Origin of the sequence: Streptomyces sp. SM10, from assembly GCF_002910915.1 — a bacterium.
Lineage (GTDB): Bacteria > Actinomycetota > Actinomycetes > Streptomycetales > Streptomycetaceae > Streptomyces.
Window position 1 is genome coordinate 1 of the sequence record NZ_NEUF01000182.1, and the last position, 49,890, is coordinate 49,890.

Genomic DNA, 49,890 nt, shown 5'->3' on the forward strand with positions numbered 1-49,890 from the left:
GGCCCCGGACGCGCACGACCGGAGTCTGGCCGACCCGGCCCCAGGACCTCGCGCGTGGCGGCCTCAGCGACTGGCTGGCTTCGTCCTCGAAGACGATCCAGGCTCCGCGGGCCGCCGCTGTGCTTTTACCTCCGGCCACACCTCCTTCTTCCACAACTCCACTGCTTCGTCGTCCCGTTCGATCGCTCTGCGGGCCGGCTGCTGCCAGGACCAGCCGTGCCGCTTCAGCAGCCGCCATGTCCCCTCCACCGTGTAGCCGACGTGGAACAGCCGCCCGATCAACGTCTTCACCCGCGCCAGTGTCCAGCGCTGATCCGCCCAGCCGTGGGCGAGGGGGCCGCGCTCCAACTCGCGCTCAAGCCGAATGATTTGAGCTGAAGAAAGCCTCGGACGGCCTGGTGACCCCTTCGAGCGGACACCTTCCACACCTCGCTCCCGCCACTGCCGGCGCCAGCGCTCCACCGACCGCTCGCTCACCCTCAGCGCGGCCGCGATCTCCCTGTTCTTCCTGCCATCCTCGAAACGGCCGACCGCCTCCAGCCGGATCCGTTCCCTCGCCACCCTCTTGGCATCGGTCAAGCCGCCGCCCTGCGCGTATCTCACACCACACAGCTACCGACCCGGCTCAGCCGCCGTCAGGCGAACGACCCGACATCACCCAATCAAGTTCAGTAGCTTGGCCTGGAAGCCGAAGCGCCCACCGGGGTGCGACGGAGGCAGGGCAGGCAGACGGGGTAAGGGTTGTCCATGGCATGGGACGAGTGGGAACAGCTGAAGGCGGACGCCTCCGATCGGCGGTCGGCAGGAATGCAGTTGAACCAGCTCGACCCAGGAGGCGGGGGCTCTGCGGCCCTGCCCGGCCAAACGGGCGATCTCAGGGTGGGCCACAGCGATCTGGCAAAGATCGGCAGCCAGGCCCATGGCCTCTACAACGACCTCTGGGACAAGGCCCGGGTGGCCGTTCCCAGCAGCGACAAGGCCGCCGGCGACCTGAGCGGTCAGGGCTTCGCATTGGGCGGCGGCCTCAAGCATGTGTCGACCCGGTGGGACGAACAGCTGAAGTCACTCATGGACGCGTGCGCCCACATCTCCAACCACATGCAGGTCACCAAGAAGGTGGTCGCTGGTGACGAGGCCTACATCCACCGGGCGGTGAGCAGCATCGACGTCCTGGATGCCGGATTCGACGAGCGGGCGGGCGAGCCGGGCAAGAAGAACCCGGCGTACGAGCCCAAGAAGTAGCGGCGCGACCACAGACGTACAGGAGAATCAACGACTCATGGATCTCGACGCGCTGCGCTTCGCCAACTTCGCGACGCTCGACACCGCCGTCTCCGACTGGGAGCTGCTCGTACGGCACCTCGTGGAACTGGAGAGAGGGGCCGAGGACGGGCTGCACGAGGCCGCCAACACGGCCGACTGGACCGGCATGAACGCACAGGTCACCAAGGAGTTCGTCGGCAAGACCGCCGGCGAGTTCAAAGATGCCCACACGCAGGCCAACACCATTCACAAGATCCTCGCCGACACCCGGGACGAGCTGCGCCAGTACAAGAAGGATCTTGAAGCCGCCATCAGCCGGGGTCAGAAGAAGAATCTGACCGTCACCAGCACCGGCGGCGGTTTCACCGTCACCATGAACATCCACCCGGACCGGGCGGCCCGGGGCACCTCCGTGCCGGACCACAGCGAGAGCGATGTCACCGCGCTGCGCGACGAGGTGCAGGCGATCCTCAAGAACGCCTCGGAGAGTGACGAGTCGGCGAGCAAGGTGCTGACCGCGATAGCCGACCAGGCCAAGATGGGCTTCTCGGACGCCAACTACAGGGACCGCGACTCCGCGGCGGACGCGGTCCAGGCGGCGGAGGACCTCGCCAAGATCGCGGCGAAGAATCCCGAGGACCTCACGCCTGCCGAATTCGACAGGGTCAACAGCGGCCTGGAGAAGTACAAGGACGACCCGCTGTTCTCCGAGCGGTTCGCCACGCAGCTCGGCCCCAAGAAGACCCTCGAGTTCTGGCAGGGCATCAACGACCCCGCCATGAACCCGTCCCTGGGCCACGAACGGCTCGACAAGTTCGACGACCTCCAGCGCAATCTCGGGATGACGCTCGCCACCGCCACGCAGAGCGACTCCGCCGACATGACGAGCTGGAAGGGCAACATGATCAAGCTCGGTGACCAGCCCATCGGGCGGGACGGCGGCGGCCCCATGGGCTTCCAGGTCATGAGCAACCTGATGCGCACCGGCGACTACGACGACCAGTTCCTCAAGAGCTACGGCACCAAGCTCATGGAGACAGAACGCAAGCTCACCGGGAACGGCGAGCACGCCAACATGGCATGGCAGCACATGGGAATGGACCCGTGGCTCAACAGGATTGGCGACGACAGCGGCGACGACCCGCTGACCGGATACCTCAAGGGGCTGTCCAACAGCCCGGACGCAGCGACCGACTTCTTCAACGAGCAGTACGTCTCCAAGGACGACTCCCCCTTCGAGCGCGACACGGACGGAAACGAGAAGAACGGAAAGGTCCCGCTCTCCAACTTCCAGTACCTGTTCGAAGAGCGCGACTGGCCGCAGGAGAGCAACCTCAAGGGCGACGACGACAACACCGGACGCAACAATCTCGCCCTTGCCCTGGAGGCCGCAACGACCGGTCACCCGGCGGGCGAATTGCCGACCGCGGACACTCCGGCCCACAACGACCAACAGGCCAAGCTCTTCGAGTCCATCGTGTCATCCGTCGCGGACGACAACGGACGCCTCACGGACCACAGTTACATGTCCGACAGCATCGGGCAGATCACCTCGGAGTACCTGCCGGACATCAACCGGGCCATGACCGACGACCAGGACGAGGACACGAACAAGCTGTTCCCCGTCGCCGGCAGCTCGGCCACGCTCAACCACCGTGACGTCAACGCCCTGTTGATGACCGTCGGGCAGAATCCTGAGGGTTATGCGGCCGTGGAGGTGGCCAACAAGTCGTACATGGCGAACCTCATGGACTACCACATGAATCCGGACCTACCGGCCGACCAGCGTTACTCGAACGACACCCAGTTCGCCGTCGAGCAGATCGCCCACGGTTCGGGCGAGGTGTCCGGCACGCTCGCCATCGGCCGCCAGGAGGCGGTCGCCGGGCCCGCCGAGCAATCCGACAAGGAGTTCGACCAGTCCGTAGGACAGTGGAAGAACGCCATCTCCGGAGGCATCGGCACGGGCATCGGCGTCGGTACGTCGTTCATCGCCAGCCCTATCGGCGGTGCAGTGGCCGGCGGCGTGGCATCGACGGCAAGCAGCATGGTCCTCGAAGCCCTCTTCCAGGACGCCGAGGGGCATGCCAAGGACGACGCGGGCTCCGTCATAGGTGAGCTGTGGGAGAGCGGAAGCGAGCAGAACGCGGAATACACCGAGACCGCCGCGGAGAACGCGGCGAAGGCACACCACCGTGACGACCTGATGGACGACAGCATCGATGAGAAGGCGCGCGTCGCCACCCAGGAGGGGTTCCGCGCTGCGGGTGTCAACACCGCTCACATGTCTCCACACTTGAAGACGGACATCTGATCGACTGTCCGGGGACGGCGCCCGCCGTGTCGCCCCCGTCCGAACACCGAAAGGCTGCTCACGTTGTCTGTCCGTGTAGCTCTCCGTCGTCACCGGTTCATCGGCACGGCAGTCTCCCTGTCGGCCGCCGTCGTCCTCGCGTCCAGCCTGTCGGCATGCTCCGGCGACGACCCGCCCAAGAAGGCGTACACCGTGCCCACGTCGCTGTGCGGGACCTCCGTGGACCCCGCACTGGTGAAGGCCGCACTGCCCGGCGGGAATTCCCTCTCATCGGCACCGTCGAAGCCTAACGGTGGGACGACTCGCTGCGACGTGTCGGTGGACGGCAAGGCAGCCCTGCGCCTCACCCAGGCATGGTGGGGAGAGGGGGATACCGGCGCGGCGGTCGCACAGGGGTACGCCTACACGGACGGCGGGACGACGTCGGACGACTTGCGGTTCGTCTACGCCGGAAAAGCCGGCGTGGGCAAGGTCGCTTCCTGCACGTCGCCGGAACACCCGGAGCAGGAACTCTTCGCGGTGATCCAGGTCCTCGGCTCCGGCATCGACGACCAGACAGCCATGAAGAGCCTGATCACGGACTACACCAAGGCCGTCGGGCAGTCGGCGGCCTGCGAGTGACCTCGCCGCGCGGTGAGAGCCAGGAGAGCCGCGCCGTCCTCCGCAGCGCCGTGGGCCGCGCCCACCCCGCCGCCGCCGAGCGCGGCGAAGGCCGCACCGCCCGCAGCGAGCAGCAGCGCGTTGGACAGGCCGTCCGAGATCTGGAGGGCGGCCGAATTGGCCCCCGCGTCCTGCGGCGAGGACAGCTTCAGGAGCAGAACGCTCGTCGAGGCGATCACGATGCCCATGCCGAAGCAGCCGACGATCAGGAGCCCGCCGCCGACGCCCTGGACGGCCCGGCCCAGGATGAACATCCACATGCCCCCGGCCGTGCCGGAGAGCAGCAGCCCGGCCCCGAAGGCGCCGATCCCCGTGGCGAGCGGGGCGAGCGGACCCCGCCGGTCGGCCCACTGCCCGGAGAGCACCATGGCGAAGAGGCTGGTGGTGAAGTACGCGGAGAAGGCGAACGCGTAGAGCGGGATGCCGTGCAGCTCCTTGGCCGCGACCGGCATCGCCGTGCCGACGGCGGTCGCCTCGAAGGCGATGAGCAGGACGACCGAGACGATCCCGATGCTGAGCGCCCGGTAGGTCCGCCCGAGGACCCCTTCCGCCGGTTCTGCGACGGTGGTCTCGACGAGGGCGGCAGCGACCTCGGCGTCAGGGGGTTCCAGGGCAGTCATGAGCCTCAGAGTAAGGGCCGCAACCCTGGGTGACCCCTGTCGGTGGGCGGTATCCGGCTGGTCCCTTGGTCGCACGACCGCCACTTCACCGGACCGCGAACGTGAACGCGGTATGGCAGTCGTGTTGCGGCCCTCCCGGAGCCCTTGGCCCGGTCCGGCCGGGCCCGTACGGTCGACAGCAGATCAAGAATCGCACGGCCGTGTGCCCGAGAGGCTCAGGGGCTCGACTGCAACTCGAGTTACACCGGTTCGAATCCGGTCACGGCCTCCAGCAAAAGACAACGGCCGCCTCCATGGCGTGGGGGCGGCCGCTTCTGCGTACGTCAGCGGCTACGCAGGGTCCAGCGAGGGCTGTGCTTCCAGTCCTCCGTCGTCCGCACAGCCCAGTTCCTTCGCCATGGCCAGAGCGAAGGAGTGGGCCACGGTCGCGTACGCGTCCACCAACGCTTCGACGTCCCCCTCGGGTTCTGCGGGTACGGCCCCGAAACTGACGTGGAGGTCGACGTGCGCCGGCGCGACACCGGGCAGTTCCGCACTTCGACAGGCGAAGGTGACGAACGCGCGATCCGGCGCTGTGCCAGCCAGCTCCCCCATCTCCAACTCGGTGTACCTCGAACCTGGGCCCCCCTCCGGAGCGCTGCCGGACAAGCGCCAGGTGATCTCCAGCGGGACGACGTCGGGCACGCCGACGGGGGTGAAGATCCGGCAGACGTCCCCGTGCCCTGTGAAGGAGGACGTGAACTGGTCGCTCAGGTCCTGCGCAGCATCGGCGACCGTGGACGTCCGTCCCGACGCCTCGAACCGCGAGGAACCGGCGATCAACTCCAGCGCCTTACCCGCCCGGGCGGACACCGCGGCACCTCCGCACAGCCGCTCGGGAGGCACGGACTGCTCCCAGGCCTCTTGCGCGCGGCTCTTCTCGTCCTCGCCGCAGCCGACTGCACCAGCCACCAGCGAAGCGACCGCTGCCAAGCCGACAATCGCCCTACGCACGGGAGCACCTCAGGACCTGCGCGTGCTCTCCTTCATCGGATCCGCATGCAACACACCCGGCTCCCAGGGGCACCGCCGGCCCAGCAACTGTCAGCCGTCGCTTCACCACATGCCTACTTTCCTCGCTCATCGTCCATGTGGCCGGAGGCAGTACGGAGGGAATGACGGGAGGCGTCGCACACTCCATCTCCTCCGTCACTGACTGAGCGAAAGCCCTCAACAACTCCCACCGGAGTTCAGCTCCGAGGTTCACACCCGACACCTCGAACTGGAAAGGCACACCGGACGACTAACCGCACTCGCTCCGGGCACCGCGCACGGCCGCGGGTGCGGTCAGCCCGTGACCGTACCTGCCAGGAAGGCGGTCCAGGCGCCGGAAGCGACGGTGAAGGTGGGGCCGTCGGTGACCTTGGAGTCGCGGACGTGGACGGTGTGGGGGCAGGTGGCGACCTCGACGCAGGCCTCGCCCTCGTTGCCGCTGTAGCTGGACGTGAACCAGTCGTAGGCGACTTCGAGGCACTCGCCACCCTCGTTGCCGCTGTAGCTGGACTTGAACCAGGCCAGTCCGGGGGCTTCGTGGCTCACAGTTGCCTCACCTTCGTCTCGATGATCTCCGCAGACTTCCAGGGGTTCAGCGCCTGCGCCCGCAGGATGCCGAAGAGGTCGAACATGTCACCGACCTGCTCCGGCTTCGCGATCAATCTATCTCCGCCGTGCGCCTCCACATACAGAAGACTGCGGCCTTCCGCAGTGGACATCAACTTCATCGACCCCATCAACCCCGCATGCGTGTGCTGAGCCGACGGCATCACCTGCACCGTCAGGTGGTTGAACCGCTCCACGCAGTCGAGGACGTGTCGCAGTTGCTCCTTCAGCACCTCGGGCCCGCCGAGCGTCCGGTCCAGGACCGACTCCTCGATGACGTACCCGATGCGCGGCGGCGGGGTGCGCGACAGCACCGTCTGCCGCTCCAGCCTCGCTCCGACGTGCCGGGCGATCTCGTCCTCCGTGTACGCCGGTACGCGCGACCGGTACAGCGCGTGCACGTACGCCTCCGTCTGGAGCAGGCCCGGGATCAGCATCGTCTCGTACGCACTGATCACCCGCGCGCTCCGCTCCAGCTTCGCCCAGTCCAGGAACTTCGGCGGGTACTTCTCCTCGTCCACCAGCTCGCAGCACGCCTTCAGGGCCCCGCCCGCGCCGAACACCCGGTCCGCTTCGATCAGCAGGTCGCGCGAGGGGATGCGCTCCACCCGCTCCACCGCGCCCATCAGCGACTCCGAGACCAGCAGCTGCTCCGCCGCCTCCCTCTGTGTGAGACTCGCCCGCACCCGGTGGATGCGGATCAGCTCCCCCACCAAACGCCGCCCGCGCGTCGTCTCGCCACTCGTCCCCACGGCCGTCACCACCCTCCCCACATCGCATGGATGTGGATCGCGTCCTCCTGGTCACGCTACGCAGTCACCGCGATGCTCATAGCCATGACGAGCAAGAAGCTCCCCGAATGGGTACCCGCATCGGGGCTGCAACTCCATCTCATCGGCGTTCACTTCGACGCCATCCGACTGCGCGGCGTCCGAGGGGAGGCGGTGCTGCACCACCTGGCCGCCCTCACCGACAGCGATCCGGGGCCCGTGGTGCGGGAGGTCGCGGGGGCGCGGTGGACGTACTTCCTGCTGGAACCCGGCGCCGCCCAGGACTTCGACTGGCCGCCCGGCGCGAAGTGCTTCGGCCCGGCGGCCCGCGACCAGTACGTGGGGATTCCGGCCGCCCACGGCAACACGTATCCGCTGAGCTGGCGGTGCGGGCCGCCGCAGGATGGGGGCTTCGTGGACGCGGAGCTGCTGTACGGGCTGGTGGTGGCCCAACTCGGCCCGGCGGGTGCCTGCTCAGGGCGTGCGCATCAGGTTGCGGAGGCCGGCGACGAGGGCCGGGACGTCGCGTTCGACCTCGGACGGGGCTGGGGCCCCTGACGGTTCCGCCGGCTGGTACGTGGTCGCGCAGGGGCGGCACAGGCCGTCCGGGAGCGCGTCGGCCGGGCCGGGGCGACCGCAGTCGGTGCACTCGACCAGAACGCTGCGGAGAGGGAGGCCCTGAGCCGGGACGGGCTCTGCGGGCAGGTGGGGCGGCATCTTGTCGGTGAGGCGGCGGCGTACCAAGCCGATGGGTGAGCGGATGGGCTCGGGAAGCCCGGCGGCGAGTGCCGAGGTCAGGTAGTCGGCGCTGACACCGCGCTCGAACCATGCGGCGGCGAGCGGTTCCAGCGCGGCGCAGTCGGCGGCGGAGAGTGCCAGGCGGGGTTCGCTGCGGCCGAGTTCGGCGAGGGTGAGGTAGGCGGGGGACGGCGCCGCGGCACCCTTCGGGGCACCTGCGCTCGGCTCACCCTGCGGCTCTGTGGGTGCGCTCACTGCGGGTCGCTCCGCTGTGCGCTGCCGGGGTACGACCGCCGGTTCGGCGGAGGGTGCGGGTGCCTGCTCGGCGTTGGCGGCCTCGCCTGCGAGCTTGGCGGTCCACCACTCGTTGTCGTGGGCGGTGCGTGACCAGTAGGTGAGCGTCACCCATCGGCACTGGCCTGCCCCTTCGACCCGGCAGCGGACACGGCGCAGGTGCCCGGCCACGGCGAGCGCGCGGAGGGCGGTGCCGATGGCCATCTGGCCGTACAGGGGCAGGTCCTTGGCCAGCGACTTGATGTCCATGGCGGCGCCGTCGGGCAGGTGGTCGACATACGCGCCGACGTAGCGTTCACGCTCAGGGAGGAGGTCGAAGGCGCTTGCAACGGAGGGGCCCTGAGCGGGGATCGTCTGCTTGCCGTAGCCGGTGTGGGCCTTGCGGTACGGACGCGAGGCTGCGGGGGCGGGCGGGACGGAGCTAGGGTGCTGGATAGCCACGAGATCGTCTTTCTATGGGTGCGATCTTGAGGTCAGACCCCGGCCGGTGCGCCAAACACCGCGTCGGGGTCGTCTCGTTGTGGGCACCGTAAGCAGCAGCGACTCTCCGCCGCAACTCGATCACGATTAGTCATACTTGCTGGCCGTGACGGGGTGGAAGGGAGGGGAGGTTTCCCCAAAAGCCCTTACCTACCCCCGGATGAACAACACCGCTCGAATCCCGGAGCCCGACGCTCGGCCCTCGGAACCCGAAGCTCAAGCGTCGGCCCATAGGCGTCCCCCGATTCCCCGAACGAGTGACGGAGCCGTACCCGGCGCTCGGGGCCCGAGACTCGGGGCCCGAGCGCCGGGGTCACCGTCCCACCCACCTCACGGGGCTCACTCCCGCCGAGCTTCTCCTTCGGCGTGAGATCGGGCGTCTCGGGCAGCCCCGCGTTGTTCTCGCAGCCCAGCTCCTTCACCACGGAGAGGGCCCCGGTGCGAAGGATCTCCAGATTGGCGTCCCGAGTCTCGGGCGTGTCCGGGGCGGCGCTCTCCCCCACCGAGAGGCTCCCGTAGATGCGCCTTGCCGGCGGAGAGGGCCGGCTCTTCGCCGGTGTCGCCGTGACCGCTCCCTGAGCTGGCGTTACGGGACACCGGAGGCGGGCGAGCTCGTGGACACGGAGCTGCTCTGCGGGCCGGTGACGGCCCAGCTGTCCACGGACGACGGGTGAGACGAACCCGTCAACTGCCGATCCGGGCGCGGAACGCCTCCATGGTCATGGTCTTGTCCGCACTCGGGAGCGTGACGGTCATCTCCTTGCCGAAGTCCACGTACGTGGTGCTGCTGGTCCGGCCGTCGCGCGTCGACTTCAGCTTCAGCAGATACGCCGGGTCCTTGGCGCTGACGTAATACGTGTCCGTGGCCGATGCCGAAGCGGACACCTTGACGGCACGGGCCGGGCTGCCGTTCACCGTGGCGTCGCCGGACGGGTCGTAGCGTCCCGTGGGGGACAGAGCGAAGAACGAGTCGCAGCCCTCCCCCGACTTCGTGGTGACGTACACGTCGTCCAGCTCGGTGGGAACGGTGATCTCCTGGCCCTGCTGCTTCAGGTTCGCCGCCAACAGGTTGGAGCTGATGTAGGTCACGCCGTCCTGGCAGTACATGTTGCCGCCGATGGTGCCGCTGATCCGTATGTGGAGACCCTGCTGCGGGTTCCACGTCATGTTCTGGAGGGCTCCGTCGTACGCGGTCGAGGTCCCGATCGCGCTGAAGGTCGTGGTGCGCATCGTCTCGTTCACGGCCTCGATGCGCTCGGCGGCCGAACCGTCCACCGCTTCATCGGCGACGGACGAAGCCGGCGAGGACGGCGACGTGGCGGCGTCCTCACCGGAGTTGTCGCTGCAGGCGACCGCGCCGGCCAGGAGCAGGGCGGCCAGGGCTGCTGTACGCAGGGGGTGAGACATGAAGGGTCCTTCTGTTGGGGAACGGTGACTCGGGGGCATGAGTAGGCGCCGGCTGTCGCGTCGAGGAAGTCCTGGAACGTGGCTTGATGGATCTCCATGTTCGTGAGCCCTCGGATGCCACTGTCGCGCAGGGCTCCGTCGTACCAAGTGTTGTCTTGCGTGGCAAAGTGCACGTCACCGTCGGAACAGTGCAGAGCAACCTCGTCGTACCCGGCAAAGCCCTTGCCACCCGGATGCGTTGATCAAGTGCCAGGACCGCAGCGCGTCGTACGCCATCTGGCGCCCGCCCGCGTAGCTCTGGTGGGCCTCTCCAGCCGCTGTCGCGCCCGTCCCCTCGCACATTCAGGCGGTGGGCCCCGGAGGGCCCCCGTACGGCGCGTTGGCTCCAGGACCACCGGGCGGGGGGCCGTACTGCGGGTACGGAGGCTGGGACTGCTGCTGGTGCGGGTACGAGGGCTGGTACGGCTGCGGGGCAGCCAGGGTTGCGCTTCGGCGGCGCGAGCGGACGACCAGAACGGTGACCGCGACTCCGATGAGGGCTGCCGCGCCGACGCCCAGGCCGATCCAGAGGCCGGTGTTGCCGGTGTCGTCGGTGGCCGGTGCTGCGGCGGCCGGCTCATCGCCCTTTTCGGAACCGCCCGTGGCCTTGGACGGCTCGGCGGAGGGCTCCGGGGATTCAGCAGCCGCGAGATCCGGGAGCGGGTACTCGTCGGCGGGGCCCGGGTCGCCGGGGGTCTTCAGGGCGATCCGGGGGCGGACGATGCCGTAGCCGATGTCATCCGCACGCTCCTCACCCGTCGTCGGCCCACCGGCCGTGTTCAGCAGGACCCGGAGGACCTGGTTGTTGGTCCAGTCCGGATGCTTGGACCAGATGAGGGCGGCGGAGGCGGAAGCGAGGGCTGTGGCGTCACTGGTGCCGTGCGAAGTGCAGAGGCCGGTCTCGCTCTTGCAGGCGTGGATCATCTCCTCGCCCGGCGCGGAGAGGTCTACCTGGGGGCCGTACTGGGATTCCTCTGTCCTCTGCAGGTTCTTGCCGATGGCCGCCACGCCCACGGCCCCGGGAGTCGCTCCCGGGTACTTGACACTATTGGCACTTTTGGCATCGTTACCTACTGCAGCGAAGACCAACGAGCCTTCCTCAAGTGCGTACTTGACGGATTCGGTCAACTGCTGTGAACCCTCGCTCGTCCCCAGCGAGATGTTGATGACCTTGGCGCCTTTGTCGGCGGCATACCGGATGGCCCCAGGCACCGTCGCGTTGAACTGTTCAATATCTTCCGCAAGGTTGGGGGCCTTGTCGGGGACCCGGACAGGAAGAATCTTCACACCGGGCGCCAGCCCGGACGCTCCGTCTCCGCCACGACTGTCGCCTGTTCCTGCGATCAGGGCAGCCATCCCCGTACCGTGACCGTCGTAGTCGGAGTGCTCATCGCCGGGCTCCCCTGGGGCGAAGTCCTTCCCGTCGAGCACCTGCCCTTGCAGGTCAGGGTTGGACGTATCGACCCCTGTGTCGATCACCGCGACGGTGACGCCGTTCCCTGTGCTGCTGCGCCACATCTCCTCGGCCTTCATCGCTGTCAGATGCCATTGATTCGAACGGACCGACTCCGCGTGGACAGTCCCTGCCGAGGCAGCTACCAGAAGTGTTCCAAGCATCGCCGAAGCAACGGCCCTTGCCCGGGCCCTGTGCACACTGCTGGCAAGCATTCGCGTTCCTATCCGGAGTCGTTCCATCAGTCGATGACGGGCGGCGCTGCGCGACGCCCGCCCTGCTTCCACGTCTCTTCATCTTCGATCAAGTAGTCAGGACGCTCGCCGCCCTCATCGCGGCGGGCGTCTCCAGGCCGACGGCTTGACGGTGCCCGCAATCCACCTGTCGCCTGTCCGGCAACACGCCCGTTGTCGTTGCCCCGGACAAGGCCGGTGCCACCAGGCGTGAAGGGACGTTCGCCTGAACGCCCCGCCTGCCGGGGCCGCCCACCGACGACGCCGCTGCTCCCTCCAGCCGGTGGCCGCGCACCCATGGCCCCGCTCCGAGCGGCGCCACCGGCACCCATCCCGCCATGCCCCATGGGGCTTCGTCCCTGCGTCCCCTCACCGCCGACAACCGTGCCGCCGGGAAGCCCTCGGCCGGTGGGCTGGGCTACCGGTCGACCACCAGTGATGCCGGCATCACGAGGCGTGCGGCTTGCCGGGCCCGAACCGGACACGCCCTGGCCGGGCAGCGACGGCGGGCGCACACCCGGCCCTGCGCTCCTCGCGCTGCCGAACGGACCTGGAACCGACCGTGAGCCGCCGCCGAAAGCGGGGGGCACGGTGAGTCCAGAAGGCGGACCGCTGTCCGGCCTACCCGTCACCGGCGGCCCCGGCTGTGACACCGACGGCGTGGGCGATGACTGTGGCAGAGTCGCTGTGCTGTTGACCTCCATGCTGACCGGGGTTTCCAGGTGGGGCGGCACGCGGACCGCTGATGATTCAGGAGCGCCTTGGCTTCCTGAGCCCGTTGCCTGCGAGGACTCGGAGTGCCTGGTCACCTCGCGAATCGCGCCCTCTCCCTCTACGGCTCCCCTGCCGCCAGCTGGCCCACCGTAGGTCTCGGAGCCACCGTAGCCAACTGCTCGCTCCGGCACGATCGCCCCCGGCGGCGGCGGGAACGCAGGCTTCTCCAGGCCGTCCATCTGCGAGGCCGACAACGCGTACGACTGCGCCAGCTTCCGCATCTGCGCCGCCGCCTCCTGGCGGTTGGCCTCCTTGGCGGCGAGCAGCGTCTCCAGGGACTTCTGCGCGACCGCCGGGGCGTCCGGGTCGTTCCGCGCGGCCTTCGCCGCGTCCAGGTTCGCCTGTGCGCTCGCATCGGTGCGCGGGATGGAGACCTGGGCCGAGGCGAGCGAGTCGGATGCCTGCGCCAGCCACTTCGACGCGCCTTCGCTGTAGTCGCCGAGGCGCAGCGTCGCGTTGGCCAGGTCCGCGCTCCAGGTGCGGAAGGCTGTGGCGCCCTCACCCTTCCACTCGACCGCCTGCGGACGGACCTTCAGCTCCTCCGCGATCTTGCGGATCTCCTCGGCGGCGCTGACCAGCCGGTCCGACGCGCCCTGGATCGCCCCGCTGTTGGCCATGTCCAGCCAGGCCAGCATGGTCTCGTGGGTCATGCTGTCGAACGGTGTGCCCTGTCCTGCTTCCTTGTGATCCATACCGGCCCCCGCCTATCCCCGCGTCACACCATCAGTGATCATCGTCGTCATCAGATCTCCCCGGTGGTCGGCTCGGGCTCGGGCGTCTTCGGAGCCGGGGCCCCGCCCCCCTGCCGCGTCGGGTCGTACTCGCCGCCGTACTGCTCCTTCGCCTCGTCCGAGATCGCGAGCATGCGGCGCCGGATGTCGGCATCCAGGTTCTCGTAGCCGTTGTGCGCGGCCAGGACCGCGATACTCATGCCCTCTATGGAGGCCGAGAGGCTCTTCGACAGCTTCTCCAGCTCGGTGATCACCGTCTGGTACGACGTGAACAGGCTTGCCGCTTCGGCCCAGTGGTTGTCACCGCCGCCGAACTGGGTGCGCTTCACCAGGTCCTGACCGAGCTGGGTCGCGTCGGCCGGTGATTCCTTCAGGGCGACCAGGATCTCGTCGACCCGGTTGCGGAACGCGGTGAACGACGTCAGCTCCGTGGCGAGTTCCACGGCCGCTGCCGCTGTGGTCACCCCCATGAACGGCACAGCCCCCATTGCGGCTCCGCCCCCGTCACTCGGCAGCACGACACCCTCCCCCTGTTCGGCCGGCCACGACTTCAGGGATCACTGTAGTCACTACCAGTGACACTGTGTCGACCCGGTCGCGGGTGCCTCGCGGATCAGGCTTCAGGACTTGGGTGTGGCCGCCACCGCCGCCTGGGGACGGATCGGGAGGCGGTTGACCGGGCGGCCCGTCGCGGCGCGGACCGCCGACGCCACCGCCGCGGGCGACGTCACCACCGGGGCCGCAGAGGCCGCCTTGGCGCCGAAGGGGGCGACCACGTCGCGCTCCTCGATCAGCTTCACGATGCGGATGTCCGGTGCGTCCAGGGACGTCGGAAGCGCGTACCCGGTGAGGTCGGGGTGCCGGATCAGGCCCCGGGCCGTGCGCAGGTTCTCCGTGAGGGCCGCGCCGATGCCCTGGGTGACGCCCGCCTCGATGCGGGTCGCCAGCTGGGACGGGTTGAGGACCCGGCCGACGTCCTGGGCGACGGCCATCTCGACCACGCGGACCGAGCCTAGCTCGATGTCGACGTCGACCACCGCGCGGACCGCGCAGAAGGCCAGGCCCACGAACGCGTCGCCCTGGCCCGACTCGTCGAGGGGCTCCGTGGGGTGCGGGCGGCACTGGGCGGTGGCCCAGAGCTCCTTGCCCTCCATCGCCTCCGTCACCGTCGTGGACAGCACACCGTCGTACGAGGTGATCTTGCCGTCGGCGATCTGGAGGAGCTCCGTGGACATCCCGAACTTGTGCGCCAGGGGCTGGAGGAGCTGCGTGCGGACCATCTTGGCGGCGCGTTCGACGGCGCCGCCCGAGACCCAGGTGTGCCGGCCGTGCGTCGCCGGGCCCGCGGGCGGCTGGTCGGTGTCCACCGCCGCCACATGGACCTCTTCGACGCCCAGGGTCTCCTGGACGATCTGGCGGGCGAGCGTGGTGAAACCCTGGCCGGTCTCGACGGCCGCACAGATGACGGTGGCGACGCCGTCGTGGACCCGGACCGTGGCCGTGGAGACCTCGTCGGTACCTTCGGCGCCGAGCATGTGGACCATGCCGAGGGCGTAGCCGACGCCTCTGCGTACGGCCCCGGGCTCGCCGGCGCCCTCCGGGCCGCCGGGGAGCAGCCAGTCGTCCTCCGGGGAGTCCTTGGGGAGCGCGGGGAGCGGGAAGTCGCGCAGCTCGCCGAGGAGTTCGGCCACGGGTGCGGGGCAGGTAACGGTCTGGCTGGTGGGGAGGATGTCGCCGGTGGAGAGGGCGTTGCGCAGCCGGAGTTCGACCGGGTCGATGCCCAGCTTCGCCGCCAGCTTGTCCATCTGGCCCTCGTACGCGGCGCAGACCTGCATCGCTCCCTCGCCCCGGACGTGCCCGGAGGGCGGGTTGTTCGTGCGGACCGCCCAGCCCTCGATGAAGGCGTGCGGGACGACGTAGGGGCCGCAGGCGAAGGCCACGGCGGCGGCCAGGGACTCGGAGGAGGAGTCGGCGTAGGCCCCGGCGTCGAGGAGGATCTGGGCCTCGACCTTGACCAGCCTGCCCTCGGCGTCCGCGTGGTGGCGGTAGCGCAGCAGGGTGGGGTGGCGGTGGGCGTGGCCGAGGAAGGACTCCTCGCGGGTGGCGGCCAGTTTGACGGGGCAGCCGGTGCGCAGGGCGAGCAGGCCGAGCGGGATCTGGAAACCGGGGTCCTCGCGGTCGCCGGTCGCGCCGGGGACGCCGGTCACGACGACCTTGACCCTCTCGGGGTCCAGGCCGAAGCAGGCGGCGGCCAGGTCGCGGTCGGTGTGCGGGTCGGTGGAGGCCGTGTAGAGCTCGACGCCTCCGTCGGGGCGGGGCACGGCGAGGCCGGCCTCCGCGCCGATGGGGGCGGGGTCCTGGCGGCCGATGCGGTACAGGCCCTCGACGATGACCTCGCCCACGGTGTCCGGGTCGCCGTAGCGCAGCGGGATGTGCCGGATGAGGTTGCCGTCGGGGTGCAGGGGTTCGGCGGCGAAGGCCTTCTCGGGGTCGGTGACCGGTTCGAGGACCTCGTACTCGACGGCGATCGCCGCGGCGGCCAGCCGGGCGGTGTCGGGGTGGTCGGCGGCGACGGCGGCGAGGGCCTCGCCGTGGTGGCGCACGAGTTCGGAGGCGAACACGGGACGGTCGACGACCCGGCGGCCGTAGGCCCCGTCCCCGGGGATGTCCTCGTGCGTGACGACGGCGCGTACACCGGGCATGCCGGCGGCGGCGCTCGTGTCGATCGACAGGACGCGCGCGTGCGGGTGCGGGGAACGCAGCACCGCGGCCCACAGCAGTCCTTCGGCCCACAGGTCGGCCGCGTAGGGGAAGGTGCCCTCGGTCTTGGCGCGGGCGTCTGCGGGCGGCAGCGAGGTGCCGAGTCCGAGCGCGGGCAGCTCCTGGTCCGGCTCGGGCCCTTCGGGCGGTGGCGTGGTGCGTGTGGTGCTGGTCGCGGTGGCTGCGTCGCTGGTCACGCCGCCTCCTTGTCGTTCGCTCCGCTGCGGCGGCTGGTGGTGGGGGTGACCGGTGGTGCGGGGGACGGCGCGGTGTTCACCGGACGTCTCCCTCGTGCGCCTGGACGCTGCCCGCGCCCGGGGCGGCCTGGTGCGGGATGCGCGGTTCGGCGTCGTCCTGGGCGGTGGCCTCGGCCTCGGCCTCGGCGGTCGCCTCCCTGCCCGCGACGACGTCCCGTACGGCGTCGAGCACACCCCGGTAGCCGGAGCACCGGCAGAGGTTGCCGCACAGGGCCTGTCGGGTCTCGAGCTCGCTGGGGGCGTGGTTGCCCTCCAGGAGGTCGTGCACGGTCATGGCCATCCCGGGGATGCAGAAGCCGCACTGGACGGCTCCGCAGTCGGCCAGGGCGCGCTGGACGTCGGACGGTTCGCCGTCCACCGCGAGCCCCTCGACGGTACGGACCTCGCTGCCCGCCGTGGTGGCGGCGGGGACCAGGCAGGACGCCACGAGGCGACCGTCGACCTGGACGTTGCAGGCGCCGCACTCGCCCTGGGAGCAGCCGTCCTTGGCACCGGCGAGGCCGAGGCGCTCGCGGAGCACGTACAGGAGCGATTCGCCGATCCAGGCGTCGGCCACCGGGCGGTCCACGCCGTTCACGTGGAGGGCGTACGACGCGGAGGGGTGTTCGCTGGGGCCGTCCTGGGGAGCGGGGGCGGCGCGCTCCTCCGCGGGGGCGGGGACCGGCCCGGCCTCGGCCTCGGGCGCCTCGACACCGGATGCCAGAGCGTCGGACACGTCCGCACCGGGTGCCGGAGCGTCGGTGGCCAGGGTCTCGGGAGCGGCCTCGGGAGCGGCGTCCTCCTCGGCCGCCGCAGGGGCATCAGCGCCCTCTTGGAGCTCGCCGGACTCGCCGGAGACGTCAGCGGCGGCTTCGGGGGCCTCCGGGGCCTCCTCGGGCTCCTGGGGGCGTGCCGGGGGCTCCTCAGCGACGGGCCCGGGTGCCGGTGCCGGCTCCTGGGGCTCCTGCGTCGCCCAGGGGGCGGGCGCTCCGCCCGGCAGCGTGGCCGGAGGGCTGTCCGCGTACCACGGGGAGGCCATCGGCGAGGCCGCGAACTCGCCGGACTCGTCCGGGAGGTCGCCGTCCGCCACCGGGATCGTCCACTGGCCGGTGTGGCCGGCGGGCTCGTGGGCCGGTTCGGTCTCGGGCTCGGCGGGGACCGACTCGGTGAAGTTCCACTGGGCCGTCGTGGAGGACGTCTGCGCGTACTGCGCCGTGTCCGGGTACGGCTGCTGGTACGGGTCCTGCTGTTCGTTCGGGTCGGGCCAGTGCACCGCGTCGGGTGCCGCCCCCTGACCGGCTGCCCGCTCCTGCTGGCTCTGTGTCTGCACGACCCAGCTGCCCGTCGCCGCGGGGTCGAGCCCGGCGGCCGGGGTCAGCGGAAGGATCATGGGCGGCACGTAGCTGTGGCCGGGTGCGGCCAGCGGGTCGTTGCCGAGGTCGGCCAGGTCCTCCGGGGGCAGGTGGACGAAGGCCGTCGCCTCGGCGTCGTACTCACCGCCCTGGGGGGTCGGCTGCCAGCCGGCGTACGGGTCGGGCTGCCCGTGCCGCTGCTCGGGGTTCTCCTCATTGCTCACGACAGTGCCCTCCCCAGCGCGCGTCGGGCGAGCGCGGCGACCGTGCGCCGCAGGTGCAGAACGGCGGGCGACAGCGGAGGTGCCTCTCCGCCGTCGTCCGGTGGTGGCTGGTCCGGGATGCAGGCCGCCGCGACGTACTCGCCGAACGCGGCCAGCGCGTCGGGGGCCAGTCCCCGCTCGCCGTCCCAGTCGATCAGGGAGGCGATCCAGCGTTCGGCCTCCAGGGGCCGCAGCGGCATCGGGGCGATCGCGCCGACCGCGCAGCGCACACCGCGCCGGGCCGGGTCCAGGACGATCGCGACGGAGGCGGTGGCGCGGCCGGGACCGGTGCGGCCGGTCGCCTTGAGGAAGACCTGGGGGGCGTGCAGCAGCGGCACACGGACGAAGCCGATCAGCTCGGCGGGCTCGAGCATCTCCCGGCCCGCCAGCAGGTGCGAGACGGGGATCTCCCGGCGGGACCCCCCGGCGCCCGCGATGACCAGCTCGGCCTCCAGCGCCGCCAGGACGGGCAGGGCGTCGCCGGTCGGGGCGGCGGTGGCGATGTTGCCGCCGAGCGTCCCGGCGTTACGGATCTGGGGCGGGCCCGCGGCGCGCGCGGAGGCGGCCAGCGCGGGGATGAGCGCGGCGAAGTCGGGCCGCCCCATGCGGGCATGGGTCAGGCCGGCTCCGAGCAGGGCGTGGCCGTCCTGGTAGTGCCAGCCGCGCAGCTCGCTGATCCGGCCGAGGCCGACCAGTCCGGAGGGGCGCAGCAGCCCCTTGTTGACGGCCGCCATGAGGTCGGTGCCGCCTGCCACAGGAACGGCGGCGGGCATGGCGCCTAGAGCCGCCACGGCCTCGTCGAGCGAGGCCGGGAGCGTCACCGACTGCATCGCCTGCGGTGCGTGCGTGGTCAACCCAGCTGCCCCTTCCCGGTGTCCCGGCAGTCCCGCCTGTCCGCCGTACGGTACGTGCTCACGGCCGGGACGTGGCAACTCTGGCACATCTTCCGGGCTGTCCGGCGCGAGGGTCCACGAAGGGTGTTTCCGTCCCCGACCAGGGGAAAAGTCGCCTTTGGCAGTCCTTCTGCCCGTCGCACTAAATGCCACTCTTCAGCGAGTTCGTACGACTTATTCGGTTCTCCTGGTCGTCGCGGACGGCCGCGGTCACACGGCCGGGGGAGGTCCCTCGATCGGGCGACCCAGGACGCCGGGCCGGCGTTGCCACGGCTGCGGGCCCGTGGGCGGCCGGTAGGCGACGCCGAGGGCGTCGAGCCGGGCGTAGTGGGTGTTCATCCTGCGGTCGAAGTCGGCGAAGTCCCGTTCCCCGGAGGCAGGGAGGCGTGACCAGGCGACCTCGGCGAAGGCGGCGAGCCGGGGGAACACCTGGTAGTCGACGCGGTCCTGGTCCCGCATGACCTCGGTCCAGACGTTGGCCTGGGTTCCCAGGACGTGCCCGGCGGCCTCCTCGGAGAGGCCGGGGGCCAGGGGCTCGAAGCGGTAGACGTCCTCCAGGGTGCGGACGTAGCCGATGGGCATCGGCTCGTCGGGGCCGCCGTCCTGACGGTAGTCCAGGTACACCTGCTGCAGGGGGCACATCACGACGTCGTGCCCGGCCTCGGCGGCGGCGATCCCGCCCGCGTATCCCCGCCAGGACGTCACGGCCGCACCCTCGGCGAGGCCGCCCTCCAGGATCTCGTCCCAGCCGATCAGGCGGCGGCCCCGGTCCCTGAGCCACCGGTCGAAGTGCCGGATGAACCAGGACTGGAGTTCGTCCTCGTCCTTCAGACCGAGAGCGGTCATGCGCGCCTGTGCCGTCTCTGACTGCTTCCACTGGTCCTTGGGGCACTCGTCGCCCCCGACGTGGATGAAGGGCGAGGTCTCGGCGGGGAACAGTTCGAGGACTTCCTCGAAGACCCCTTCGAAGAAGCGCAGGGTGGTGTCGGTGGGGGCGAGTACGTTCGGATTGACTCCCCAGGTGTCCCACACGGAAAGCGCGGAGGTGTCGATGACGTCGGTGTTGCCCAGCTCCGGATACGCGCTGATGGCTGCCTGCGAGTGGCCCGGGATGTCGATCTCGGGGACCACCCGGATGTGCCGCTCGGCGGCGTACGCGACGATCTCGCGGATGTCGTCCTGCGTGTAGAAGCCGCCGTGCGGTGTCTCGTCCCAGAGTTCGGAGGCACGGTGGCCGTATTTCGTGCGTGCGCGCCAGGCGCCGGCCTCCGTGAGCCGGGGATGGCGCTTGATCTCGATGCGCCATCCCTGGTCGTCGGTGAGGTGGAAGTGGAAGACGTTCAGTTTGTGGGCGGCCAGCAGGTCGAGCATGCGCAGGACGCCGTCCTTGGGCATGAAGTGCCGTGCCACGTCGAGCATCAGACCGCGCCAGCCGAAGCGGGGACCGTCCTCGATCTCCGTGAACGGGATGCCGGTGCGCACGCCGGTGGAGACGGGCGCGCGGCGGAAGGCGTCGGGGCCGAGGAGCTGACGCAGCGTCTGCGCCCCCCAGAACACCCCGGCCGCGTCCCCGCCGGTGATCCGCAGGCCCCGGGCCGACGAGACGCCCAGCCGGTAGCCCTCGGGCTCCAGGCCGGGGTCGATGCGCAGCTCGACGGTGTTCGCGGCCTCCCCCTCGGAGCCCACGGCCGGCGGGGCGAGGGGCAGGCCGAACGCCGCCCCGAGGGTGGTGCGGAGCCAGCGTTCCGTGCCGTCGGTGCCGGGTCCCGCCGTGAGGGTCGTGGCCGCGTCGAGGAGGAATTCGCCGCGGTCCTCGCCACCGGTGTGCACCGGTGCCGGAATCAGGTGGTGCATGTCAGTCCTTCACCGCTCCGCCGAGTCCGGAGACCAGGCGTCGCTGTACGAGGACGAAGAAGACCAGTACGGGAACGGTCATCACCGTCGATGCCGCCATGATCCCTCCCCAGTCGTTCTCGTCGGGCTTGAAGAAGACCAGCAACGCCATGGGGAGCGTCGACTGGGAGGTGTCGCTGATGAGGAAGGACTTCGCGAACAGGAAGTCGTTCCAGGTCGATATGAAGGAGAAGACGCTGGTCGCCACGAGGCCGGGGAGGACGAGCGGGAAGAGGATCTGCCACAGGAAGCGGGCGCGGCTCGCGCCGTCGATGTAGGCGGCCTCCTCCAGCGCCTCCGGGACGGCCTTGACGAAACCGCGCAGCATCCAGATCGCGAACGGCAGCGAGAAGGCGAGGTGCGGCAGGATCAGCGATCCCAGGGTGTTCAGCTGGCCGAAGTCCCGCATGAGGAAGAACAGCGGAATGGTCAGTGCCTCGACCGGCACCATCTGTGCCACCAGGAACATGATCAGCAGCGTCGTCCGGAACCTGAAGCGGAATCGGGTCACGGCCGTCGCGGCGAGGAAGGCGATCAGCGCGGAGGCGATGACGACCGTGCCGGCGACGGTCAGGCTGTTCAGGAAGTAGCGGCCGAATTCCTGCTGTTCGAAGACGCGCCGGAACGAGTCGAGGGACGGCGCCAGGGTCCAGGGGCGCGCCTCGGTGGACTGGATCTCCCCCGCGGGCTTGAGGGCGGAGAGCACCATCCAGTACAGCGGGAAGGCGACGGCGGCGGCGATCAGCAGGGCCGCCGCCTCCGCCGCGAGCCTCCCGGGCCGGCGGACGCGCAGAAGCGTGCGTGCGCTCACAGTTCCTCCCCCTGGCGCCGTACCAGGCGCAGATAGACGAGTGTGACGGCCAGCAGGATCAGGAGCATCACGACGCCGATGGCCGATCCGAGGCTGTACTGCGAGGAGGCGAACGCCTTCTGGTACGCGTACACGTTGAGGACCAGGTTCTGGCCGGCGATGCCGCCGCCGTTGGTCATGACGTAGATCTGGGTGAAGACCTTGAAGTCCCAGATGACCGACTGGATGGTCACGACGATCAGGATCGGCCGCAGCATCGGTGCCATGACCGACCGCCAGATCCGCCACTGCGAGGCGCCGTCCAGCGAGGCCGCTTCCAGCACCTCGGTGGGGATCGCGCGGATGCCCGCGTACACGGTCACCATCACGAACGGGAAGGAGCACCAGAGCACTTCGAGGAGGACCAGGGCGAAGGCGCTGTAGCGGCCGTAGGTCCAGGAGAAGTCCCCGAGGCCGAGCACCCTGTTGACCGGGCCGAAGTCGGGGTCGAAGAGGAAGACCCAGACGGTCGAACCGGTGATCGCCGGTGTCGCCCAGGCTCCGAGCGCGGCCATCATCAGAGCGAGCCGGGGCACGGCGCGGATCCGGGTCAGCAGGACGGCCAGGGCGCAGCCGGTGAACAGGGTGGCGAGCACGCAGGCCGTGGCGAAGAGCACGGTCGCGAGGAGCACCTGCCAGAACTGGCTGTCGCCGAAGAGCGTGGCGTAGTTGCCGAAGCCCTGGAAGGTGGTCGGTTCGCCGCCGCTGACCTGGGCCTGGGTGTACTCCAGGAAGGAGATCAGGCCCAGTTGGTAGATCGGGTAGACGAGCAGTCCGCCGAGCAGGACGAGCGCGGGCAGCAGGTAGAGCCAGGGGGTCCAGCCGGAGCGCCGCGCGGGTGAGGCGGGGCGGCGCCGGGGCGTGCGGGCGGGTGCCCCGCTCGCCCCGGGCCTCGCGGCGGCCTTGTGGAGTGCGGTGTCCGCGGTCATGGTCAGCCCGCTTCGGCGAACGCCGCGTCCATCTTCTTCGCTGCGTCGTCCGACGCGGCGTCCACGTCCTTACGGCCGCTGGCGATCTCCTGGAACATGGTCGGCAGGACCAGGGAGGCGTCGACCTGTCCCCAGGCCGGGGAGGCGGGGACGAACTTCGCGCCCGCGCCGAGGGTCTCGACGAAGGGGCCGACGAAGGGTTCCTTCTCCGCCGCCGTGCCCAGCACGTCCGTGTAGGTCGGCAGGAAGCCCATGGTGTCGAACATCTTCGCCTGGGTCTCCTTGCCGGTCAGCGACTTCATGAGGTCGACCGCCAGGGTGCGGTGCGAACTGCTCTTGAGTACGCCGATGTTGTTGCCGCCGGCGAAGGCCGGGGCGATCGAGCCCGCCGTCACGCCGGGCAGGGGCACGACGGCGTACCTGCCCTTCACGGCGCCCGCCTCGACGGCGGCGTGGCTGAAGTCCCCGCCGATCGCCATGGCCGCCTTCCCGGACGCGAAGGCGGTGACGGTCGCGTTGCCACCCATGGCCGCGCACTTGGCCGCCGGGCAGTTGTCGTCGCCGAAGAGCGAGGTGTAGGCCTCGATGCCCTTGCGGGCCTTCGCGCTGTTGATGGCGGACCGGTAGGTCACCCCGGTCTCGTCGGCCAGTTCACCGCCCTGCGCCCAGATGAAGGGCATCGCACCGTAGGTGTACGCGCCGCCGACCGCGAGGCCGTAGAGGTCCGGCTTCTCCCGGCGGATCTTCTTCGCGGTGGAGATCAGCTCGTCCTGGCTCTTCGGGGGCTCGATGCCGAGGTCCTCGAAGACGTCGGTCCGGTAGTACAGCGCGCGTACGCCGACGAAGAGCGGCGCCCCGTAGACCTGGCCGTCCACCGTCACCGACTGCTTGGCGGTCGGGTCGGTGTCCTTGGCCTCGTCCCAGGCGGCGAACTCCTCGCTGACGTCGGCCAGTCCGCCGTCCTTCACGTATCCGGCGGTGTCGGTGTTGCCGTACTCGATGAGGTCGGGGGCGCTCTTCGGGTCGTTGAAGGCGGCCTTGACGCGCTGGGCCCGGGTGTCGACGGGTATGTACTCGACCTCGACCTCGGCCCCTTCGTGGGCCTTCTCGAAGTCGGCGACCGCGGCGTCGACGACCTTCTCCTTGGGCTTGTTGCCGACCTCCTGGAAGAGCCAGACGCGGAGCGTGCCGGTCTTCGCGTCCCCCTCGGCACCGGTGTCGGAGGTCCCCGGTGCGCAGGCGGTGGCGGTGAGGCCGGCCAGCACAAGGGCCGCGGCCGGAGCGGCAATTCGGGCAGAAAGCTTCATCCGGAACCCCTACCGGTCATTCGTTGCATTCCATGCAACGTACGTTTCGTTCTGCACAACTGGCAGGAGACTAAGGGCGCGCCCGCACGCCGACAAGTGGTCTCTACCACTCTGTGACCACGTGGTGCAGCCCGTGCAACGCGCACCCCGCCCGTGCTCCGCACCGGGGGCGGACCCCCGGGTGCTCCCGGGCATGCGAACGGCCTCCGGGGCACGCGTCACCGCGCGCCCCGGAGGCCGGGGTCAGGTCCGAAAAGGCCGAAGATCAGAAAGGCCGGAGGACGGAAGTCCGAAGCGTCCGAAAAAGGGGATAAGAGGCCGGGTGGGCTACTTCTTGCCGCCGTCCTTGCCGTCCTTGCCCTTGCCCTTGTCGCCGCCGGCGCCCATGGACTCGTAGATCTCCTTGCACATGGGACAGACCGGATACTTCTTGGGGTCGCGCCCCGGGACCCAGACCTTGCCGCACAGCGCCACCACGGGAGTGCCCTCGAGGGCACTGGCCATGATCTTGTCCTTCTGGACGTAATGGGCGTAGCGCTCGTGGTCACCGTCGCCGTTCGACACCTGCGGCGTCGGCTCTACGAGGGTCCCCGTACCTGCCCCGCGCTCGGGCTCAAGAGTGCTCATAACTGCCAAGCGTACTGAAAGCTCCGCGCATCAGTTCAGCGAAGGGTCGTCCGGATACGTGGCGATCATCGCCAGCTCGCTGCGCTGCCGCCGCAGAACCGCCCGCCAGAGGTTCTCCGGGCGCGGCGACGAGACGTCGCCGGGCTCCGACTCGACCACGTACCAGGCACCCTCGGCCAGCTCCGCCTCCAGCTGACCGGGCCCCCAGCCCGCGTATCCGGCGAAGATCCGCAGCGAGCCGAGCGCCGCCGCGAGCAGCTCCGGCGGGGCCTCCAGGTCGACCAGGCCGATCGCCCCGTGCACCCTGCGCCAGCCCAGGGGCCCCTCGTCGCCGGGGATCACGGCCACGCCGAGCGCCGAGTCGAGGGAGACGGGTCCGCCCTGGAAGACCACGTCCGGCTCGCCGGCCAGACCGGCCCAGGACGCCAGGATGTCCCCGACGCCGACCGGGGTGGGCCGGTTCAGGACGACGCCCAGCGAGCCCTCCTCGTCGTGGTCGAGGAGCAGCACCACCGCACGGTCGAAATTCGGGTCCGCCAGGGCGGGTGCGGCCACGAGCAGCCGTCCTGTGAGCGAGGACACCTCCGTCATGGCACAGATGATCCCGCATCTTCGCCCTTCGCGGACACCAAGTGGCACGCCCGCTCCCGGACGGCCTCCGTCCGCAGCTCAGGGCGCACCGCCGCCGCACGGGCGCACGGGGAGCGCACGCACGCGGGGCCGCCGGAGGACCCGTACGGGCGGTGACCCTCCGCAAGGCGCGGCCAGCAGAACGTGTTGGGGCGGATTCATGACGTTCCCCTGCGCCCCGGCGCCTTACGGAAGGGGGGCGAAAGCCCATTACCCTTTTGATGGCCCCCTGCCCGACCACTCCGGAACGCGAGATACATGACCGGCACAGACGATGTCCTGCTTGTCCACGGCGGCACCCCGCTGGAGGGCGAGATCCGCGTCCGAGGCGCCAAGAACCTGGTGCCGAAGGCAATGGTCGCCGCGCTGCTCGGCAGCGGGCCCAGCCGGCTCCGCAACGTGCCCGACATCCGCGATGTGCGGGTGGTCCGGGGGCTGCTGCAGCTGCACGGCGTGACCGTCCGCCCCGGCGACGAGCCGGGCGAACTCATCCTCGACCCGTCGCACGTCGAGAGCGCGAACGTCGCCGACATCGACGCCCACGCCGGCTCGTCGCGCATCCCGATCCTCTTCTGCGGCCCGCTGCTGCACCGGCTGGGCCACGCGTTCATCCCGGGGCTCGGCGGCTGCGACATCGGCGGCCGGCCGATCGACTTCCACTTCGAGGTGCTCCGCCAGTTCGGCGCGACCATCGAGAAGCGGGCGGACGGCCAGTACCTGGAGGCCCCGCAGCGGCTGCGCGGCACCAAGATCCGGCTGCCGTACCCGTCGGTGGGTTCCACCGAGCAGGTGCTGCTGACCGCCGTCCTCGCCGAGGGCGTCACCGAACTGTCCAACGCGGCCGTCGAGCCCGAGATCGAGGACCTCATCTGCGTACTGCAGAAGATGGGCGCGATCATCTCCCTGGACACCGACCGGACGATCCGGATCACGGGTGTCGACAGGCTCGACGGTTACACCCACCGGGCGATCCCGGACCGCCTGGAGGCGGCCTCCTGGGCGTCCGCGGCACTGGCCACCGAGGGCAACATCTACGTGCGCGGCGCCCAGCAGCGCTCGATGATGACGTTCCTCAACACCTTCCGCCGTGTCGGGGGTGCCTTCGAGATCGACGACGAGGGCATCCGCTTCTGGCACCCGGGCGGCGCGCTGAACGCCATCGCCCTGGAGACGGACGTGCACCCCGGCTTCCAGACCGACTGGCAGCAGCCGCTCGTGGTGGCCCTGACGCAGGCGGCCGGCCTGTCGATCGTCCACGAGACGGTCTACGAGTCCCGGCTCGGCTTCACGTCGGCGCTCAACCAGATGGGTGCGCACATCCAGCTCTACCGCGAGTGCCTCGGGGGCTCCGACTGCCGCTTCGGGCAGCGGAACTTCCTGCACTCGGCGGTCGTGTCCGGGCCGACGAAGCTCCAGGGCGCGGATCTGGTCATCCCCGACCTGCGCGGCGGGTTCTCGTACCTGATCGCCGCGCTGGCGGCCCAGGGCACGTCCCGGGTGCACGGCATCGACCTGATCAACCGCGGCTACGAGAACTTCATGGACAAGCTGGAGAAGCTCGGCGCGAAGGTCGAACTGCCGGGCGGCTCACTCGTCTGAGAGCCCGCCCGACGCGCTCCGGCGCACGCACAGTGCTGCCGCACACAGCATTGCGCACCTGCGCACCACGGCCCGCCGCCCCGGCCCCCGTACGAGGGACCGGGGCGGCGGGCTCTGCGCTGTACGGCCCCGGCTCCCCCGGCTCCCGCATCCGAACGAGCGCCGCAGAACGCCCGTACAGGGCCGAACGTGACGTGTGGCCCTCCCGGGGCCCGTCCGGGGGGCTGGGGCGCCGCAGCCCGCCTCACAGCGCCCGCACGGGCGGTGTGCGCGGGAGCGAAGGCTCCGGGACCGGGCTCCGGGTACGCCGAAGGGCGGCCGTCCCGGTCGGGACGGCCGCCCTTCTTGGTGCCCAGGGGGCCTTACTTGCCCTTGGCGGCTTCCTTGAGCTTCGAGCCCGCGGAGACCTTCACGCTGTAGCCGGCCGGGATGTTGATCGGGTCGCCGGTCTGCGGGTTACGAGCGGTGCGAGCGGCACGGTGGGTGCGCTCGAAGGTCAGGAAGCCGGGGATGGTGACCTTCTCGTCGCCCTTGGCGACGATCTCGCCGACGGTCTCGGCGAGGGCGGCCAGAACGGCGTCGGCGTCCTTGCGGGTCACCTCGGCACGGTCGGCCAGGGCGGCCACCAGCTCACTGCGGTTCATGTTTGTACTCCCGTGTTCTTCTTGCCTGTGAGGCGTGAGATCGAAGCCGATGCTGCCAGGGCCCTCTGACAGTCCCCGGACCCGGGTCTGATGTCAGACCCTCGCGCCCGAATACGCATCCTGCCCCCACCTGCGGCGCTAACGCCAATCCGGAACCCCTCGGCGTCACACGAAAAGCACCACCGCATGGCCGTGATGACGTTCCGTCGACTTGTTGGAGCGGTCCGCAGCGGATGCCGGGCCTGTGGGGCTCGCTGCCCGCCCACCCTAAAGGGGCGTTTGGGACGCCGCGACCCGCGACGCGCCGTACGGAGCGCCCGGACGTGAGCTACGGCACCGTCCGCAGGAGCCGTGGCCGACCCCCGCGGACGGCGTGTGGTGGGGCCGTCCGGACGTACGGTCCTACGCCGGGTCGACCGCGGCCTCGGCGACCCCGGCGGCCTTCGCGGCCTCCCGGACGGCGCCCGCGACGGCACCCGCGACCTTGTCGTTGAAGACCGACGGGATGATGTAGTTCGCGTTCACCTCGTCCTCGGCGACGACGTCGGCGAGGGCACGTGCGGCGGCGATCATCATCTCCGTGTTGACGGTGCGGGACTGGGCGTCCAGCAGACCGCGGAAGACACCCGGGAAGACCAGCACGTTGTTGATCTGGTTCGGGAAGTCGGACCGCCCGGTGGCCACAACGGCCGCCGTCTCACGCGCGATTGCCGGGTCCACCTCGGGGTCCGGGTTCGCGAGCGCGAACACGACGGCCCCTTCCGCCATGGCCGCCACGTCGGTCCCGTCCAGGACGTTGGGGGCGGAGACACCGATGAACACGTCGGAGCCGACGACGGCCTCCTTGAGGGTGCCGGTGTAGCCCTCGGGGTTGGTGTTGTCGGCGATCCAGCGCAGCGGGGAGTCCGGGGTGGCGTCCACCAGGTCCTCGCGGCCCGCGTGCACCACTCCGTGGATGTCGGCGACGACCGCGTGCTTGACGCCGGCGGCGATCAGCAGCTTCAGGATGGCCGTACCGGCCGCTCCGGCGCCGGACATGACGACCCGTACGTCGCCGATCCCCTTGCCCACCACGCGCAGCGCGTTGGTCAGCGCGGCCAGGACGACGATGGCGGTGCCGTGCTGGTCGTCGTGGAAGACGGGGATGTCCAGGGCCTCACGCAGCCGCGCCTCGATCTCGAAGCAGCGGGGGGCGGAGATGTCCTCCAGGTTGATGCCCGCGAAGCCCGGGGCGATCGCCTTGACGATCTCGACGATGGCGTCCGTGTCCTGGGTGTCCAGGCAGATCGGCCAGGCGTCGATGCCGGCGAAGCGCTTGAAGAGGGCCGCCTTGCCCTCCATCACGGGGAGCGACGCCATCGGGCCGATGTTGCCGAGGCCGAGGACGGCCGAGCCGTCCGTGACGACCGCGACGGAGTTGCGCTTGATGGTCAGGCGGCGGGCGTCCTCGGGGTTCTCCGCGATCGCCATGCAGACCCGCGCCACACCGGGGGTGTAGATCATCGAGAGGTCGTCACGGTTGCGGATGGGGTGCTTGGACGCCATCTCGATCTTGCCGCCGAGGTGCATCAGGAACGTACGGTCGGAGACCTTGCCGAGGACGACGCCCTCGATGCTCCGCAGCCCCTCGACGATCTCGTCCGCGTGCGAGGTCGAGGAGGCCGCGATCGTGACGTCGATCCGCAGCTTCTCGTGGCCGGAAGCGGTCACGTCGAGGCCGGTGACCGAGCCACCGGAGGACTCCACGGCCGTGGTGAGGTGGGAGACCGCTGTGCCGCTCGCGGGCACCTCCAGCCTGACCGTCATCGAGTACGAGACGCTGGGCGCCGTTGCCATGGCCGAGTCCTTCGCTTTCCTGAGCTTCGTTGCCGCACGCGTCCGGGGCAGAGCACCGCACGTGCGTTCCGATCGTCGCACCTACCGACCGGTAGCCGGTAATGACTGCCACCTTTCGGAAACTTTTTTCCACCATACGAGAAGTTGCCGTCCTGCGTAACCCCGGACCGGCTGTGAAACGAAGGGCTCCGGAGGGCCCGGCGGGGCGGGAGGAAGACGGGGAGGCACCCCCGGAACAGAAACAGACCCGCGCCACCAACAGGTGACGCGGGTCTGTCTTCTTCACGTAGGTGGCACCGGCCCGCCATGCTCGCCTCGCGGCAAGTGGTCGCTCGTAGCGACGATGGTTGGGCCCGGGGGCTTGGATCGAACCGGTGCCGACACCAGGCTAACAAAGACCCCGGAGAAGTGATTCCTGTGCGACGTGTTGACTCGGAAAAGTACGCCGCACGCGGGCACCGGCCGCCCCCTCCCAGTCCCTTCAGTCCCTCAGCAGGTCCGGTACACCGTCCTCGTCCGGCATGTCGCGCTCTCCGGAGACGACCGTGAGCTGCTGCGTCGCACGGGTGAGAGCGACGTACAGCACCCGCAGCCCCGCCGGGGACTCGTCGGCGATCTCCGCGGGCGAGACGACCACCGTGGCGTCGTACTCGAGGCCCTTCGCCTCCAGGCTGCCCAGTGCCACGACCCGCTCGCCGAGCTCCTCCAGCCAGGCACGGGCCTCGGCGCGGCGGTTCATCGCGACGACCACCCCGACGGTGCCGTCCACCCGGGCGAGCAGCCTGCGGGCCTCCTCGCGGACCGTGGCGGCGAGATCCCCGTCCCGCACCGTCTCGAAGCGCGGCTCGACGCCCGTCGAGCGGACCGCGGCCGGGGACTCCATCCCCGGCATGGCCAGCGCCAGCACCTTGGCCGCGAGCGCGGCGATCTCGGCCGGGTTGCGATAGTTCACGGTGAGGGTGAAGTGGCGCCGCGGCCGGTTGCCGAGCGCCTCGTCACGAGCGGCCGCCGCCTCGTCCGGGTCCGACCACGAGGACTGGGCCGCGTCGCCGACGATCGTCCACGTCGCGTGCCGGCCCCGGCGGCCCACCATCCGCCACTGCATCGGCGTCAGGTCCTGTGCCTCGTCGACGATGACGTGGGCGTACTCGGTGCGCTCCGCCGCCAGCCGCTCGGCCCGCTCGCGCTGCGTCTCCTCGCGCTGCGGCATCAGCTCCTCCAGCCCCGTGAGCTGGTCCAGCGGGTCGGCCTCCCGCTTCCGCTTCGGGCGGGCCGGAGTGCCCAGCAGCATCTGCAGCTCGTCCAGGAGCGCCACGTCGTGGACGGAGAGCGGCCCCTTGCCCTCCCCGTCCAGCCGTCTCAGGGAACGGGCGAGGCGGCGCACCTCGCCCTGGTTGAGGATCCGGCGCGCCCACCTGCCCAGCCGCCGCTCGTCGGAGAGCGCGGCCAGCACCTGGCGAGGGGTGAGCTCCGGCCACCAGGCGTTCAGGAAGGTGAGGAACGGGGTCTCGGTGGACACGTCCTCGTCGAACGAGGAACGCAGCTCCGCGACCAGCTCGGGGTCGGTGTAGCGGCCTCGGCCCGATGACTTGTTCCACAGGGCGTCCAGGAGCAGTTTGCGGGCGCGCGGGCGCAGCATGTTGACCGGGGCCGTGCCGCCGAGGACGTTGTGCCGGATCCGCCGGAGCTCGTCCGCCTCGAGCTCGACGCGGGCGCCGAAGGCCACCACCCTCAGCCGGGTGGGGGTGCCGGCCTCCTCGGCCGGGGCGTCACCGAACTCCAACTGCCCCTCCTGGGGGGCCGGCCTGGGCGGGAGCTGGTCCAGCGCCCCGCGGGACGCCTTGCGCAGGACGTGGAGCATCCGCGACGAGCCCTTGACGCGGGCGACGGCGGGCTCGTCGTACGTGGTCGCCCCCTCGACCCCGGCGGCCTCGTCGGAGAGCGAGCCGACCGCACGGATCGCGACCTGGCCCTCCTCGCCGAGCGAGGGCAGCACCCCTTCGGTGTACGCCACCAGGAGCGGGGTCGGAGAGACGACGAGAATGCCGCCCGCGTACCGCCGCCGGTCCTGGTAGAGCAGGTAGGCGGCACGGTGCAGGGCCACCGCCGTCTTGCCCGTGCCGGGGCCGCCCGAGACCTCGGTGACGGAGGCGGCGGGGGCACGGATCACCAGGTCCTGCTCGGCCTGGATCGACGAGACGATGTCCCGCATCGTGTGGCTGCGGGCCTGGCCCAGTGCGGCCATCAGGGCCCCGTCACCGATGACGGGCAGCTTCTCGCCGCTCAGGAACGCGGTCAGCTCCGGGCGCATGAGGTCGTCCTCGACGCCGAGGACCCTGCGGCCCTTGGAGCGGATCACCCGGCGGCGCACGACCCTGCCCGGCTCCTTGGGCGTCGAGCGGTAGAACGGCGCGGCGGCCGGAGCGCGCCAGTCGATCACCAGCGGCGCGTAGTCGGAGTCGAGTACTCCTATGCGGCCGATGTGGAGCGTCTCCGCGATCTCGGCGGCGCCGTCCTCCCCCACCGCGTCGTCGGCCGTCTCGACGGAGGTGAAGGCGCCGTCCGGGCCGCGTTCGCCGTCCTTGCCGCGCAGCAGGTCGATCCGTCCGAAGAGGAAGTCCTCGAACTCGCTGTTCAGCCGGTTGAGATGGACCCCGGCGCGGAACACCTGGGCGTCCCGCTCGGCGAGCGCCCCGGGGGTGCCCACCTGGCCCCGCCTGCTGGCGTCCTGCATGAGAAATTCCGCCTCGTCGATCTTCTCTTCGAGACGGTGGTAGACCCGGTCCAGATGTTCTTGTTCGACACCGATCTCCCGGTCCCGCAACGAATCGACAGCGGCATCCTGCGCGGCCACCGGGGCCCCCTTCTGACGTGCATAGAGCAGCCGTCAACCGTACGCGAAAGGGGGCCCCGAGCGCACCTGCCGACGAGATCGCGTCTACGCGTCGATCTCCACCAGCCGCTCCCCGTCGAAGGTGCGGACCTCGAAGTGGTCGATGTCCCCGCGCGCCATCGCCGCGCCCCCGTGCACGTAGAGCGGACGCTCCGCGCTCGCGTGGGAGGAGCCCTCGATCCCGTACCCCCATTTCGGCACGGCCCAGGAGGTGACGACCTCCTCCTCACCCCGCTTGGACACGGCGATCAGGCTGCACTTCTGGGGTCCCTTGACGTTCTTCAGCTCCAGGACCGCGTGCGTGCCCCAGGCCTTGGGTTCCATGCCGATCGTGGCGTCCACCCGGGTGACGGGGTCGGTCGCCCCCACCTTCTCCGGCATGTGGTGGAAGAAGGCGTCCTCGGCGGGGCTGGTGGGGTGCGGGTCGGCCGCGACGGCCCGCCCGCCCGGGTCGTCCCCGGCCGTGGCGGTGACGACGGCCACCGGGCCGCCGATGACCAGGACCGCCGCCGCGGCGATCAGGAACCGGGTGCGCCTCCGTCGCTGCGACCGCTTCCGAGCGACCTCGTCGACCAGGCCGTCCAGCATCCGGGGCGCGGGCCGCTCCGGGACGTGGGGGACGGGGCGCGCGCCCGGGACGGCGGCGGGTGACTCCGAGAGCATGGCCAGCATCGGCTCCATCCCGGCGAACTCGTCGAGGTGGGCGGCGCACAGCGCGCATCCGGCCAGATGCGCCTCGAAGGCGCTCGCCTCCGCGTCGTCGAGGACGCCCAGCACATAGGCGCCGGCGGCGTCGTGCCCCGGGCCCTCCGGGGGAAGGCCGAGGAGTCCGTCGGGCATGCCCGGCGGCCGGGAGGGGCCGGAAGGGCCCACGAAGCCGCGGGGACCGGCCGGCCGGTCCCCGAACGGCTGCCATTCGCCGTCGCTCATGCCGTGATCCCCCTCTCCTCGAGTGCGAGCTTCATGGAACGCAGTGCGTAGAACACCCGGGACCGCACGGTCCCGCTGGGGATGCCGAGCACCTCCGCGGCCTCATTGACCGTACGGCCCCTGAAGTAGGTCTCGACCAATGCTTCCCGGTGGGCCGGGGTCAAATCGTCGAGAGCGTCCGAGAGGGTCATCAGCCACAGCGCCTTGTCGATCTCGTCCTCCGCGGGGATGACCTCCAGCGGCGACGGATCCACCTCGCGTGGCCGGGCCTGCCGGCTGCGGTGACCGTCGATGACGATGCGCCGGGCGACCGTCACCAGCCAGGGTCGGACGGAGCCGGTGGCCCGGTTGAGCGAACCGGCGTTCTTCCAGGCACGGATGAGCGTCTCCTGCACCACGTCCTCGGCCCGCTGGCGGTCACCCGCGACGAGCCGCAGGACGTACGCGAGCAGAGGGCCGGCGTGTTCACGGTAGAGCGCCCGCATCAGCTCCTCGTCGGGAATGTCCGAAGGAGGGCGGGGCGGGGCACCGCGATGTCGAGCCCTGTGCGGACGGTCATCGGCCACGGCCGCATCCTTGCGCACCCGAACCTCCCGGTCGAGACCCTGTCGAGCTCTGTGGCCATCGGTACGGAAGCGGAAGCCGGTTCATTCAGGGATCGGGCAACTTTCTTTCGCGGCTGTGGATTTGGGATCGTTCGTGACGTTCGCGACCTCACCCGCGTCCCGGTGTCACGACGTCACTGCACGGCCTTCACGCGGCGACGATGGCGGGCCACCCGTTCCCGGTTGCCGCAGACCTCGCTGGAGCACCAGCGGCGGCGCCGTCCCCGCGACGTGTCCAGGTAGAGCCGCCGGCACGCGTCCCCCTCACACCGGCGCAGCCCTTCCCGCGCCTCGGGGTCCGTCAGCAGGTCCACGGCGTCCCGGGCCACCGCGGCGAGCAGCTCCCCGCAGGCCGGGGCGGCACTCAGCGCCCGTACGAGCAGACCGTCCTTTCCGCGTACGGCGCGCAGCCCCGGCGGGGCGCACGCTGCCCGCGCGTTGACCCGTTCCAGGGCGTATTCGGCCCTGCCGCCTCCCAGTTGAGCCGCCATCAGCCGATCGACGTCCGTGCGCAGCCGCCGGAAGCGCACCACCCAGGTCCCGTCGACGGCCGCCAGGGACGTGCCGTGCGGGACCAGCCGCGAGGTGATCAGCCACTCGGCCAGCCGCTCCGGGGAGCCGAGCCGCTCGCAGGCACCGGACTCCCCCGCCCCGGTCGCGACCAGGTCCAGGCAGACCCGTCCCGAGTCGAACCGCCGACCGTCCGTGCCCGTGCCCGCTGCCATGAGCCTGCCACCGCCTCGGGGTCACCTGCGCGGGAGAGTCACCCCAGAGTGCCCCCGGCCGCCCCGTCCCGGAACCCCTCCTGCCGCCCGGGAATCCGCCGTACGGTGGCCTCATGGACGACGCAGCGGTGACGCTGACGGCAGGGCCGCTGCTGCTGCGCCCGTGGCGCACGGACGACATCCCGGCACTTCTCGCTGCGTACGACGACCCGGCGATGCGGCAGTGGGTGCGCGTCCCGGTGTCCGATGTCGCGGACGCGGAACGGTGGATGGCGGTCCAGCGGGACGGCTGGGCCCGCGGCAACCGCTTCAGCTTCGCCGTGACCGACACGACTCGGGGTGGCGAACTCGTCGGCAACCTCGCCCTGAAACGCCCCGTACCGGGCGCGGAGAGCGCCGAGGCGGGCTACTGGACAGCGGCGGCGGCGCGCGGCCGGGGCGTGGCCTCACGGGCGCTCGGGGCGCTCACCGACTGGGCGTTCGGCACGTTCGCCACCGAGGGCCTGCGGCGGCTGGAACTGCTTTCACCAGGTGGACAACGAGGCATCCTGCCGGGTCGCGGAGAAGGCCGGCTACCCGCTTGCCGAGGTCGTCCCCGCGCTTCCCCCGCAGTACCCGCTCGACGGCCACCGGCACTCCCGTGAGGCACCGGTCAGCCCTGCGGCGGACCGTCGTGCAGGATGCGCTGGAACATCCGGTGGTCCTGCCAGGCGCCGTTGATGTGGAGGTAGCGCGGCGCCGTGCCGTACAGCTCGAACCCGCACTTGGCCAGGACCCGTTGCGAGGCGATGTTGTCCAGGACCGTCCCGGCGGCGATCCTGTGCAGTCCGAGCGCGTCCCGTGCCAGTTCGCAGACCCGGGCGACGGCCGCCGTGGCCAGGCCCCGGCCCGCCCGGTCGACGTCGATCCAGTAGCCGAGCCGGGCGTTGCGGAAGGGCCCGCGCTCGATGGAGGCGAGGGTCATGGCCCCCACGACCCGTTCCTCGTCGTCGACCAGCGCCCAGGGCATCGCACGCCCCGTGTCCCGGTCGGCCAGCAGCCCGGTGATCCGCTGGACCTGGCCCTCGGGGGTGTAGAAGGTCTCGGGGCGCACGGGCTCCCAGCGGCGCATGTACGCGCGGCTGCGGGTCATCGTCACGGCGAAGGACTCGGCGTCGTCGAGGGTCACGGGCCTCAGCCGGACCCCGTCGGCCAGGGGATGGATGTCATTGGTCATCCCCGCACCGTAGCGCCGCCTCAGGAACCGTCGTACTTCGTGTCCGCCGAGGGGTCCAGCGCCAGCCGGTAGCCGCGCTTCACGACCGTCTGGATCAGCCGCGCCATCCCGAGTGCGGTGCGCAGCCGGGCCATCGCCGTCTCCACGGCGTGCTCGTCGGTGCCGCTGCCGGGCAGAGCGCGCAGCAGGTCGGCACGGGAGACCACCCAGCCCGGCCTGCGGGCCAGCGTGTGCAGCAGGGCCATGCCGGCCGGGGGCACCGGGCGCAGGGCGCCGTCGACCAGCACGGCGTGGCCGCGGATCTCGACGGTGTGGCCGGCGACGGGCAGCGTACGGGCGCGGGCGGGGAGCTGGGCGCAGAGCACCTGGACGAGCGGGCCGAGCCGGAAGCGTTCCGGCTGGACGGTGTCGATGCCCTTGGCCTGCAGGGGCAGGGCGGTGACGGGTCCGACGCAGGCGCTCAGGACGTCGTGGCTCAGGGCGTCCAGCACCTCGGGGAGGATCCCGCGGGCCTCCGCCCGGTTCAGGTAGGAGGCGACGGCGGGAGCGCTGGTGAAGGTGAGGGCGTCCAGCCCGCGGGCCACCGTGACGTCGAGCATGCGGTCCAGCGGGGCGATGTCCTCCGGGGGCATCCACCGGTAGACGGGTACGCCGACGACTTCGGCACCGGCCGCCCGGAGCGACTCGACGAAGCCGGGGAGCGGTTCGCCGTGCAGCTGGAGGGCGATCCGGCGGCCCGACACGCCCTCCTCCAGCAGGCGGTCCAGGACCTCGGCCATCGACTCGGACCCCGGCGACCACTCCTCGGTGAGCCCGGCCGCCCGGATGGCGCCCTTGACCTTGGGTCCGCGGGCGAGCAGCTCCGTGCCGCGCAGCAGGTCGAGGAGTGCGTCGCCGATGCCCCAGCCGTCGGCGGCCTCCACCCAGCCCCTGAAGCCGATGGCGGTCGTCGCGATCACGACGTCGGGGTCGTTGTCGATCAGCGCCTTGGTGGCGGCCAGGAGTTCGCTGTCGTCCGCGAGCGGCACGATCCGCAGGGCGGGCGCGTGCAGGACCACGGCGCCCCTGCGCGTGAGGAGGGTCCCGAGCTCCTCCGCGCGACGGGCTGCGGTCACCCCGACCGTGAAGCCCGCCAGGGGCCCGTGCTGTGCGTCGTCGTCGTGCATGGCGTGATACCCGGCTCTCGTCCCGCTGGTGCTCGATGATGCGGAGGACCGAGACTGTCAATCCTGCGTGACAGTCTCGGTTCTCCCGTATTTCCCGCCCGTTACGTCCTGCGACGCGCTGCGGCCGTCCTCACACCTCTGCGTAGCTGAGCTGGGGCTTCGCGGCGACCGCCTCGGTACGGCGAAGGTATACCGCCCAGGTCAGGGTGAAGCAGACGGCGTAGAAGCCGAGGAAGCACCAGAAGGCGGCCGTCCCGGCACCGGAGGTCGCGAAGGACTGGCGGAACGCCAGGTTGATCGCGAGGCCGCCCAGTGCCCCGATCGCCCCGATGAGCCCCATGGACGCACCCGAGATCCGGCGCCCGTAGGCCGCGGCCTCCTCGCCCCGCAGGCCCTTGGCGATCCCCTGGGCGTGGAAGATGCCCGGGATCATCTTGAACGTGGAGCCGTTGCCCAGTCCGGTCAGCACGAACAGGGCGATGAAACCGACGAGGAACACCGGCAGCGACTCGATGCCGGAGGCGTAGACGACGACACCGGTCGCCGCGGCCATGCCCGCGAAGTTCCACAGGGTGATCCGCGCACCGCCGTACCGGTCGGCGAGCCAGCCGCCCGCCGGCCGGATCAGCGAGCCGAGCAGGGGGCCGATGAAGGTGAGCGAGGCGGCCTGCAGGGGGGTCCGGCCGAACTGGGTCTGCAGGACGAGCCCGAAGGCGAAGCTGTAGCCGATGAACGAGCCGAAGGTGCCGATGTAGAGCACGGACATGATCCAGGTGTGCGGCTCGCGCACGGCCTGGAGCGCCGCACCGGTGTCGTTCTGGACGGGCCGGAGGTTGTCCATCCGGAGCACGGCGCCGAGCGCCGCCAGGAGGATCAGGGGGACGTACGCCCCGATCAGGATCCTCGGGTGCGCGGCACCGGCCGTACCGATGACCAGGAGGCCGACGAGCTGGACGACCGGGACGCCGACGTTGCCGCCGCCGGCGTTGAGCCCGAGTGCCCAGCCCTTCCTGTGCAGCGGGAAGAAGGCGTTGATGTTCGTCATCGACGAGGCGAAGTTGCCGCCGCCGATACCGGTGAGCGCGGCGACGACGAGGAAGGTGGTGTACGAGGTGCCGGGCTCCATCACCCAGAAGGCGGCGACGGTCGGCACCAGGAGCGACAGGGCGCTGAAGATCGTCCAGTTGCGTCCGCCGAACAGCGCGACCGCGAAGGTGTACGGCACCCTGGCGATGGCGCCGACCAGGGTGGCCGTGGAGATCAGGAAGAACTTCCCGGCGGGGTCGACCCCGTACTCCGGTCCCATGAACAGGACCATGACGGACCACAGGGACCAGATCGAGAACCCGATGTGCTCCGAGAGCACGGAGAACCACAGGTTCCTGCGGGCGACCTTCTCGCCCGTCTCGCGCCAGAAGGTCTCGTCCTCCGGCTCCCACTGCTCGATCCAACGACCGGCCATCACGCGCCTCCACAGGGGTCGGGGTGTTGTCCTGCCGACGCTAGGGAGTCCGCGTTTCGGTGCGGTGCCGTGAGGTGACCGGTGCGCAACCTTGCTCTCACTCGGGCGCGGGGGGTGCGGTGAGCCTGGCCCGCCGCACCCCCGCGCCCGCCCTCAGGCCCGGCGCCCGCGGTCCGCCCCGTTCGGCCAGAGGCGGGGCCGGCGCTTGGCGGCGACGTCCTCGACCCAGCCGAACGCCAGGATCGCGAGCCCTGTCAGTGGCCAGATCGCGATCAGGACGAGCACCTCGTACGACTGCTCTATGTACGTGCCGAACGTGTCGCCCAGCCAGGGGACGGACCAGAGTTCGTCCACGAGGTGCGCGGCGGCCATCAGCAGCAGGTTGTGCCACAGATAGATCGTCACGGCCCTGTTGTTGGCGAGCGTGACCAGGCTGTCCCACCCGGCGAGCCGGCCGGGGAGCTTCTGCCAGGACGGCGCGTACACGAGCAGGATCGCGCAGAAGCCGAGGGACCAGGTGGACTGGGCGAGCGGGATCTCGTCGAGGTTCCAGCCCTCCTCGGTGAGGTGTCCGGACGCCCACCACAGGCCGAAGCCCATGACGATCGCGGCGGACGAGACCGCCAGATAGCGCGGGATCTGCTTCAGCAGTCCGTCGTTGTGGGCGAATCCCAGGATCCAGCAGGAACCGAACACGGCGAAGTCGACGAGCCCCTCGCCGAAGGTGCCGGGGACGGTAACGAGTCCGGTGCCGATGACGGCGGTGAGGGCGACCGGGGCGAGGAGCGTGACCCACGGCAGCCTGCGGAACGCCTTGAGCAGCAGGGGCGAGGCGAGCACGAACCACAGGTAGGCCCGGATGTACCAGAGCGGACCCGCCGCCTGGTCGGCCCAGGACAGCTCCAGCCAGCCCCCGGTGGAGCCGCTCTCCTCGGGGTACGGAGGGGAGCCGAGCGGGAAGAGATAGCTGCCGAGCTTGATGAACCACCAGATCCCCTCCTCCCGGACGGGCTTCCAGCTCAGCGCGAACATCACCGGGACGACGACGAGGGAGAACGCCCACATCGGCGGGAGCAGCCTGCGCAGCCGGCTGCGGATGACGCTTCCCGCCGGGCGGGCCAGTGAGCGGGCCATCAGCGATCCGGCCAGGGCGAACATGACGCCCATGGACGGGAACAGGATGGTCAGCCAGGCCCACCCGAAGAGGTGGAAGACGACGACGCGGACCAGGGCCACGGCCCTGAGTAGGTCGAGATAACGGTCCCGGCCGGCCTTGGCGCGGGGCGCCGGGGCGCCGGCGGCGGTGTCCGGCGCGGCGTCCGCCTGCTCCGGGTACGCGGCGGGAGCGGGGACGGTGAGGGCGGGACCCTGCTCCGGGAACGCCGCCGGGGCGGGGAACCCGGAGCCCGGGGCGTGCGGAGCGGCGTACGCGGCCCCGGCGTGCGCCGGGTGGGCGGCGTTGCCCTGCTGCTGCGGCATCCAGGCGGCGTCGGAGGACGGCCAGGCGCCGTCGTCGTCTCCGGCGCCGTCCTGACGTGGACGGTCGGGGTAGGTCATGCCACCGGCCTCCGGTCCCTGTCCTTGCGACGGTTCTGCGTACCGCCCGGTGCCTCCACCACGCCCGTGCGCCGCAGCTTCTGCCAGCGCAGCCGCCCGCCGGTGAGAGCGGTGATCCAGGACTGGAGCAGCACGACGTACATCAGCTGCCGGTAGAGGATCTGCTGCAGCGGCAGGGAGATCAGATGGGTCATGCGCTCCCGGTCGAGCCGGAAGGCGTAGGCGGCGCAGACCGCCTGCACCAGCAGCACTCCGAACCAGGCCGCGACGGTCTTCCCCGTCGGGCCGAAGACGAGCCCGTACAGCAGGAAGACGTCGATGAGGGGTGCCAGCAGCGGGGCGACGACCATGAACAGGGAGACGAACGGCAGCCCCACCCGTCCGAAGCGGCCCGAGGGCCCCCGTTCGATCACCGCACGGCGGTGCTTCCAGATGGCCTGCATCGTGCCGTACGACCACCGGTAGCGCTGCGACCACAGCTGCTGCACGGACTCGGGGGCCTCCGTCCAGGCCCGGGCGTTCTCCGCGTAGACGACGCGCCAGCCGTCGCGGTGCAGGGCCATGGTGACGTCGGTGTCCTCGGCGAGGGTGTCCTCGCTCATGCCGCCGATCCGGTCCAGCGCGTCCCGGCGGAAGGCGCCGACCGCACCGGGGATGGTGGGCATGCAGCCCAGGAGGTCGTACATGCGGCGGTCGAGGTTGAAGCCCATCACGTACTCGATGTGCTGCCAGGCCCCGATCAGCGAGTCGCGGTTGCCGACCTTGGCGTTGCCCGCGACCGCTCCGACGCGGGGGTCGGCGAACGGCTGGACGAGCTCGCGCACGGTGGACGGTTCGAAGACCGTGTCACCGTCCATCATCACGACGATGTCGTAGCGGGCGTTGGCGATGCCGTTGTTGAGCGCCGCGGGCTTGCCCGCGTTGCGCTGGCGCACGACCCGGACGTTCGGGATCCACATCGCCTCGACGAGGTCGGCCGTGCCGTCCGTCGAGCCGTCGTCGATGACGATGACCTCGATCGGATAGTCGCTGGCCACCAGCGAGCGCACGGTGGCCTCGATGCACTCGCGCTCGTTGTACGCGGGCACGAGGACCGACACCGGGCGGGTGAAGGGATCGCCCCAGCTGAAGTCCCTGCGGCGGACCTTCCTGGCGTGCAGGAAGGAGAGCAGCAGCATCAGCCCGAAGCGGACCATCACCAGGACGCCGATGGCGGCGAGGCCGACCACCATGACGCCGGTGACGTTCTCGGAGATCTTCACCGCCCCGATGAACGCCTTGCCCTTCCAGAGCGCGAACCCGGTGACCGGGGTGTGGGCGCTGGGGGCGCCGAGCGCCGTGGTCAGGTTGGTGAAGTCGTAGCCCCGCTCCTGCATCCTGGGCAGGAACTTCCCCAGGGCGGAGACGGTCTGGGACCGGTCGCCGCCGGAGTCGTGCATCAGGATGATGGCGCCCTTGCCGTGCTTGGGCGTGGCGCGCTCGATGATCGCGTGGACGCCGGGGCGCTTCCAGTCCTCGCTGTCGGTGTTGTTCACGACGGTGAGGTAGCCGCGGCTGCCGATGTACTGCGTGACCGGCCAGGACTTGTTGTCCATGGCGTCGGAGAACGAGGAGTAGGGAGGCCGGAACAGCGACGTACGGATGCCGGCCGCGCCCGCCAGTACCAGCTGGTTCTGGGAGAGCTCCCAGTCGATGCGGCTGGTGGACTGGAACGACAGGTCGGGGTGGTTGAAGGTGTGCAGCCCGACCTCGTGGCCCTCGTCGACCATCCGCTTCACGAGGTCCGGGTGGCGCGAGGCCATGGTCCCGGTGACGAAGAAGACTCCGTGCGCGTGGTACTTCCTGAGCTCGTCCAGCACCCGCGGGGTCCAGACCGGGTCGGGTCCGTCGTCGAAGGTCAGGACGATCCTGCGGTCGGGTATCCGGAGCGTCGCGGCGTCCTTGCCCGCCGTGCGGGCGTCGATCACCGGACCGCCCTCGAGGACGTCGTCCGGCACCTGACTGGTGGGGGCCGGCGCCTGGATACGGTGGTCGGCGAGGATCTCGCTGTGCACGTATCCGCGCAGCATGAGCATGGCGAGCAGGGCCACGAGAAGAAGCGACGGCAGCAGATAGCGCATGGGAAGCCTGCGCCGGACGGTCCGCTTCTTCTTCCGGTTGTGCCTGCCCCGTGAGACGGGGATTGTCATCTACTAAGCGCCTTCTTGTGGTTGCACCGGTGATTCCACGGGATCCGGGGACGCCGGCGGAGTCTCTTCTACAGGCGGCTCGGGGCTGACGGACGCCGTCGGCTCACCGGCCGGCGTCGTGGAGACCGAGGTGTGCGGGGCAGGGGCCGAAGAGGAGCTGCCCCGGGGAGGCTCGACGGACGCCGAGGCCGAGGCACTCGCGCCGGGAGCGGCGGAGGCGGCGGAGGCGGACGCGCCGTCGGACGGCGCCGCCGAGGCGGATCCGGAGACCGGGGCGGAGACGCTGGGCGTGGCTCCGGGGCTCTCGGACACGACGTCGCCGCTCGGGGCGGGCCGCACGTCGACCTCTTCGGCGTGTTTCTCCTTCGGCCCGGAGAGCGGCAGCCAGGGAGCGGCGGAGCTCCCGCCGAGCACGGCGACCACGAGCGTCACCGCGTACACGGCGCAGACGGCGGCGAGCACCCAGCCCACACGCCGGTACGTCTTGCTGCGGCGACCGCTCTCGTCGACGAACACCGGACCGTCGGAAGGGTCCGGTGAGCTGGGTTCCACAGGTAGTTCGGAGAGCTGACGGCCCAGCCCGTCCAACGGGACGGTGACGTCGTTCGGCTCATGCGTGTGCCCGGTTCGGGTACCTTCGCGCCAATTTTCCACAGGTGTTCGCACTTCCCCCACTCAATGAAACAGGTGCGCGGGAAATGACCGGAATCCTGCTGGCGGATCGGAGCCCCCACCCCGTCCGCGCGCCACCTGCCACCGTGCACCCGAAACCCCGAATGTAGCGCACGGCCGCGACGGCCAGGGGGCAGTATCACGTGTTGTTCATGAACAGTGACCCATGAGTGACGAATCGGAGTCAGGCAACCACGATGCCGGTGGTCGTACCATCCATCCTTCCGCCCCGGCGAGTTCGGCCACCGCCCCACGTAGGGCGTTCAATCCGGGGTGCTCGAGACCCTTGCCCCACACCATCAGCAGCGGCGAGAGGGGCATCGGCCCGACGAGCGGGCGCAGCACCGTACCCGGCAGGGGCGGGAAGCCCGAAACGGCCAGTACGGGGTTCCCGGTCTTCTCCATGACCCGCTGGAATTCGGCCACTCCGACAGCGAGTGGGGCCGGCGGAGCCAGGACGATGCCCCATTCCGCGAAGAGCATGGCCGCGAGTTCCGTCCACTCGGACGTACGCGCGTTGCCCGCACCGGCGTAGACGGTCTCTCCGGCCAGATCGCCCGGGGTGACCGTCTCGCGTCCCGCCAGCGGATGGCCGTCCGGCAGGAGGACGGCCATCGGCTCGTACCGGACCGGCTGCACGGAGAGCCGGGCGAGCACTCCGGGAGCGAGGCCGGCGGCCCGCCCGAAGGAGACGTCCAGCCGCCCCGCGAGGATCTCGTCCGCCGCCCAGGTGAGCCCGCTCTCGAAGCGCGCCATCAGCTCGCACTCCGGCGCGAGCTCCCGCGCCCGGGCGAGCACCCGGGCCGCGGTCATCCCGTCGGTGTTCAGGTCGACGAGCAGCGGGCGGTCCGCCGGGCCGGCGAAGGCGGCCGACAGCGCGGCGTGCGCGTCGAGCACCCGCCGGGCGTGCGGGAGGAGGCGCTCCCCGTCCGGGGTCAGCGACACCTGCCGGGTGGTACGGACGAAGAGGTCGCGGCCCAGCTCCCGCTCCAGCCGGCGGACGTCCCGGCTCAGCGCCTGCTGCGCGACGTAGAGCCGGGCTGCGGCACGGGTGAAGTGAAGTTCCTCGGCCACGGTGACGAAGGCGCGGAGGAGCCGGGGATCGGTGTCGGGGACGGCCACCCGCCAAACTTACAACGGATGTGCGTGAATCCGCTCCGAACAGGTGTTGGACGCGACGGACCGTCCGCCCCGAGGGTGAGCGCGTGTCCCACGAAACCGCCGCCCCGGCCCCCGCTCCGGCGGCCCCGCCCCATGCCTACCTCCGGCTGCTCGCCACCCCTGGCGCACGCGCGTTCACCGCGGGCAATCTGATCGCCCGGCTGCCCATGGGCATGTTCAGCGTCAGCGCCGTCATCATGATCGCCGAGGTGCACGGCTCGTACGCACTGGCCGGGGCCGTCACCGCCACCGGGCTGGCCGCGACCGCCGTGGTCGCCCCCTGGACCGCACGCCTCGTCGACCGGTACGGCCAGGCCAGGATCGCGGTTCCCGCCACCGCCGTCGCGGTGCTGGGCTCACTGGCCCTGGTGCTCTGCGTGCACCACGACGCACCGGTCTGGACCCTGTTCGCCGCCTACGCCGCGACGGCCACCACCCCGAACACCGGCGGCATGTCGCGAGCCCGCTGGGCCCATCTGCACCAGGGCGACGCGGCGGCCCTGCACACCGCCAACTCCTTCGAACAGGCCGTCGACGAGCTGTGCTTCATGCTCGGCCCGGTGCTCGCCGCCGCTGCCTGCGGGGCGCTCTTCCCCGAAGCCGGAACGCTCACCGGGGCGGTCCTGCTGATGACCGGAGTGCTGCTCTTCGCCGCACAGCGCGCCACGGAGCCCCCGGTGGCACCTCGCGCACGGGCCGTCTCCCCCCTGCGCACCCCGGGCGTCCCCGCCCTGCTCTGCGTCTTCCTCGCGACCGGTGCCGTCTTCGGCGCCATGGAGGTCGTCTCCATCGCCCACGCCGGAGGGGCGATCCTCGCGCTCCAGGCAGGCGGCTCCTGCGTGGCCGGGCTGCTGTACGGCACGCTGCGCCCCGCGTCCCGGACCGGGCGCAGACTCGTCCTCTGCCTGGCGGGGATGACCGCACTGATGTCGTTCCCCCTGGTCGCCGCGGCCACGACGGGTTCCCTGCCCCTCCTGGCGGGCTGCCTGCTGCTGGCCGGGGCGGCCACCGCGCCCACCATGGTCACCGGCATGACCCTGATCCAGCGGCTCACCCCGCGGGCCCAGCTCAACGAGGGCATGACGCTGGCCGTCACCGCACTGCTGGGCGGCATAGCGGCGGGGTCGGCGATCGGCGGCTGGACGGTGGAGAACGCCGGGACGGTCACCGGGTACGCGGTGCCGGTGTGCGCCGCCGCCCTCGCCCTCGCCCTCGCGGCGACCGGCACGCGCCGCGCCTGATTCCGGGGCACGCGGCACAACAAAAACGAGGACCCCGCTGCCAGGGGCAACGGGGTCCTCGTTCACATGGGAATTGTGGAGATGGCGGGAATCGAACCCGCGTCCAACGGTGCGGAACCAGGGCTTCTCCGAGTGCAGTTCGCTACGCTTTTCTCGGCCCCGGAGGTCACGCGAACAAGCCTCCGACAGGCCCAGCCACTGTTTGATTTCCTTCCAGGCCCCGTGACCGGGCCTAGAAGTTTAGATCCCTTGTTGATGCCAGGATCCGGGTCGGGATCACCCCCGGGCTGACACTCCGCAGAGTCTTCGCTTAGCTGCTAATTAGGCAGCGAGGGCGAAGGCGGAGGAATCGCGCTTGGAATTGGCGATTATTGGTTGCGACATATGGTTTACGAGATCATTGCCGCTTCCTCGACTCGCTTCCCCTGCTTCGACATCCGCTGTCGAAACCGATCATCCCCATGTTGTTTTTTCAATCCGCGCACCTTCGCTGAGGTGCATGGCCCACTGTACGTGACCAACGCGCGCCGATGCCACTGTATTCCGGCGGCTCCGGCCCCGGGCCCCGGGCTAGGCGCTCCGCTGACGCCGGCGTGCCGCCGAGATCGCCCGGTTCGTCTCCCGCGTGTCCTGCTTCTCACGCAGCGTCTGGCGCTTGTCGTACTCCTTCTTGCCCTTCGCGAGCGCGATCTCGACCTTGACGCGGCTGTCCTTGAAGTACAGCGCGAGCGGCACGATCGTGTGGCCCGTCTCCTGCGACTTGGACTGCAGCTTGTCGATCTCGGCCCGGTGCAGGAGCAGCTTGCGCTTGCGCTTGGCCGAGTGGTTGGTCCAGGTCCCCTGGACGTACTCCGGGACGTGGATGTTGTGCAGCCACGCCTCGCCGTTGTCGATCTGGACGAAGCCGTCGACCAGCGACGCCCTGCCCATCCGCAGCGACTTGACCTCCGTGCCCATGAGCACGAGACCGCACTCGTAGGTGTCGAGGACGTGGTAGTCGTGCCGCGCCTTCTTGTTCTGCGCAATCATCTTGCGCCCGGTGTCTTTTTCCTTGGCCATAGTGCGGCCATTTTCGCACTACGACCCACCCCCGATGCCACTCAATACCGTCTCGGCCCGCTGCTGGGCCTCCGGACCGGCGCCGACGTCCGGTGTGATGCCGCTTCCCTCGACGCTCCGGCCCGCCGGAGTGCGGTAGTGCCCGACGGTCAGCTCGGCGACCGATCCACCGGGCAGCCGGCTGGGCATCTGCACGGAACCCTTGCCGAAGGTGCGGGACCCGACGGTCACGGCCCTGCCCCGGTCCTGCAGCGCACCGGTCAGCAGTTCGGCCGCGCTCATCGTGCCGCCGTCCACCAGGACCACCACGGGCCGCTCGGTGTCGCCGCCGGGCTCGGCGTACAGGGCGCGCTGCTCACCGTGCACGTCGTAGGTGGCGACGAGCCCGCCGTCGAGGAAGGCGGAGGAGGCCGTGACGGCCTCGGTGACCAGTCCGCCCGAGTTGGCCCGCAGGTCCAGGAGGATCCCGGCGTCCCCGGGCGCCTCGTCCACGGCCTGGCGTACGGCCGTACCGGCCCCCTTGGTGAACGCGGCGACCTTGATCAGTACGGCGGAGGAAGAGGCCCGGCCCAGGCGCCGGACGCTCACCGGATCGGTGCTGAGCCGCGCCCTGCGCAGGGTCGTGGTCCAGGAGTGCCCGCCGCGGCTCAGCCCGAGGACCACGGAGGAGCCCTCGCCCGCCTTCGCCCGGTCGCCGCGCAGCAGCGCGACCACTTCGGCGACGGGGCGCCGCTCGACGCGACGGCCGTCGACGGTGCGCAGCAGGTCCCCCTTGCGTACGCCCGCCCGCGCGGCCGGGCTTCCCGGCTGGACCCCGGTCACCGCGACGTCGCCGCGGGCCGAGCGCCGGGCGGAGATCCCGACGCCGGTGTAGGAGCCGTCGAGGGCCTGCTCCAGTTCCTCGTACTCCCGCTCGTCGTAGACCGCGCCCCAGCGGTCGCCGCTGCGGCTGACGACCTCCTCGGCCGCGTCCGTGCCGGACTTCCCGTCGGCCTCGGCGTCGGCGACCGCGTCCGCGATCTCCTCGCGGTCCACGGAGCCGACGGTCGAGGAGACGGCCCGGGCCTTTATCTCGGTGCCCGTGCCGCCCTCGCGGGGCAGGGACCCGGTGGCCGCGGCGGTGGCCAGCACGCTCGCGAACACCAACGTCAGGGCCGCCCCGCGGTGGAAACCGCGGGGTTTCAAAAGGTACGTATGGCCCGGCATGTGGCCGAGTGTAGGACAACGCCCCGTCCGCACACGGCTCGTTGGGCGCATGCGGGACGGGGCGCTCGTCACACCTTGAGGTACTTGCGCAACGCGAAGAGAGCGGCAACGGCGGGCATCAGCAAGCCGATCGCGAGGACGAGCGGAAGCTTCGTGAGCACCGCCTCCCAGCCGATGAAGTCGATCAGATTCAGCTTCTCCTGGAGCGCGAGTCCGCCGTCGATCAGGAAGTACCGTGCCGCTATCAGGATGACGCAGGCGAGCAGCCCGCCGATCAGGCCGGCGAAGGCGGCCTCCATGATGAACGGCATCTGGATGTAGAAGCCCGAGGCCCCCACCAGCCGCATGATGCCCGTCTCCCGTCGTCGGCTGAACGCCGAGACGCGGACGGTGTTCACGATGAGCATCAGCGCAATGACCAGCATCAGCCCCATCAGGAAGATCGCGGCCACGTTCATGCCGTTCATCAGCCCGAAGAGGTTGTCGAGGATGCTGCGCTGGTCCTGGACGGACTGCACCCCGTCACGGCCGGCGAAGGCCGTCGCGACCACCTTGTACTTCTGCGGGTCCTTCAGCTTGACCCGGAACGACTCCTGCATCTGGTCCGGCGTGATGTTGCCGGCCATCGGCGAGTCGCCGAACTGCTCCTGGTAGTGCTTGTACGCCTGGTCGACCGTCTCGAAGAGGACCGGCTTCTCGACGGCCTCCATCTTCTCGAGGTCGGCCTTGATCTCCTTCTTCTGCTCCGCCGTGACGGCACCCTTGGCGCACTTGGGCACGTCCTTGGCGTCGTTCTTGTTGCAGAGGAAGATCGAGACGTTGACCTTGTCGTACCAGTAGGTCTTCATCGAGCTGACCTGCTCGCGCATCAACAGCGCGCCGCCGAACAGGGCGAGCGAGAGGGCGACGGAGACCACGACGGCGAAGGTCATCGTGAGGTTGCGACGAAGACCGACCCCGATCTCCGACAGGACGAACTGGGCGCGCATGGCGTCCTTTCAGTACTCGATGCTCGTGCAGAGACTCAGTGCTGGTAGCCGTAGACGCCGCGCGCCTGGTCCCGTACGAGACGGCCCTGCTCGAGCTCGATGACGCGCTTGCGCATCTGGTCGACGATGTTCTGGTCGTGGGTCGCCATGATCACGGTGGTGCCGGTCCGGTTGATCCGGTCCAGCAGCTTCATGATGCCCACGGAGGTCTGCGGGTCGAGGTTTCCGGTCGGCTCGTCCGCGATCAGCAGCATGGGGCGGTTGACGAACGCCCGCGCGATCGCGACACGTTGCTGCTCACCACCGGAGAGCTCACCGGGCATCCGGTCCTCCTTGCCCCCCAGACCCACGAGGTCGAGAACCTGCGGCACGGCCTTGCGGATCTCGCCGCGGGGCTTGCCGATGACCTCCTGCGCGAAGGCCACGTTCTCGGCGACGGTCTTGTTGGGGAGAAGACGGAAGTCCTGGAACACCGTGCCCAGCTGGCGGCGCATCTGCGGCACCTTCCAGTTGGACAGCCGCGCGAGGTCCTTGCCGAGCACGTGGACCATGCCCTGGCTGGCACGCTCCTCCCGGAGGATGAGCCGCATGAAGGTGGACTTGCCGGAGCCGGAGGAGCCGACCAGGAAGACGAACTCACCCTTCTCGATGTCGAGTGAGACGTCCCGGAGAGCTGGACGGCTCTGCTTCGGGTAGGTCTTGGAGACGTTGTCGAATCGGATCACGGATGCACCACGGTCGGCCGGGGGTAGGTGAGCGTGACCATACGCGACGCGGGTGAGCGCGTGCAGTCGGCGTCCGGGAATGAGGGATTTGTGACGGAACGCGGCACGGAACGAAACGGGGCGTGCCGGACCTTGTCCGGCGGGCCGCGCCGAAATCGCCCCGAGCTGTCACAGTGGTAGGGGGAACGGTTGCGTTTCCCTGAGCGTTGTGCGGAGAGAACGTGAATGCGGCTCCGCCGCGCGGGAGGAGGAGTGCGCATGACCTATGACCGACTGGTGTGCGCGAACTGCGCGGCGCCCGTGAACGAGGGCCGCTGCCGGGTCTGCCGTGCGAGCCGGGAGCGCATGCAGGAGCAGGGGCCGTTCGCGGGGCTCAATCCCGCGATGCTGATCGCGCTGATGGTGATCCTGGTGGCCGCCCTGGCCCTGCTGGCGCACCAGGCCGTCTGAGCCGGGACAGCGCCCCGAGGGTCCTGCGGGGATGAGGCGTGCGCGTACGGCCGCAGGAGCGGTTCCGGTACGCGAAAGGGCCCGGGAGGCCATGAATGCTCTCCCGGGCCCTTCAGCGTGCGCGTGCGGACGATCAGGCGGTCGTGCGACCGCCGGCCAGGCGCGGCAGGATGCGGAAGCCGATGCCACCGGCGATCATCGTGGCGGCGCCGAGCAGCAGGAACGTGGTCTCGGCCGCACCGGTCTCGGCGAGCTCGTCCTTGCCCTTGCCCTGCTCGACCGGCTGGTTGCCGACACTGTCGGTGTCGGTGTTGTCACCGGCGTCGGGGTAGGACGGGTCGGGCGTCCCGGTGGAGCCTCCATCCGTGGACCCACCATCGGTCGCGCCACCATCGGTCGCGCCACCATCGG

44 protein-coding genes, 1 tRNA gene, 1 other RNA gene and 1 pseudogene are annotated in these 49,890 nt (G+C 70.5%); 10 read left to right on the forward strand and 37 right to left on the reverse strand.

From position 1 onward, the window contains the following. Positions 1-63: 63 nt before the first annotated feature. Positions 64-603, reverse strand: coding sequence for a winged helix-turn-helix domain-containing protein (locus tag B9S57_RS30585; protein ID WP_103515313.1), 540 nt, complete (start codon positions 601-603; stop codon positions 64-66). Positions 604-747: 144 nt separating this feature from the next. Here B9S57_RS30585 and B9S57_RS30590 point away from each other — a divergent pair, with 144 nt between their 5' ends. The 3 genes from B9S57_RS30590 (at position 748) to B9S57_RS30600 (ending at position 4,198) form a co-directional block, all read left to right on the forward strand. Further along, on the forward strand, positions 748-1,242 hold the full coding sequence (locus tag B9S57_RS30590) for a hypothetical protein (protein ID WP_103760415.1): 495 nt from the start codon (positions 748-750) through the stop codon (positions 1,240-1,242). Between the two features lie 37 nt (positions 1,243-1,279). Further along, complete coding sequence (locus B9S57_RS30595; protein ID WP_103760416.1) at positions 1,280-3,577, forward strand: hypothetical protein; 2,298 nt, start codon at positions 1,280-1,282, stop codon at positions 3,575-3,577. 63 nt (positions 3,578-3,640) lie between these two features. Continuing rightward, positions 3,641-4,198, forward strand: coding sequence for a hypothetical protein (locus B9S57_RS30600; protein WP_103760417.1), 558 nt, complete (start codon positions 3,641-3,643; stop codon positions 4,196-4,198). On the opposite strand, the gene B9S57_RS30605 is transcribed toward B9S57_RS30600, so the two are convergent. After that, on the reverse strand, positions 4,159-4,857 hold the full coding sequence (locus tag B9S57_RS30605) for an MFS transporter (RefSeq protein ID WP_103760418.1): 699 nt from the start codon (positions 4,855-4,857) through the stop codon (positions 4,159-4,161). The two genes, B9S57_RS30600 and B9S57_RS30605, sit on opposite strands and share 40 nt — an antisense overlap. Before the next feature lie 196 nt (positions 4,858-5,053). Between B9S57_RS30605 and B9S57_RS30610 the strand changes: the two genes are divergently transcribed. Then, positions 5,054-5,128: transfer RNA gene (locus B9S57_RS30610), tRNA-Cys, on the forward strand. 59 nt (positions 5,129-5,187) lie between these two features. Here B9S57_RS30610 and B9S57_RS30615 read toward each other — a convergent pair. The 3 genes from B9S57_RS30615 to B9S57_RS30625 form a co-directional block, all read right to left on the reverse strand. After that, positions 5,188-5,808, reverse strand: a complete 621-nt coding sequence (locus B9S57_RS30615) for a hypothetical protein (RefSeq protein WP_258036703.1) — start codon at positions 5,806-5,808, stop codon at positions 5,188-5,190. A gap of 375 nt (positions 5,809-6,183) precedes the next feature. Further along, the gene (locus B9S57_RS30620) at positions 6,184-6,435 is read right to left on the reverse strand and encodes a DUF397 domain-containing protein (RefSeq protein ID WP_103760419.1); all 252 of its coding nucleotides are present in this window, start codon (positions 6,433-6,435) and stop codon (positions 6,184-6,186) included. Beyond that, a complete protein-coding gene (locus tag B9S57_RS30625) occupies positions 6,432-7,247 on the reverse strand; it encodes a helix-turn-helix transcriptional regulator (RefSeq protein ID WP_258036704.1) in 816 nt (271 codons plus the stop codon). Before B9S57_RS30625 ends, B9S57_RS30620 begins: the two co-directional genes overlap by 4 nt. Before the next feature lie 84 nt (positions 7,248-7,331). Between B9S57_RS30625 and B9S57_RS30630 the strand changes: the two genes are divergently transcribed. Then, positions 7,332-7,823 (forward strand): hypothetical protein, encoded by a 492-nt coding sequence (locus B9S57_RS30630; protein ID WP_258036705.1) that lies wholly within the window; start codon positions 7,332-7,334, stop codon positions 7,821-7,823. Here B9S57_RS30630 and B9S57_RS30635 read toward each other — a convergent pair. The 14 genes from B9S57_RS30635 to B9S57_RS30710 form a co-directional block, all read right to left on the reverse strand. Further along, positions 7,740-8,738 carry a MarR family transcriptional regulator gene (locus B9S57_RS30635; RefSeq protein WP_103760420.1) on the reverse strand — a complete coding sequence of 333 codons (999 nt, stop codon included), beginning with the start codon at positions 8,736-8,738 and terminating at the stop codon, positions 7,740-7,742. The two genes, B9S57_RS30630 and B9S57_RS30635, sit on opposite strands and share 84 nt — an antisense overlap. A gap of 723 nt (positions 8,739-9,461) precedes the next feature. Continuing rightward, positions 9,462-10,184: a hypothetical protein gene (locus B9S57_RS30645; protein ID WP_103760422.1), complete on the reverse strand. Its 723-nt coding sequence runs from the start codon at positions 10,182-10,184 to the stop codon at positions 9,462-9,464. Between the two features lie 342 nt (positions 10,185-10,526). Beyond that, on the reverse strand, positions 10,527-11,891 hold the full coding sequence (mycP, locus tag B9S57_RS30650) for a type VII secretion-associated serine protease mycosin (protein WP_103760423.1): 1,365 nt from the start codon (positions 11,889-11,891) through the stop codon (positions 10,527-10,529). A gap of 26 nt (positions 11,892-11,917) precedes the next feature. Then, positions 11,918-13,333: a translation initiation factor IF-2 gene (locus B9S57_RS34295; protein ID WP_146057830.1), complete on the reverse strand. Its 1,416-nt coding sequence runs from the start codon at positions 13,331-13,333 to the stop codon at positions 11,918-11,920. 92 nt (positions 13,334-13,425) lie between these two features. Continuing rightward, positions 13,426-13,902 (reverse strand): hypothetical protein, encoded by a 477-nt coding sequence (locus tag B9S57_RS30665; RefSeq protein ID WP_258036707.1) that lies wholly within the window; start codon positions 13,900-13,902, stop codon positions 13,426-13,428. Positions 13,903-14,034: 132 nt separating this feature from the next. Then, positions 14,035-16,371: a xanthine dehydrogenase family protein molybdopterin-binding subunit gene (locus B9S57_RS30670; protein WP_103760426.1), complete on the reverse strand. Its 2,337-nt coding sequence runs from the start codon at positions 16,369-16,371 to the stop codon at positions 14,035-14,037. A gap of 76 nt (positions 16,372-16,447) precedes the next feature. Beyond that, on the reverse strand, positions 16,448-17,986 hold the full coding sequence (locus B9S57_RS30675; protein ID WP_103760427.1) for a (2Fe-2S)-binding protein: 1,539 nt from the start codon (positions 17,984-17,986) through the stop codon (positions 16,448-16,450). After that, positions 17,983-18,879, reverse strand: coding sequence for a xanthine dehydrogenase family protein subunit M (locus tag B9S57_RS30680; protein WP_181011541.1), 897 nt, complete (start codon positions 18,877-18,879; stop codon positions 17,983-17,985). The genes B9S57_RS30675 and B9S57_RS30680 overlap by 4 nt, the downstream gene beginning before the upstream one ends. A gap of 249 nt (positions 18,880-19,128) precedes the next feature. After that, positions 19,129-20,772, reverse strand: a complete 1,644-nt coding sequence (locus B9S57_RS30685) for a beta-N-acetylhexosaminidase (RefSeq protein WP_103760428.1) — start codon at positions 20,770-20,772, stop codon at positions 19,129-19,131. Position 20,773: 1 nt separating this feature from the next. Continuing rightward, positions 20,774-21,622, reverse strand: a complete 849-nt coding sequence (locus B9S57_RS30690) for a carbohydrate ABC transporter permease (RefSeq protein WP_103760429.1) — start codon at positions 21,620-21,622, stop codon at positions 20,774-20,776. Next, positions 21,619-22,590, reverse strand: coding sequence for a carbohydrate ABC transporter permease (locus B9S57_RS30695; protein ID WP_103760430.1), 972 nt, complete (start codon positions 22,588-22,590; stop codon positions 21,619-21,621). The genes B9S57_RS30690 and B9S57_RS30695 overlap by 4 nt, the downstream gene beginning before the upstream one ends. A 2-nt stretch (positions 22,591-22,592) precedes the next feature. Then, the gene (locus B9S57_RS30700) at positions 22,593-23,897 is read right to left on the reverse strand and encodes an extracellular solute-binding protein (RefSeq protein WP_103760431.1); all 1,305 of its coding nucleotides are present in this window, start codon (positions 23,895-23,897) and stop codon (positions 22,593-22,595) included. A gap of 327 nt (positions 23,898-24,224) precedes the next feature. Further along, a complete protein-coding gene (locus B9S57_RS30705; RefSeq protein WP_103760432.1) occupies positions 24,225-24,524 on the reverse strand; it encodes a DUF3039 domain-containing protein in 300 nt (99 codons plus the stop codon). Positions 24,525-24,554: 30 nt separating this feature from the next. After that, positions 24,555-25,115, reverse strand: a complete 561-nt coding sequence (locus B9S57_RS30710) for a YqgE/AlgH family protein (RefSeq protein WP_103760433.1) — start codon at positions 25,113-25,115, stop codon at positions 24,555-24,557. Positions 25,116-25,412: 297 nt separating this feature from the next. Between B9S57_RS30710 and murA the strand changes: the two genes are divergently transcribed. Further along, complete coding sequence (gene murA / locus B9S57_RS30715) at positions 25,413-26,753, forward strand: UDP-N-acetylglucosamine 1-carboxyvinyltransferase (protein ID WP_103760434.1); 1,341 nt, start codon at positions 25,413-25,415, stop codon at positions 26,751-26,753. A gap of 362 nt (positions 26,754-27,115) precedes the next feature. Here murA and B9S57_RS30720 read toward each other — a convergent pair whose 3' ends face one another. From B9S57_RS30720 to B9S57_RS30750, 6 genes are all read right to left on the reverse strand, one after another. Then, positions 27,116-27,397, reverse strand: coding sequence for an HU family DNA-binding protein (locus B9S57_RS30720; protein ID WP_003968811.1), 282 nt, complete (start codon positions 27,395-27,397; stop codon positions 27,116-27,118). Positions 27,398-27,799: 402 nt separating this feature from the next. Continuing rightward, a complete protein-coding gene (locus B9S57_RS30730; RefSeq protein ID WP_103760435.1) occupies positions 27,800-29,233 on the reverse strand; it encodes an NAD-dependent malic enzyme in 1,434 nt (477 codons plus the stop codon). Positions 29,234-29,714: 481 nt separating this feature from the next. After that, a complete protein-coding gene (locus tag B9S57_RS30735; RefSeq protein ID WP_103760436.1) occupies positions 29,715-32,087 on the reverse strand; it encodes a UvrD-helicase domain-containing protein in 2,373 nt (790 codons plus the stop codon). Between the two features lie 84 nt (positions 32,088-32,171). Then, the gene (locus B9S57_RS30740; protein ID WP_103760437.1) at positions 32,172-33,056 is read right to left on the reverse strand and encodes an anti-sigma factor; all 885 of its coding nucleotides are present in this window, start codon (positions 33,054-33,056) and stop codon (positions 32,172-32,174) included. Then, complete coding sequence (locus B9S57_RS30745) at positions 33,053-33,640, reverse strand: sigma-70 family RNA polymerase sigma factor (protein ID WP_103760438.1); 588 nt, start codon at positions 33,638-33,640, stop codon at positions 33,053-33,055. The genes B9S57_RS30740 and B9S57_RS30745 overlap by 4 nt, the downstream gene beginning before the upstream one ends. Positions 33,641-33,795: 155 nt before the next feature. Continuing rightward, entirely contained in the window at positions 33,796-34,386 is a 591-nt protein-coding gene (locus tag B9S57_RS30750) for an ABATE domain-containing protein (protein ID WP_103760439.1), read from the reverse strand. Positions 34,387-34,499: 113 nt separating this feature from the next. Here B9S57_RS30750 and B9S57_RS30755 point away from each other — a divergent pair. Next, positions 34,500-35,106, forward strand: a pseudogene (locus B9S57_RS30755) (GNAT family N-acetyltransferase). On the opposite strand, the gene B9S57_RS30760 reads toward B9S57_RS30755, so the two are convergent. The 5 genes from B9S57_RS30760 to B9S57_RS30780 form a co-directional block, all read right to left on the reverse strand. Continuing rightward, on the reverse strand, positions 35,039-35,602 hold the full coding sequence (locus B9S57_RS30760) for a GNAT family N-acetyltransferase (RefSeq protein WP_103760440.1): 564 nt from the start codon (positions 35,600-35,602) through the stop codon (positions 35,039-35,041). The pseudogene B9S57_RS30755 and the gene B9S57_RS30760 sit on opposite strands and share 68 nt — an antisense overlap. A 20-nt stretch (positions 35,603-35,622) precedes the next feature. Further along, entirely contained in the window at positions 35,623-36,768 is a 1,146-nt protein-coding gene (locus B9S57_RS30765; protein WP_103760441.1) for a uroporphyrinogen-III synthase, read from the reverse strand. 130 nt (positions 36,769-36,898) lie between these two features. Then, on the reverse strand, positions 36,899-38,230 hold the full coding sequence (locus tag B9S57_RS30770) for a NarK/NasA family nitrate transporter (RefSeq protein ID WP_103760442.1): 1,332 nt from the start codon (positions 38,228-38,230) through the stop codon (positions 36,899-36,901). Positions 38,231-38,383: 153 nt separating this feature from the next. Further along, the gene (locus tag B9S57_RS30775) at positions 38,384-39,787 is read right to left on the reverse strand and encodes an acyltransferase (protein WP_258036708.1); all 1,404 of its coding nucleotides are present in this window, start codon (positions 39,785-39,787) and stop codon (positions 38,384-38,386) included. Further along, a complete protein-coding gene (locus tag B9S57_RS30780) occupies positions 39,784-41,976 on the reverse strand; it encodes a glycosyltransferase (protein ID WP_103760443.1) in 2,193 nt (730 codons plus the stop codon). The genes B9S57_RS30775 and B9S57_RS30780 overlap by 4 nt, the downstream gene beginning before the upstream one ends. 118 nt (positions 41,977-42,094) lie before the next feature. On the opposite strand from B9S57_RS30780, the gene B9S57_RS36300 reads away from it, so the two are divergent. Continuing rightward, on the forward strand, positions 42,095-42,547 hold the full coding sequence (locus B9S57_RS36300) for a hypothetical protein (RefSeq protein WP_181011542.1): 453 nt from the start codon (positions 42,095-42,097) through the stop codon (positions 42,545-42,547). A 251-nt stretch (positions 42,548-42,798) separates the two neighbouring features. Here the strand turns inward: B9S57_RS36300 and B9S57_RS30790 are convergent, their stop codons facing one another. After that, positions 42,799-43,770 carry a LysR family transcriptional regulator gene (locus B9S57_RS30790; RefSeq protein WP_103760445.1) on the reverse strand — a complete coding sequence of 324 codons (972 nt, stop codon included), beginning with the start codon at positions 43,768-43,770 and terminating at the stop codon, positions 42,799-42,801. 83 nt (positions 43,771-43,853) lie between these two features. On the opposite strand from B9S57_RS30790, the gene B9S57_RS30795 reads away from it, so the two are divergent. Next, on the forward strand, positions 43,854-45,050 hold the full coding sequence (locus tag B9S57_RS30795; protein WP_103760446.1) for an MFS transporter: 1,197 nt from the start codon (positions 43,854-43,856) through the stop codon (positions 45,048-45,050). A gap of 73 nt (positions 45,051-45,123) precedes the next feature. Here B9S57_RS30795 and ssrA read toward each other — a convergent pair. From ssrA to ftsE, 5 genes are all read right to left on the reverse strand, one after another. Then, positions 45,124-45,511, reverse strand: a transfer-messenger RNA (tmRNA) gene (gene ssrA, locus B9S57_RS30800). 109 nt (positions 45,512-45,620) lie between these two features. Further along, positions 45,621-46,109 carry an SsrA-binding protein SmpB gene (smpB, locus tag B9S57_RS30805; RefSeq protein WP_103760447.1) on the reverse strand — a complete coding sequence of 163 codons (489 nt, stop codon included), beginning with the start codon at positions 46,107-46,109 and terminating at the stop codon, positions 45,621-45,623. An 18-nt stretch (positions 46,110-46,127) separates the two neighbouring features. Then, entirely contained in the window at positions 46,128-47,315 is a 1,188-nt protein-coding gene (locus B9S57_RS30810; RefSeq protein ID WP_103760448.1) for a S41 family peptidase, read from the reverse strand. Between the two features lie 68 nt (positions 47,316-47,383). Further along, the gene (gene ftsX / locus B9S57_RS30815; RefSeq protein WP_103760449.1) at positions 47,384-48,304 is read right to left on the reverse strand and encodes a permease-like cell division protein FtsX; all 921 of its coding nucleotides are present in this window, start codon (positions 48,302-48,304) and stop codon (positions 47,384-47,386) included. A 35-nt stretch (positions 48,305-48,339) separates the two neighbouring features. Further along, on the reverse strand, positions 48,340-49,029 hold the full coding sequence (gene ftsE / locus B9S57_RS30820) for a cell division ATP-binding protein FtsE (RefSeq protein ID WP_014046319.1): 690 nt from the start codon (positions 49,027-49,029) through the stop codon (positions 48,340-48,342). Positions 49,030-49,287: 258 nt separating this feature from the next. Here ftsE and B9S57_RS30825 point away from each other — a divergent pair, with 258 nt between their 5' ends. Beyond that, positions 49,288-49,479, forward strand: coding sequence for a hypothetical protein (locus B9S57_RS30825; RefSeq protein WP_103760450.1), 192 nt, complete (start codon positions 49,288-49,290; stop codon positions 49,477-49,479). A gap of 133 nt (positions 49,480-49,612) precedes the next feature. Here the strand turns inward: B9S57_RS30825 and B9S57_RS30830 are convergent. Next, a partial coding sequence (locus B9S57_RS30830; protein ID WP_258036709.1) for an LPXTG cell wall anchor domain-containing protein occupies positions 49,613-49,890 on the reverse strand: 278 nt, incomplete at its 5' end.

What these genes read in the sequence shown, in the direction of transcription:
- B9S57_RS30590 (WP_103760415.1), top strand. Translation starts at nt 748, where the DNA reads ATGGCATGGGACGAGTGGGAACAGCTGAAGGCGGACGCCTCCGATCGG.
- B9S57_RS30595 (WP_103760416.1), top strand. Translation starts at nt 1,280, where the DNA reads ATGGATCTCGACGCGCTGCGCTTCGCCAACTTCGCGACGCTCGACACC.
- B9S57_RS30605 (WP_103760418.1), bottom strand. Translation starts at nt 4,857, where the DNA reads ATGACTGCCCTGGAACCCCCTGACGCCGAGGTCGCTGCCGCCCTCGTC.
- B9S57_RS30630 (WP_258036705.1), top strand. Translation starts at nt 7,332, where the DNA reads ATGACGAGCAAGAAGCTCCCCGAATGGGTACCCGCATCGGGGCTGCAA.
- B9S57_RS30645 (WP_103760422.1), bottom strand. Translation starts at nt 10,184, where the DNA reads ATGTCTCACCCCCTGCGTACAGCAGCCCTGGCCGCCCTGCTCCTGGCC.
- mycP (WP_103760423.1), bottom strand. Translation starts at nt 11,891, where the DNA reads ATGCTTGCCAGCAGTGTGCACAGGGCCCGGGCAAGGGCCGTTGCTTCG.
- B9S57_RS34295 (WP_146057830.1), bottom strand. Translation starts at nt 13,333, where the DNA reads ATGACCCACGAGACCATGCTGGCCTGGCTGGACATGGCCAACAGCGGG.
- B9S57_RS30665 (WP_258036707.1), bottom strand. Translation starts at nt 13,902, where the DNA reads ATGGGGGCTGTGCCGTTCATGGGGGTGACCACAGCGGCAGCGGCCGTG.
- B9S57_RS30685 (WP_103760428.1), bottom strand. Translation starts at nt 20,772, where the DNA reads ATGCACCACCTGATTCCGGCACCGGTGCACACCGGTGGCGAGGACCGC.
- B9S57_RS30695 (WP_103760430.1), bottom strand. Translation starts at nt 22,590, where the DNA reads ATGACCGCGGACACCGCACTCCACAAGGCCGCCGCGAGGCCCGGGGCG.
- B9S57_RS30700 (WP_103760431.1), bottom strand. Translation starts at nt 23,897, where the DNA reads ATGAAGCTTTCTGCCCGAATTGCCGCTCCGGCCGCGGCCCTTGTGCTG.
- B9S57_RS30705 (WP_103760432.1), bottom strand. Translation starts at nt 24,524, where the DNA reads ATGAGCACTCTTGAGCCCGAGCGCGGGGCAGGTACGGGGACCCTCGTA.
- B9S57_RS30710 (WP_103760433.1), bottom strand. Translation starts at nt 25,115, where the DNA reads ATGACGGAGGTGTCCTCGCTCACAGGACGGCTGCTCGTGGCCGCACCC.
- murA (WP_103760434.1), top strand. Translation starts at nt 25,413, where the DNA reads ATGACCGGCACAGACGATGTCCTGCTTGTCCACGGCGGCACCCCGCTG.
- B9S57_RS30720 (WP_003968811.1), bottom strand. Translation starts at nt 27,397, where the DNA reads ATGAACCGCAGTGAGCTGGTGGCCGCCCTGGCCGACCGTGCCGAGGTG.
- B9S57_RS30730 (WP_103760435.1), bottom strand. Translation starts at nt 29,233, where the DNA reads ATGGCAACGGCGCCCAGCGTCTCGTACTCGATGACGGTCAGGCTGGAG.
- B9S57_RS30740 (WP_103760437.1), bottom strand. Translation starts at nt 33,056, where the DNA reads ATGAGCGACGGCGAATGGCAGCCGTTCGGGGACCGGCCGGCCGGTCCC.
- B9S57_RS30750 (WP_103760439.1), bottom strand. Translation starts at nt 34,386, where the DNA reads ATGGCAGCGGGCACGGGCACGGACGGTCGGCGGTTCGACTCGGGACGG.
- B9S57_RS30760 (WP_103760440.1), bottom strand. Translation starts at nt 35,602, where the DNA reads ATGACCAATGACATCCATCCCCTGGCCGACGGGGTCCGGCTGAGGCCC.
- B9S57_RS30765 (WP_103760441.1), bottom strand. Translation starts at nt 36,768, where the DNA reads ATGCACGACGACGACGCACAGCACGGGCCCCTGGCGGGCTTCACGGTC.
- B9S57_RS30770 (WP_103760442.1), bottom strand. Translation starts at nt 38,230, where the DNA reads ATGGCCGGTCGTTGGATCGAGCAGTGGGAGCCGGAGGACGAGACCTTC.
- B9S57_RS30775 (WP_258036708.1), bottom strand. Translation starts at nt 39,787, where the DNA reads ATGACCTACCCCGACCGTCCACGTCAGGACGGCGCCGGAGACGACGAC.
- B9S57_RS30780 (WP_103760443.1), bottom strand. Translation starts at nt 41,976, where the DNA reads ATGACAATCCCCGTCTCACGGGGCAGGCACAACCGGAAGAAGAAGCGG.
- smpB (WP_103760447.1), bottom strand. Translation starts at nt 46,109, where the DNA reads ATGGCCAAGGAAAAAGACACCGGGCGCAAGATGATTGCGCAGAACAAG.
- B9S57_RS30810 (WP_103760448.1), bottom strand. Translation starts at nt 47,315, where the DNA reads ATGCCGGGCCATACGTACCTTTTGAAACCCCGCGGTTTCCACCGCGGG.
- ftsX (WP_103760449.1), bottom strand. Translation starts at nt 48,304, where the DNA reads ATGCGCGCCCAGTTCGTCCTGTCGGAGATCGGGGTCGGTCTTCGTCGC.
- B9S57_RS30825 (WP_103760450.1), top strand. Translation starts at nt 49,288, where the DNA reads ATGACCTATGACCGACTGGTGTGCGCGAACTGCGCGGCGCCCGTGAAC.